Raw genomic sequence first — 43,645 nt, 5'->3', positions numbered from 1 at the left:
GCCGCACTATGTCCTGCCTCATCGGCGAGAGGAGCGTATTTATCCCCGAGCCATCCGGCTCAAATCGCCGAAGTATCCGATCAGAAATAAAAATGCCAGTCAGCTTAACTGACTGGCATTAGGCTCAATGGCCGGTTTTTTGTCTGAGATTTGTGGCGTTCTTACCGGCCTCTTCGCGAGCAAGCCCGCTCCCACAGTTGATTGCATTCCAATGTGGGAGCGGGCTTGCTCGCGAAGGCGTCATTTAAAACACCACAACTCCATCAGGCTGCAGCAAACCGCTTGTCCAGATAATCAATGATCACCTTGGACTCATACATCCAGGTCGTCTGCCCATTCTCTACGATTCGCAGGCACGGCACCTTGATCTTGCCACCTTGCTCGAGCAGGGTCTGGCGATCCGTTTCGCTGTTCTTCGCATCACGCAAGGCCACCGGTACGTTCAGGCGACGCAGGGTGCGGCGGGTTTTCACGCAGAACGGGCAGGCATGGAACTGATACAGGGTCAGGTCCTTGGCGGCGGCTTCGACCTGGGCCTGGGCGGCGGCAGGGCGCTGCTTCTTGCCGGGACGGGTGATGAAGTCGATGAAAATGATCAGTTGGCCAAGGCCGACACGAAGCGCTTTTACGAACACGTTGAAGCCTCACGGTGCTATTGGAGAAAGGCGCGCAGCTTACCTGATTTTTCCCGGACGAAAAAAAACCGGCGATGAATGCCGGTTCTCTTCGTGGGGCGAATTACTTGATCAGGCTGAGAAATTCGCTGCGAGTCGCGGCGTTCTCACGGAACTCGCCCAGCATCACCGAGGTGATCATCGACGAATTCTGCTTTTCCACACCGCGCATCATCATGCACATGTGCTTGGCCTCGATCACCACGGCAACGCCCAGGGCGCCGGTGACCTGCTGGACGGCATCGGCAATCTGGCGGCTGAGGTTTTCCTGGATCTGCAGGCGGCGGGCGTACATATCGACGATCCGCGCGACTTTCGACAAGCCCAGTACCTTGCCACTCGGGATGTAGGCCACGTGGGCCTTGCCGATGAACGGCAGCAGGTGGTGTTCGCACAACGAGTACAACTCGATGTCCTTGACCAGCACCATTTCGCTGTTGTCGGAGCTGAAGAGGGCACCGTTGGTGACTTCTTCCAGCGTCTGTTCATAACCGCGGCAGAGGTACTGCATGGCTTTGGCGGCACGTTTTGGCGTGTCGAGCAGGCCCTCGCGGGAGGGATCCTCGCCCAGTTGGCCAAGGATCGCGGTGTAATTCTGTTCCAGGGACATGAAACTACCTGTGGGATTTTACGCAAAGGGCAAGGGTACGGTGACGGACACGACGCTGCAAGCGTGAAGCATCAGCTTTACTCGTCGCGGCCTTCCATCATGGTTCGTTTGAGCATCACATAAACAGCGCCCGCACCGCCATGTTTGGGCTGGCACGAGGTGAAACCCAGTACCTGCGAATGCTGGCGCAGCCAGGTATTGACGTGGCTTTTGATCATCGGCCGCTTGCCGTCCAGGCGCACGGCCTTGCCGTGGGTGACGCGCACGCAGCGGATTTCGAACTTGGTCGCTTCAGCCAGGAAGGCCCAGAGGGTTTCCCGGGCCTTTTCCACGTTCATGCCGTGCAGGTCAAGGCTGCCTTCGAACGGAATCTGCCCGATCTTGAGCTTGCGCATCTGGCTTTCCTGCACGCCGTCGCGGGCCCACATCAGCTCGTCTTCGGGGCCGACGTCGATGACGAACTGATCGGACAGCCCGTCGACAGTGGTGGCATCGGTGCGCACGGTGGCCGCCTGGCGCAATTTTGCGATCTGCGCGCGGTCAGCCTTGGGTTTGCCGGTTTCGGCGCGATCGTGCTTGATCGGCTTGACGCCTTGGATCGCACTTTTGAACAGGGAAAAATCGTCGTCTTGCATGTCAGCCTCCGCGAAGGGCGGCCAGTTTACCCAACTCGAAGGGAATCGGGCGTGAGAAAACGCGCGGCAGCGGGCGACGATGTGCGCTTAGTCGTGTTTTTTCATCAGGTGCGGGGACATGTTCAGCGCGTTCGACTGCCGTGAACGGCGGCGGCAGCGGCGCCACAGCCACACGCCCAGGTACAGCACGAACAGGCCGATGACCAGGATCACTGCCGCCCCCGCGCGGTTGCTGTTCAACTCGCCCAGGGCGGGCATGTGACCGAACAGGGCGGCGGCACCTGCCATCGCCAGCAGCACGCCACAGGTCGCCAGCAAGGCGGCAAAGGCCGCGCCGAATCGAAAACGCCAGTTGCTTTGGCCTTTGGGCCGCAAGCGGCGAGCGTCAAAACCATCGGATAACTTCATTCCGACCTTCCTCAATGGGTATCGGCCCTTCGACCGGAAGTTGACCGGGATGTTCCTGAGGCTAAGACATTTACGGCGAACAAGAGGCTTTTGCGGATGAGCGGCGGCCTGCGCCGCCCATGAACCCTGCTCAGACCAGGTCGTTGGTCAGGGCGAGGGCGGCAAAGTTGTCCGCCATGATCGCCATTTCGGTCTGCTGCACATGCTCGGCGCTCAGGACGCCGCCTTTGTACGGCAGATCGCGGGTGGCGCAGGCGTCTTCCACCAGGGTGCAGCGGAAACCCAGGTTTTTCGCCGCCCGCACGGTGGTGCTGACACTGGAATGGCTCATGAAACCGCACACCACCAGGTCCACCGAGCCCAGTTCTTCCAGGCGTTTTTTCAGGTCCGTGCCATGGAAGGCACTGGGCAGGATCTTCTCGATCTTGATTTCGCCGGCCAGCGGCTCCAGCCCCGGGATGAACTGGCCACGCTCGCCGCGGGGGTCGAACAGCCCACCAACGGTGCCGAGATGGCTGACATGCACGATGGGCCGGCCGGCCGCACGGGCAGCCGTCACCAATTGCTTGATGTTCGCGACAGCCGCATCCATGCCGCTCAGGGCCAGGGGGCCGCTGAGGTATTCTTTCTGGGCATCGATGATGATCAGGGTCGCATGACTCAGTTTGGCTGCTGCGTAACCGCGGCCGCTGAGTTGAAACATCGTTTGTGGAACGGACATTCTGGGGCTCCTTCGAGTGGGGCTTTTGCGACATTGTCCTCTGGCTGAGCGCTTCTGTGAATCGCTACCATCGTAGGCACCGTCGTTACTGGCGTGCAGCGTTGTCAAGTATGACGTTTTGTTCAAGGGTGGGTGAGAAAACCAGAAGTTTCCTACATTTGCCCGAGTATTTTTCCTGCGTCGTCGAGACGACGTTTGACTGGTAGAATCGCCCGTCGATTTTTCTGGAGTTTACCGTCGTGATCACTTCCCGCCTTCGTACCCTGCGTGACCATATCCGTTGGGCCGTCAGCCGCTTCCATGGGGAGGATCTGTTTTTCGGCCATGGGACCGACAACGCCTGGGACGAAGCCCGTCAACTGGTGTTGGGTGCGCTGCACCTGCCGTGGGAAATCGCCGACAGTTACCTGGACTGCAATCTGGAAGAAGACGAAGTGGCCCACGTGCAGCACCTGCTCAAGCGCCGCATCGAAGAGCGCGTGCCGACTGCTTACCTGCTGGGTGAAGCCTGGTTCTGCGGCCTGTCGTTCATCGTCGATGAGCGCGTGCTGATCCCGCGTTCGCCGATCGGCGAACTGATCGAAAACCGTTTCACGCCATGGCTGGGCACCGAGCCGGCGCGGATTCTCGACCTGTGCACCGGCTCCGGCTGCATCGGTATTGCCTGCGCCTATGAGTTCCAGAGCGCAGAAGTGGTGCTGGCCGACCTGTCGTTCGAAGCGCTCGAAGTGGCGAACCAGAACATCGAGCGCCACGGCGTCGACCAGCGTGTCTATACCGTGCAGGGCGATGGCTTCGATGGTCTGCCGGGGCAGCGTTTCGACCTGATCGTGTCGAACCCGCCGTACGTGGACGCCGAGGATTTCGCCGACATGCCGGACGAATACCAGCACGAACCGGAACTGGGCCTGGCCTGCGGCGATGACGGTCTGAACCTGGTGCGGCGCATGCTGGCCGAGGCCGCGGACCACCTGACCGAGAAGGGCTTGCTGATTGTCGAAGTGGGCAACAGCCAGGTGCATGTCGAGGCGTTGTACCCGCAAGTCGATTTCGCCTGGCTGGAATTCGAGCGCGGCGGGCATGGCGTGTTCATGTTGACGGCTGAGCAGTGCCGCGAGCATCAGGCATTATTCGCGTCCCGCGTCTAATTCCTTGAAACCCTATCGCTGGCAGGCCAGCTCCCACAGGTTTTGTGTGTGCCAAAACATTTGGGCACGACATGATACCTGTGGGAGCTGGCCTGCCAGCGATGGCATCGCCGCCGACTACCGGTGTGTCGCAATCCAGATCAACAACCCCGCCTGAAACACCGCAAACGCCACCAAACAGGCAATGGTAAAGCGCAAACCGGCGTCTTCACGCTGGTATTTGCTGACCTTCTCTTCGTGTTTCTTCAGTTTGACTTCCTGCTCGGCCAGGTTCTGCTCGGCTTGCTGGAGCATCTGCGCCGCCTCGAGAATCTCCACCACCTGCAGTTTTTCGGTGTTCCAGTCGCCCAGCAAGTCACCGACCCTGACTTCCTTGACGCTGCCTTTCAAATGCTGGGCATCGGCGTAGACCACGTCGAAACCGTGCACCCTCAAAAAGTGATCGCGGCGCAGGCGCGTGTCTTCGTTCAGCGCGTCCTTGTTGTTGAGATCGCTACCGTCGACGGTATAGCCAGGCCAGCGTTTCTTCGCCCAGTTGACCCCGTAGGCGGCCATGAAGCGGCCGATGCCGCGGTTCAGCGGTTCGATTTGCAGGCCGCTGTCCGGTCCGAAATGCACGCGTTTTTCGAGGTGATCGACCCACACATCCAGATGATTCTGTTCCTTGCGCACCCGCTGGCCGGGCAGGGTGATGCGCATGCGCAGCAGGCTGCGGACCTTGTCTTGGCGCTCGGCATAACCGAACTCGACAAAACGCAGGGGCCGGCCACCGGTGCTCCGATCGGTCTGCAGCGGCGCCAGACGGAGCATTTTCGGGTGCTCGACGTCGACGTCCGCCCAGGGCAGCTCGACCGCTGGCGGTGCCTCTTTTTCAGCGGTGGTGTCGGGTGAAGTCGGGGTATCGGTCATAACGGCGAGATCCTGTCCAAGCTCTACTTGTCGCCAGCCATAGCGCTGGCGACAAAGACTTATCGGCCGTTTTTTTCAGGACTGGAGTGCTAAAGGCGCTTAAGAGGTGCGAAGTCCGTCAATAAAAGCCAGGATTCGCGTGCCCAGCTCAGCCGCCAACGGCAATTGCGGGTCTTTATAGGAGGCCAATTGCCGTTTGACGTCGTTGGGCACGATGCGCATGACGTGGTTCATGCCTTCGATCAGCGCCAGTTCGGCGTCCGGCTTGGCCGCCTTGAGCAGCTTGGCGTCATTGATCCCGACCTGGATGTCGTTGCTGCCCTGGATGATCAGCGCCGGCATTTTCAACCTGGCGAACGCCGCGGCAGGGTCCTGGCGGAACAGTGAAATCAGGTACGGCTGCACACTCGGACGGAAAATCACCTGCAGTTGCGGTGGCACGTTGTCGTCAGTCTTCCCGGCCTTGAGGCTGTCGAGCAGTTGGTTACTGCGCAGCACCAGCGGAGGAGGGAGGCGGTTGCCCAGTTGCTCGCGCAGCACCTGGTCGATCGGCCGGGCGCTGCCGGACATGGAAATCACCGCTGCGGCATCGACGCTGGGGGCCGCGAGGCTGGCGATCAAGGCGCCTTCGCTGTGGCCCAGCAGGATCAACTGGCTGAAGCGCGGGTCGGTCTTGAGTTTGCGGCCCCAGGCTTCGGTGTCGGCCACGTAGCCTTCCACCGACAGATTGCGTTCGTCAGGGGCTGCCGCCAGGCTCGCCGCCACACCGCGCTTGTCGTAGCGCACGCTGGCGATGTTGTGTTTGGCCAGTACCCAGGCCAGGCGCTTGAGGCTGTCATTGCGCCCGCCGTCGGGGTTGTTGCCGTCACGATCGGTTGGGCCGGAGCCGGAAATGATCAGCACAACCGGCACCGGCGTTTCGGATTTGGGCAGCAGCAACGAGCCGAACAGCTCTCCAGTGCCGGTATCCAGGGTGATCGGCCGCTGCAGGACAGTGGCCTGGGCAAAGCCGGAAATCAGGGTAAGGCTCAAGGCTATAACTCGCAGCATTGTCGGGCCATCATGGTCAAGGTGCCGGTTGGACTCGCCGGCTCCCATAAGGTTCGAGGATGAACTACTTGGATAGCCTGCGTATACTGGCGCGCATTACGTATTCAGGTTCATTTCACGGAGCGTCCTGCATGTCCGGCAATACCTACGGCAAGCTGTTCACTGTCACCACCGCTGGCGAAAGCCATGGCCCGGCGTTGGTCGCCATTGTCGATGGCTGCCCGCCGGGCCTGGAGATTTCCCTGGAGGATCTGCAGCGCGACCTCGATCGCCGCAAGCCCGGCACCAGCCGCCACACCACCCAGCGCCAGGAAGCCGACGAAGTCGAAATCCTCTCGGGGGTGTTCGAGGGTCGCACCACCGGCTGCTCCATCGGCCTGTTGATCCGCAACACCGACCAGAAGTCCAAGGACTACTCTGCGATCAAGGACTTGTTCCGTCCGGCCCACGCCGACTACACCTACCACCACAAATATGGCGAGCGCGATTATCGCGGGGGCGGGCGCAGCTCGGCCCGGGAAACCGCGATGCGCGTGGCGGCCGGTGCGATTGCCAAGAAGTACCTGGCGACCCGGGGCATTGTCATTCGCGGCTACATGAGCCAGCTCGGTCCGATCGAAATCCCGTTCAAGACCTGGGACTCGGTGGAGCAGAACGCCTTCTTCAGCCCTGATCCGGACAAGGTGCCGGAGCTGGAAGCCTATATGGACCAGTTGCGCCGCGACCAGGATTCGGTCGGCGCGAAGATCACCGTGGTCGCCGAAGGCGTGATGCCGGGGTTGGGCGAGCCGATTTTCGACCGTCTCGACGCGGAGCTGGCCCATGCGCTGATGAGCATCAACGCGGTCAAGGGCGTGGAGATCGGCGCCGGTTTCGCCAGCGTCGCCCAGCGCGGCACCGAGCACCGCGATGAGATGACGCCAGAAGGTTTCCTCAGCAACAACGCCGGCGGCATTCTCGGCGGCATTTCTTCCGGCCAGCCGATCGTGGCCCACCTGGCGTTGAAGCCGACCTCGAGCATCACCACGCCGGGCCGTTCCATCGACATCCATGGCAACCCGGCGGAAGTCATCACCAAGGGTCGACACGACCCGTGCGTCGGCATCCGCGCCACGCCGATCGCCGAAGCGATGATGGCCATCGTGCTGATGGACCACCTGCTACGCCACCGTGGGCAGAACGCCGATGTGCGGGTGAGCACGCCGGTGCTGGGCCAGATCTAAGACACCGGTGGCGGCCCTCCCGTACTGGCGGCTTTCCAGCTTTTATCTGTTCTATTTCGCCTTGCTCGGTTCGACAGCGCCTTTTTTGGCGCTGTACTTTGATCACCTGGGGTTCTCCGCGGCGCGCATCGGCGAGCTGGTGGCCATCCCCATGCTGATGCGTTGCGTGGCGCCGAACCTCTGGGGCTGGCTCGGCGACTACACCGGGCGGCGGCTGGCGATCGTGCGCTTGGGCGCAGTGTGCACGCTGCTGACGTTTTCGCTGATTTTCGTCAGCCAGACCTATGCCTGGCTGGCGATGGTCATGGCCTTGCACGCGTTCTTCTGGCACGCGGTACTGCCGCAGTTCGAGGTCATTACCCTGGCGCACCTGCAAGGGCAAACCTCTCGCTACAGCCAGATTCGCCTGTGGGGCTCCATCGGTTTCATCATTACGGTGGTGGCGCTCGGGCGCTTGTTCGAATGGCTCAGCCTGGATATTTATCCCGCAGCGCTGGTGCTGATCCTGGCCGGGATCGTGCTCAGCAGCCTGTGGGTCCCGAACGCCCAGCCCGTGCAGGGCGAGCGATTGACTGGCGAAGGTTTCCTCGCGCAATTGCGCAGCCCCGGGGTGTTGGCGTTTTACGCGTGCGTGGCGCTGATGCAGATGAGCCATGGGCCCTATTACACCTTTCTCACCCTGCACCTCGAGCGACTGGGTTACAGCCGCGGCGTGATCGGTATGCTCTGGGCCGTCGGCGTGGTGGCGGAAGTGCTGATGTTCATGGCCATGAGCCGGATCCTCGCGCGGTTCTCGGTGCGGCGCGTGCTGCTGGCGAGCTTCCTGCTGGCGGCGTTGCGTTGGCTGCTGCTCGGCACGTTCGCCGAATTTCTCTGGGTGTTGTTGTTTGCCCAGGTGCTGCACGCGGCGACATTCGGCAGTTTTCACGCCGCGGCCATCCAGTTCGTGCAGCGCAGCTTCGGCCCGCGCCAGCAAGGGCAGGGCCAGGCGTTGTACGCCGCACTGGCCGGCACCGGTGGCGCAATGGGCGCGCTGTATTCCGGTTACAGCTGGAATGCCCTTGGCGCCCCCTTAACCTTTAGTATTGCCAGCCTCGCAGCGCTGGCGGCAGCCGTTATCATTGCCACACGAATGCAAGAGGACACGCGCTCCCTCTTGAACAATCAAGGAGTTGCCAGATGAGTAGCCTGTCCGTTTATCACCTTTCCAGTCCCGACATCCCCAACAAGGTGCTGACCCACTTCGAAGACATTGCTTCGACGCTTGCCGAGCAGGGGGTTCGCTTCGACCGCTCGGAAGCCACGGCGAAGGTCCGCCCCGGTGCCAGCCACGAAGACGTCATCAATGCCTATCAGGCGCCAATTGACAGTCTGATGACCGAGCACGGGTTGCGCAGGGTCGATGTGATCAGCCTTGACCGCGATCACCCGCAAAAAGACTCGATACGCGCAAGCTTCATCGAAGAACAGCGCCAGGACCAGGACGAAGTCATGCTGGTCGCCGCGGGCAGCGCCTTGTTGTCTGTGCGCATCGACGATTACGTCTATGCCGTGCTGTGCGAGAAAAACGACCTGATAATGCTGCCGGCGGGCACGCGGCAGTGGCTGGACATCGGCGAACAGCCTTTTGTCGTTGCGATTCGTCTGTCCAGCAATCAGCCTTGGGTGGCCAATTTCACCGGCGACGACATTGCGGGTCGATTCCCGCGAATGGACGACTGAGCGGTCTGCGAACACAACTCAGGCCGTGAAGCGCCAGCTTGCACGGCCTGATGGTTTACCGAAGCCTGACGCTTACAGCGAATGATAGGTCGGCAGGGCAAAACGCTGCTGGCTTTGCAGCATGGAGATTTGCGGCAACTCGCTGGCCTGTTCGGCCAGGTCGCGGCGAATGGCGCTGATGACCCACGACAGTTGGTCGCCATTGTGCAGCTGCTGGTAGGAAATCGAGCGTTTGAATTCCCGGCCTTCGCTGCGCAAGGTGAGCAGGATGCCGCCGTCAGGTCGATCCTGGGTGATCACGTCGAAGTTGGAGAACAAGGAAGAGAATTTTTCTTGGATCAGGCTCATGTCTATCAGCTCCGTAAGTGCTTGGATGGCAAAGCATGGGGAGGCTGTTGCAGTGATTGTGCCAGTATTTATTCGTAGAAAATATTCATATAAAACAACGACTTATAATTTTTGAAGTTTTTTGCTTTCGTGCAATCTGCATGAATGGCTATCGTGCATCCTGCATTTTGCGGGGTCCTCGGCGATTCGATTGAACCATTTCCCATCCACGCGCTCATCATTTCAAACGTCGGTGTCGCGGATACAAAACATTTCAAAAACCGCGTGTACAGCTGCAGAACCGTTGACGTATTTTCGGGGTCGATCAATGCCGCCCGACAATAAGAAGAGCCAACGGGAACCGCCATGAGCCGCACGCAGCGCGACACCATCACCTGGGGCATGATGCTCCGCAAGCTGCCTTCCATTGCCAAAGCCATTCCTCGCGTGGTCAAGGGCATGAAGGTCGCCAACGTCACGGATCCGACCCAAGCGTGTGGCCTGGGCTGGAGTTTCGAGCAGGCCACCCTGCGTAACCCCGAAGGCCCGGCCTTGCTGTATGGCGAGGTGCAACTGACGTACGCGCAGGTCAACCGTTGGGCCAATTCCATCGCCCATCACCTGATGGCCCAAGGCATCGGCAAGGGCGACGTGGTGGCGGTCTTCATCGAGAACCGCCCGGAACTGCTGGTGACCATTCTGGCGCTGGCCAAGGTCGGCGCCATCAGCGCGTTGCTCAATACCTCGTTAACCCGCGATACCCTTATCCATAGCCTGAACCTGGTGACGCCAGCGGCGATTGTCGTCGGTGCGGAACTGGTCCCGGCCTACCTGGCGGTGCGCGAGCGGGTGTCGATCGAGGTGGCGCGTACCTGGTTCGTCGCCGATCAGGACACCTACAGCCACCCGGGCATAGCGCCCGAAGGATTCGTCAACCTGATGACCGCCAGCGTTGACGCCTGTAGCGACAACCCCGCCAGCAGTCAGCAGGTCTTTTTCGACGACCCCTGTTTCTACATCTATACCTCGGGCACCACCGGGTTGCCCAAGGCCGGGGTTTTCAAGCACGGGCGCTGGATGCGCAGTTGCGCAAGCTTCGGCATGATCGCGCTGGACATGCGTCCCGAGGACATCGTCTACTGCACCTTGCCCCTGTATCACGCCACCGGCTTGTGCGTGTGCTGGGGCTCGGCCATCAGCGGGGCCTCGGGGTTCGCCATCCGCCGCAAGTTCAGCGCCAGAGAATTCTGGAGCGATGTACGCAAGTACCGGGCGACCACCCTGGGCTACGTCGGTGAGTTATGCCGCTACCTGGTCGACCAGCCTCCCAGTGTCGACGACAGCCAGCACGGCGTGACCAAGATGATCGGCAACGGTTTGCGTCCGGGCGCATGGGGCGAGTTCAAGACGCGCTTCGCGGTCGAGCATATCTGCGAACTGTACGCCGCCAGTGACGGCAACATCGGTTTTACCAACATCCTCAATTTCGACAATACCGTGGGCTTTTCCCTGATGTCCTGGGAGCTGGCGGCGTACGACCACGACAGCGGCGCGCCGACCCGTGGCGCCAACGGTTTCATGCGCAAGGTCGGCAAGGGCGAGCAGGGGCTGCTGCTCGCCAGGATCGACGACAAGGCACCGCTGGATGGTTACACCGACCCGCACAAGACCGAAAAAGTCGTGCTGCACGACGTGTTCGTCAAGGGTGACCGCTACTTCAACACCGGCGACCTGTTGCGCAACATCGGATTCGGTCATGCGCAGTTTGTCGATCGCCTGGGCGACACCTACCGCTGGAAGGGTGAAAACGTGTCGACCACCGAGGTCGAGAACATCCTGCTGCAGCACCCGAACATTTCCGAGGCCGTGGCTTATGGCGTGGAAGTGAATAACACCAACGGCCGCGCCGGGATGGCCGCGATCACCCCCGCGGAATCCCTGGCGACCCTGGACTTCGACGAGTTGCTGGCCTTCGCCCGTCAACACATGCCGGCCTACGCGGTGCCGTTGTTTTTGCGGGTGAAAGTGAAAATGGAAACCACCGGGACGTTCAAATACCAGAAGACCCGGCTCAAGGACGAAGCGTTCGACCCCGGCAGGACCGGCGTTGACCCGATCTACGCCTGGTTGCCGGGCACCGACACCTATGTGCAAGTCACCGAGCAGGTCCTGGCGGAGATCCAGGGTGGCAAGCATCGCTATTGAACAGGGCTATGGCCGTGTTCCAGAAAAAAGAAGTGACAGTGACGAGCCCGCTCGGGAAACTGTCGGCTTTGCGAAAAACTGAAAGTGGAGCGTTCAATGTCAGACAACAGCCGCCAGATGACCCCCGAAGAAGCTGCCGAGTTTGCCGAACAGGTCTTCAACAAGGCGCGTGAGGGCGATGCGGCCATGATGGCTGCGCTGCTGAGCAAGGGCCTGCCGCCGAACCTGCGCAATCACAAGGGCGACACCTTGCTGATGCTGGCCGCTTACCACGGCCATGTCGACACGGTAAAAGTCTTGCTCGAACACAAGGCCGATCCGGAAATCCGCAACGACAACGGCCAGAGCCCGATTGCCGGCGCGGCCTTCAAGGGTGACCTGGCCGTGATCAAGGCCCTGGTCGAGGGGGGCGCACAAGTTGAAGGCTCGTCTTTCGACGGCCGCACCGCGCTGATGATGGCCGCGATGTTCAACCGCGTCGAAGTGGTCGACTACCTGATCGGTAAAGGTGCCGACCCGCGCGCCAAGGACGCCAACGGCATTACCGCGCTGGATGCCGCCAAGACCATGGGTGCCGTCGATACCGTTGCTCAGCTTGAGAAACTGCTGGGCTGATGGCGTTTCGGGCCAGGTTCGATCAGCCACTTCGCTGATGGACCTGGCCTGACAGGCTCAATAAACCCAGACCTCGACCCGCCGATTCCTGATCCGCCCCTCATCCTCGCTGTTGGCTGCCACCGGCATCTCGGCGCCGAAACCGCGAACATCACGCAGCACCACGCCACTTTTCACCAGTTCGCGGCGAACTGCCATGGCCCGCAGTTTCGAGAGCAGATCGGCACGTGCCGGGTCGAGCTTGGCATCGCCGAACCCTACCAGCGTTACCCGGCGATCGGTCTTGTCGTGCTGTTTCATGTAGTCGAGCACCCGTGACAGGTCCTGTCGGGCCTTGTTGTCCAGGCTGGCGCTGCCTTCTTCGAAGCGAAAGTTCACCGTCAGGCGCATGGCGTGGCGGCTCAGTGCCTGGTAGCCCTCGGGCATCAACGCGTTCGGCGTGACGTTCATGGCCTGGATGGTTTGGGCAATAAAGCCGTTGGCCGCGACGATCGCCTGGCCCTTGGGGCTTTGCGCGAAGGCCACCAGCGCTTGCGCCCAAGGGTTGTTGCCCTTGGGTGGCAGGTACAGGAACAGGCGCCGGGACAAGGGGTAGTCTTCCGTGGCAATCAGGCTGTTGAGCGGCAGCATGGCCATGGACTGGCCGTCGGCAATCGCCACGGCCTTGGCCGAGCGCACGTAGGGCAGGCCGATGAAGCCGATGCCATGGGGATCCTGAGTGACGGCGTCGGACAGTTGTTCGCTGGATTCAAACCGTTTTGCGCTGCCGCTCAGGGTTTTGCCATGACCACTGAGAACCAGCTCCTTGAAAGTATCGTAGGTGCCGGACTGATCATCGCGCGCATAGAGATGAATGGCGCCGCCTTGGCCACCGAGTTCTTCCCAGTTTTTCACCTCGCCGCTGAAAATGCGTGCCAGTTGGCCGGTATCGAGGGTGTTCAACGGGTTTTGCGGATGCAGGATGATCGCCAGTCCATCGATGGCGATGACCTGTTCGGCGGCGGCGCTCTTCAGGTCGCCCAGTGGTTGGAGGCTGACCAGCTCGCTGTCCTTGATCGGCCTGGAAGAGGCAGCGAGATCGGCACTGGCGCTTTTCAGCGCGGTGAAGCCGGTACTGGAGCCGTGGGCCGCCAGCTCCACTTCGACCCGACGGCCTTCCAGGGTTACACCGACGATACGCGATTCGTTGGCCTTGTCCGCCGCTTCGCTGTGCACCTTGAGCAGACCCTGCTCGCGCATCAAACCCTCGACCAGCGCCGGCCCCAGTGCCGCGCCAATGGTGTTGGAGCCCTGGATGCGCAACACCGGACCTTGCCCGGGGATCGGTAACGGGCTGGCCGTGGCCGTCGGCGGCAGTCCGATGCACAGTATCAACAGGAACAACACGCGCAGGGTCATGCCGGCACCTAAATGGCCAGAGGAGGTGCCGAGAGATTAAGTCAGTAAGATGTCTTGAATATGACAGAGCAAAAGATCGCAGCCTGCGGCAGCTCCTACATTGGATCGGCGTACTCCTGTAGGAGCTGCCGCAGGCTGCGATCTTTTGGTATTAGCTCAGTTCCAACCAGATCGGCGCATGATCCGACGGCTTCTCCATTCCACGCAGTTCGTAGTCGACACCGGCCGCCTTGACCCGTGGCAACAGACCATGGGAGGCGAGGATCACATCGATCCGCAGCCCGCGCTTGGGCTCATCCTCAAAGCCACGGCTGCGATAGTCGAACCAACTGAAGACGTCAGCCACCTCCGGGTTCAGGTGGCGGAAACTGTCCACCAGGCCCCAGTTCTTCAATCGGGCCATCCACTCGCGCTCTTCAGGCAGGAAGCTGCATTTGCCGGTTTTCAGCCAGCGTTTCATGTTGTCCGGGCCGATGCCGATGTCGCAGTCTTCCGGGGAAATGTTCACGTCGCCCATCACCACCAGCGGCTGGTCGTTCTTGAACTGGCTTTCCAGCAGCACCTGCAGGTCGCTGTAGAAACGCTGTTTGGCCGGGAACTTGGTCGGGTGGTCGCGGCTTTCGCCTTGGGGGAAGTAGCCGTTCATGATGGTCACCGGTACGCCATTGGCATCGGCGAAGGTGCCCCAGATGAAACGCCGCTGGGCATCCTCTTCATCGGTGGCAAAGCCTTTGTGCAAGGCCAGTGGCTCCTGGCGCGACAGCAGAGCGACGCCGTAATGACCCTTTTGCCCATGGAAATACACGTGGTAGCCCAGGGCCTTGACCTCTTCAAGCGGGAACTGGTCGTCGTGGACCTTGGTTTCCTGCAACCCGATCACGTCCGGCTGATGCTTTTCGATCAGCGCCGCCAGCTGATGGGGACGGGCGCGAAGCCCGTTGATGTTGAAGGAGACGATCTTCATGCTCGGCAGTCCTGGCAAAAGGGCGATGCTAGCTGACATGGGCAATGGGGGCCAGTGCGGGGTGGGACGAACAGGGTTTCATTGCCTACACTGATTTGCGATCAGCAAGGAACTGTCTCGGCCCCAATGAGCTCGTAACAACAAGAGCGCAGCCCCGCGAGCTGCGTCAGGGAGAACGACCGTCATGCCTGAAACCTCCACCGCCATTGCCGATATCCACATGCTCGACAGCGGCTATTCCCGCGAAGCGCGTTCTCTGCTGTATCAGGCCTACCGCCACGAGCCGACGTTCAGCTACCTGTTCGAAGCCGAGCGTCCCGGCTATGAACAACGGGTGCGCGCCACCGTGCGCGAGCTGGTCAAGCAACACTTTTTCCAGGAGCTGCCGGCCATCGGCCTGCTGGTCAACGACCGGTTGATCGGCATTGCCCTGATCGCGCCGCCACAACGGCGCCTGGGGGTGACGGAAAGTTGGGCCTGGCGCCTGCGCATGGTGCTCAGTACCGGTTTTCGCTGCACCCGGCGCTACCTTGAGTACCACGACGCAGTGGCGGCCTGCGTGCCGAATGACTCGGTGCACGTACTGCCGTTGCTGGGGGTTCACCCGCAATTCCAGGGCAAGCACTTTGGTGAGCAACTGTTGCAGGCGGTGCATAACTGGTGCGCGGTGGATGAAAACTCCCAGGGCGTGATTCTCGACACCGGCAACCCGCGTTATCTCGACTTCTATAAGCGCCAGGGCTACGAAGAAATCGGCGAGGTGGCCGTTGGACCGGTTCGCGAACACGTGTTTTTCCACGCCAATCCGCAGGTATTACATTCAGCAACGGCTTGAGGCCGAACTTTACGTGCACGCCAGGCTCTATCACGCTCCACGCTCGTGATAGCATCCGCGCCTATGAATTTTCCAGGAAGAATTACCAGTGGCGTACTGCTGCTGATCACCAGCTGCGCGGCACTGGCGCAAAGTGAATTGGATGTGCGGATCAAACCGTCCAACGATGCACTGAAGGCCAATATCGAAGGCTATATCGGCAGTCTCGGCGATCGTGACGAAGAGGCTTTGCTGCGCTTCAGCCGTGGCGCCGAGGAACAGGCGCGCAAGGCCGCCCAGGCCTTGGGTTACTACCAGCCGCAAATCGACAGCGAAGTGAAGGGCGGCAAGTCGCCGCGCCTGGTGCTGACCATCGAGCCCGGCGAGCCGGTGCATCTGCGCAACGTCACCATCCGCGTTGACGGCCCGGCGGCCAGCCTCAAATCCTTTCGTGTGCCCAAGAGCCCTGCACTGCAAACCGGTGCGGTACTCAACCACGGTCAGTACGAGGACGCCAAGCGCCTGATCCAGAACCAGGCCTCGCGTTTTGGTTTTTTCAGTGGCCGCTTCAGCCGCCAGAAGTTGGCGGTCGACCCGCGGGCCGGCGTGGCCGATATCGAGCTGGTCTACGACAGTGGTCCGCGCTACTCGCTGGGCAAGGTCAATTTTGAAGGCGACACACCGTTCGACGAAGACCTGCTGCAACGCATGGTGCCTTTCAAGGCCGGTACGCCGTACGACTCCGAACTGATCGCCGAGCTCAATCAGGCGCTGCAATCGAGCGGCTATTTCGAAGGCGTGCGGGTCGACGCCGCGCCGACAGCGTCCAAGGACGATGTGATCCCTGTGGACGTCAAGCTCGAAACCCGCAAGCCACGCACCATGGGCCTGGGCATTGGCTACTCCACCGACGTCGGCCCACGGGTCAAGGCCAACTGGACCCGGCACTGGGTCAACCCCCAGGGTCACAGTTATGGCTGGGAGACCGAAGTCTCGGCACCCCGGCAAAACGTCGGGTTGTTCTACGACATTCCCCTGGACCCGCCGCTGACCGACAAGCTGCGTTTCGCCGGTGGTTACCAGAACGAAGAAATTGCCGACAAGGACAGCCTCAGCAAGTTGCTGACCGTAGGCCCCGAGTGGCACAGCAAGCTGCCTAGCGGCTGGCAGCGGGTGGTGTCGCTCAAGTGGCAGCGCGAGGAATACCGACTCGGCGACGATTCCGGCCTCAGTACCTTGCTGATGCCCGGTGTCAGCTATTCGTACCTGAAAAGCGACAACCGTATCGACCCGCACAATGGTTATCGCCTGCAGTTCGAAACCAAGGTCGCCAAGGAAGGCCTGGGTTCCGATAACAACTTGCTGTACGGCACGGCGCTGGTCAAAGGCCTGACCACGGTGTTCGACAAGCACCGCTTGCTCGGTCGGGTGCAGGTCGGCGGCAGTGCCACCAACGGCTACAAATCGATACCGCCGTCGTTGCGCTTCTTCGCCGGTGGCGACCAGAGTGTGCGCGGCTACGACTACCAGAGCCTGTCCCCGGAAAACAACCAGGGTGACCGCATCGGTGGTCGCTACATGGTCACCGCCAGTGCCGAATACCAGTATTCCGTTGCGGAAAAATGGCGCGTGGCGACTTTCGTCGACCAGGGCAACTCCTTTAATACACTTGAACTGCCGAACCTCAAGACCGGGGTCGGCATCGGCGTGCGCTGGGTCTCTCCGGTTGGGCCGATCCGCCTCGACCTGGCCCATGCGCTCGACGACGATGGCGGCATTCGCTTGCACTTTTCCATGGGACCCGAGTTGTGAAACGTGGCTTGAAAATAACGTTGCTGACCATTTTGGCGCTGCTGATGCTGGTGGTCCTGACCCTGGCCACAGTGCTGGGCACGGCGACCGGCAGTCGCTGGGCACTCGGGTTTGTGCCGGGTTTGAGCCTCGACAATTTCCAGGGTCGCCTGGGCGGGCAGTGGAGTGCCGATCGCCTGTTGTGGCAGCAAGACAGCAGCCGGGTCGAGCTCAGCAAAGTCATCTTCGCCTGGTCGCCGCTGTGTCTGACGCGCATGACCCTGTGCATCGAACAACTGAAGGCCGATCAGGTCAGCCTGCAATTTCCACCCGGCGAGCCAGAAGAGAGTAGCGGGCCGATCAGTCTTCCAGACTTGAACTTGCCGCTGGCGCTCGAACTGGGGGACATCCAGGTCGGCAGCCTGCTGTTCAACGGCAGCGAACAGCTCAAGGGCTTGCAACTGGCGGCGCACTGGACGGCCAACGGCTTGCAGATCGACTCGGTGCAACTGCAGCGCGATGAACTGAGCCTGCACCTGTCCGGCTTGCTGCAACCGACTGGCAATTGGCCGCTGAAGGCAGAAGGCAAACTGACCCTGCCAGCACCTGGCACCGAACCTTGGGCGCTGGCCCTGCAAGTCGACGGTGATCTGCTGAAAACCTTGAACCTCAAGGCCGACAGCAGCGGCTATCTCAATGGGCAACTGACCGGCAAGCTGCAACCCTTGGTGGAAAACCTGCCGGCCACAGTGCGCATCACCGCTGACGGCTTCAAACCCAGCGCCGACTTGCCGGACACCCTGCAACTCAATCAGCTCGAACTCACTGGCGCCGGTGACCTGAAAAACGGTTATCAGTTAGTCGGCAAGGCCATGCTGCCAGCCGAACAAGGCCCGGTCGCGCTGGCGCTGCAAGGCAAGGTCGACGCCAACGGCGCGCAGATCGCCGCCCTGGACCTGACCGCCAACGACAAGCAAAGCCTCAAGCTCACGGGACAACTGGACTGGAGCAAAGGCCTGAGCGCCGATGCCAAGATCGCCTGGCTGGATTTCCCCTGGCACCGGCTCTATCCGCTGATCGACGAACCGCAAGTGGCCCTGCGCAGCTTCAACGGTGACGTCTCCTACACCGACGGCAAATACCTGGGGCACTTCGACGCCGCCCTGGATGGCCCGGCCGGGGCGTTCAGCCTGACCAGCCCGTTCGCCGGTGACCTGACAAAAATCTACCTGCAACAGATCCAGCTCGTCGCCGGGCAGGGGAAGGCCGAAGGGCACTTGAACCTGCAATTCGCCGACGGCATCGCCTGGGACACTGCGCTGGATCTTTCCGCGATCGATCCGGCGTACTGGGTCGCGGAACTGCCGGGCACGTTGGCAGGCCCCTTGCGCAGCAAAGGCGAGATGAAAAATGAACAGCTCAGCCTGAGCGCCGACCTGGATCTCAAGGGCAAGCTGCGTGGCCAGCCGGCCGTCCTGCAAGCCAAGGCCGATGGCAGCGGCGAGCAATGGAATCTGAACGCCCTGCAGATTCGCCTCGGCGACAACAGCATCAACGGCAAGGGCAGCCTGCAACAGAAACTTAACGGACAGATCGACATCAAGCTGGCGCGGCTGGCTCAGCTATGGCCGCAATTGCGCGGCCAGATCAACGGTCGGGTCGATGTCGCCGGAACGCTCAAGGCACCGCAAGGCAAGCTCGGGTTGCAAGGCACGCAACTGGCTTTCCAGGACAATCGCCTGCAAAGCCTGAACCTGGACGCGACCCTCGACAGCGCGCAACGGGCGAAAATCGACCTCAAGGGCAGCGGTATCCAGGCCGGTGACACCTCGTTGGGCACCCTGACCGCCAGCGGTCAGGGCGACATCAAGAACCAGAAACTGAGCCTTGACCTGCAAGGGCCCAAGTTGAAACTGGCCCTTGGTCTGGACGGCGCACTGGACAAAGGCAACTGGCGAGGACGTCTGGCCAGCGGCGACATCCAGGCCGGTGGCCAGGACTGGAAGCTGCAAGGTCCGGCAAAACTCGAGCGGCTGGCGGACGGAAAAATCAATTTTGGCGCCCATTGCTGGGCCTCTGGCCCGGCCAGTCTGTGCGGTGAAGACCAGCGTCTGATGCCGGAGCCGAAGTTGCGTTATCACCTGCGGCAATTCCCCATCGACAGCCTCGCCCAGTGGCTGCCGAAGGATTTCGCCTGGCAGGGCCGGCTCAACGCCGACGTGCAGCTGGACCTGCCAGCCAGCGGCCCGAACGGCGTGATCAGCATCGATGCCAGCGGCGGGACGTTGCGCGTGCGCGAGAAAGAGCAGTGGCTGGATTTCCCGTATCAGACCCTCAAGCTCACCAGCACGCTTGCACCCAAGCGCATCGATACCAACCTGAATTTCGTTGGCGGCAAGCTTGGGGAATTGATGGTGCAGGCGCAGATCAACCCGTTGCCGCAGAACAAACCGCTGACCGGTACCTTCCGCTTGAGTGGCCTGGACCTGTCGGTGGCGCGGCCGTTTGTGCCCATGGTCGAGAAACTGACCGGTCGCCTCAATGGCAGCGGCACGATTTCCGGTGGCCTGCTGGCGCCGCTGGTCAATGGCAATCTGGTGCTCAGTGACGGCGAAGTGTCCGGCGCCGAGTTGCCGATGGAGATTCAAGCGTTGCAACTGCAGGCGGTGATCGCCGGTGAAACCGTGCAGCTCAATGGCGGCTGGAAAAGCGGCAAGGCCGGGCAGGGCAGCCTCAACGGCGATGTCGCCTGGGGCCAGGCACCGGTAGTGGACCTGACGCTCAAGGGCTCGCAGTTGCCGGTCAGCGTCGAACCCTACGCCAAGGTCGAAGTGGCCCCGGACCTGAAAATCTCGCTCAAGGGCGATGAGCTGGCCATCGCCGGTAAAGTGCGGGTGCCCAAGGGCGACATCACCATTCGCGAGTTGCCGCCATCGACGGTCAAGCTCTCCGATGACACGGTGATCATCGGCCAGCAGACCGAAGAGGGCAAACCACCCCTGGCGATGAAAATGGACATCGATGTGGTGGTTGGCGAAGAGAAGCTGAGCTTTGCCGGGTTTGGCCTGACCGCCAATGTACAGGGGCATGTGCACATCGGCGACAACATGGACACCCGTGGCGAGCTATGGCTCAACGACGGCCGCTATCGCGCCTACGGTCAGCGACTTACGGTGCGCCGGGCGCGGTTGCTGTTCGCCGGCCCGCTCGACCAGCCGTACCTGGACATCGAGGCCATCCGCCAGACCGACGATGTGATCGCCGGCATCCGCTTGAGCGGCAGCGCCGAGCAACCGACCACGCAGATTTTCTCGGAACCGGCCATGAGCCAGGAACAGGCGCTGTCCTATCTGGTGCTGGGGCGTCCACTGAGTACCAACGGTGAAGACAACAACATGCTCGCCCAGGCTGCACTCGGCCTGGGCCTGATGGGCAGCTCCGGGGTAACCGGTGGCCTGGCGAAGAACCTGGGCATCGACGATTTCCAGCTCGACACCGAGGGCAGTGGCAACGCCACCAGCGTGGTCGCCAGCGGCAACCTTTCCGAGAAGCTCAGCCTGCGTTATGGCGTTGGTGTGTTCGAACCGGCCAACACCATTGCCCTGCGCTACAAGCTGAGCAAAAAGGTTTACCTGGAAGCCGCCGGTGGCGTGGCCAGTTCGCTGGACATCTTCTACAAACGCGATTTCTAAACCACCACGCAACCCCCTTGTAGGAGCTGGCTTGCCGGCGAAAGCGGTGAATCAGGCAACATCGCGGTTGACGGGAAGGACGCCTTCGCTGGCAAGCCAGCTCCTACAGGGATTTGTGGTGTGGTCAGAACTCGGTCTGCCTGAGCATCTGCGCCGCCGGCGTATCCGCCGGGCTGACCATCGCATAGTTATAACCGCTACCCGACCAGTACTCGGCCTGCAAACCACCATCGCTACGGCTGCCCCTCGGCAGCAGGTAGTTCTTCGGCCCCGGCGGGCGCACGTAAAAGCTGATCTTCTGCCCCCCCTGGTTCTCGTAGACCACCATCGCCGCAGGTCCCTGCTCGGTGCTGAGCAAGCGCCCGCTGGCCGGTTTGAATCCCGCGCCCGACAAGTCAGGCAGGCGATTGGCCTGGGTGAAATAACGGTCGAGCCAGCCCTGCATGTCACCTTCGTCGCCGGCCTTGTAGTCGGCCGGCAAGAGGCCTTGCTGGGCAATCAGGCGATAGGCCTGCAGGGCGTCGGTCATCGGTAGCTGGGTGCTGACGAGGGTCACTTCCCGCGCCTGCCAGCCGCCGACCCCGCCGACGCTGACCGCGATCAATAACACTGCGGCGCTGGTCAGGTGGCGACGGGACTGGCGCTTCATGCGTTGGCGAATGACGGCCGGATCAAGGTCGGGATTGGCCGGCTGCTGCAAGAGGCCACCAAGGGCCGCGCGCAGGTGCTGGGCGTCCTGCTGCCAACCGCGAACCTGCGCGGCCACCAGTGGGTTACTGGCCAGAAAGGTCTCCACCAGGCGCCGGTCTTCCTCGCCGAGCTGATGGTCGACGTATGCGTGCAGGTCGCGCTCGCTGGGGGGCATGCTGATCATTTGAGTCTCCGCAGGGAAGGGCGGTTGATTTCGCCATCGCTGAGTTGGCGCAGGGCCTGGCGAGCCCGGGACAGGCGGGACATCACGGTGCCGGTGGGGACGTCGAGAATCTCGGCGACCTCTTTGTAACTCAGGCCTTCCACCGACACCCACAGCAGCAGCGCCCGCTGTTCGGTGGGCAGTCGATCGAAGGCGTCGAGGGTCGATTGGGCGATCACGGTGCGCTCCACGGAAGGCTGTGCGTCGTCGCGTCCGGTAAAGAATTCGAGCATTCGGGCATAGCGTCGGGTACGGCGGTGAGCATCGAGAAACTGTCGATACAGAATCGAGAACAACCAGGCGCGCAAGTCGCCTTCGACGCGCCTGCCGCCCCAACTCGACAGCGCCCGCTCAAGGCAGGACTGCACCAGATCGTCGGCGCTGCTGGGGTTGCGCGTCAACGACAGGGCAAACCGCCGCAATCGGGGAATGATTTCTCTCAGTTGTTCGTCGATCTCGTTCATGAAGTTCTGACTAGTCACTACGCTTTGGACTAGGAAGACGCCCGGCACTCGAGGTTATTCCACGACTGAAAAAATAAATACCGCGCGATGGAATAAACCCTCGTGGGGTTCGTCTGCTTGATTCTTCTCACTTGTGGCCGATGGCCCTGGAGTCTTTCATGGTAGATCGATCAACACCGCCAACCCGGCCACCCTTGAGTGGCGCGAGCCTGGTGCTGCGCCTGGCCGGCATTGCCGTGGTCGTCGCCGCAGTGGCTGGGGCGTTTGCCTACGTCAACGGCACCCTTGACCCACAGCGCCTGACCCCGAAAAAGCTGATCAATGTGCTGGAAACCAACAACGGTGTGCATCCGGGGTTCCGGCGCAACCACTCCAAAGGCGTGTGCGTGATCGGCCATTTCGAGAGCAGTGGTGAGGCGCGTAGCTTTTCCAGCGCGCAGGTATTCAATCAGGCACGCACGCCCGTGGTCGGTCGTTTTGCCTTGCCCGCGGGCAACCCTTATGCACCAGACAGCGCGGTGCCTATCCGCAGCATGGCCTTGCGTTTCACCCAGGCCAACGGCCAGCAGTGGCGCACCGGGATGAACAGCATGCCGGTGTTTCCGGTGGGTACACCGGAGGCGTTCTATCAGTTGCAGCAAGCCCAATCGCCGGTTCCCGCGACGGGCAAACCGGACCCTGCCGCGGTACCTGCATTCTTCGCTTCGCACCCGGAATCCGCGCCGTTCCTGGCCTGGATCAAGACCGCCAAACCTTCGGCCAGCTACGTGACCGAAACCTACAACAGCGTCAACGCGTTTTACCTGGTTAACGCCGCAGGACAACGGCAAGCCGTGCGCTGGAGCATGGTACCGGTGGCCCAGGATGCGCCGGGCGCTACGGCGCCTGCGGGCACCGATTTCCTGGAGAAGGATCTGGTTCAGCGCATCGCCGCAGGGCCGTTGCGTTGGCAGTTGAACATCATCCTGGCCAACCCCGGCGATCCGGTCAACGACGCGAGCAAGGCCTGGCCAGAGGGGCGCAAAGTGTTGAACGCGGGGACATTGGTCCTTGAAAGCACCCAGCCGCAACTCAACGGCGAATGCCGTGACATCAACTACGACCCGCTGGTGTTGCCTGCCGGGATCGAAGGTTCCGACGACCCATTGCTCGCCGCTCGCTCGGCCGGTTATTCCAATTCCTACCTGCGTCGCACCAGCGAAGTCAGCCAGTTACCCGCCGCCAAACAGGAGGCCCAGCAATGAGTACTCAACCGAAGCATTTCGCCCCCCTGGCGCGCCTGCTGCACTGGCTGATGGCACTCATGGTTATGGCCATGCTGTTTATTGGCGCCGGCATGGTCGCTTCGGTGTCCGAGCGTCATGAATGGCTGATTCACCTGCACAAGCCGTTGGGAGTCGCCATCCTGCTGCTGGTGATCGTGCGCCTGGCGGTGCGCTTCTCTACCCAACAACCCCCGCTGCCGGCCGACCTCCCGGGTTGGCAAGTGCTGGCGGCCAAGGCATCGCACGTCTTGCTGTATGCCTTGATGCTGGTATTGCCGTTGTTGGGCTGGGCGATGATCTCGGCGTCGGGCGAGCCGGTGATGCTCAGCGGTTCATTGCAATTACCATCGATCGTGCCGCCGAATGCGCAGGTGTTCGCGTTCCTGCGCAAGGCGCATGGGTATCTGGCGTATCTGCTGTTCCTGACCGTGCTGCTGCATCTGGCGGCGGCGTTGTTTCATGGTTGGGTGCGGCGCGATGGTGTACTGCAAAGTATGCTGATGGGAAAAGACCGGAGTTGAGAAGTCGGGCAGCGCCCCATTCTGAGCGCGCTGCCTGGTATGTTCGCATTTACACGAGGGATATATTTCGAGATTGGGAAAACGGGTTTAATGTGCAAAATCGGTTTTTTATAGCGATATGGTATTTTGATTTCTAGAAAACTGTCATTTCTTACAGGTTCTTTCTTCTGGAAAAGCTGATCACATATTTTTAGCTATTTTTGGGCGTGCCAGATGGCTATTGGTATTTAACAAGTTTAAAGGGAGAGCAACCATGGTGGTATTTAATCGCTTCAATGGTATGCAACGTTTTAAAAGCTCATTATCTGTCATTGCAATATCAACCTTGGCGGTAGCTTGTTCATCCGGCCCATCTGTTAACCAAGCGGTGTCCCTTCCATTGTTATCGAAAAATTCCAACGTCCAGGCGGAGCCGAACCAAATAAGAGACTGGCGCGGTCCGATCTGGTGGATACCCTTTTATGTAGTCGAAGCTTAATGCCAAAGCGATGGAACGAGTTTTGTAATGGCTGGAGAAAAGTACGAAGAAGGCCGCAAAAAGCTCTACATTGGATGTGCACTGCCACAATATCAAGGTGCTGGCTTGCATTCGCGATTAGCTGAAAGAATTACTTTACCTTACGAAACAAATAGTACGATGTGTCCAGAAAATAAGGTTCAGGCAAGTTTCGGCCTGAATAATACCGGGAACGTTAGACTTGTAATGACTTGCGTAGGACTGGCTAAGGAGTGGACGGCTATGCGAATTCCCAATACGAGCGTGCACCCTGTCACACACCCCTTTGCATGCCCGGAAGGTCAATATTTAAGAGGGCAGCAGATCGACAGTTCAACTGGTAATATGGCTTACTACTGTGGACGCCCCGAGCCGGGAGAAAACTTTCGGCCCCCAGCGCCAACAGGATTCAAAAAAATAAGTTCAACGCAAAATACGATTACCTTTGGCTGGAATGCGGTGGAGGGAGCACAAAAATATCGAGTGACACGCTCTGACCCTTACCCAGGTATCAATCTTGGAGCGACTGGAGCGACGACACTTACTGTTGATGCGCCTGCTGCGCTGAGATGGTATTCGATAAAATCAATAGTCAATGGGTACGAGTCGCAGAAATCGGATTCTATTTTGGCACGTCCTTGATGGAGAGATCTAACACGATGTGAGATCATGTTAGATCTGCCGTATTATAATTTAGCGAAGTTCGCCAATTATATCCGCCACTGTTGCCAACACATCCTTCCCCAACTGCTTCGACCGCTTCCCCGACCACCCCGTCAACGGGTTCGGATGATCATCATGATCCTTGAACGGCATTTCCAGGGTCAGCGACAGGCAGTCGTACTTCTGGCCAACGCTGTTGCACGCCAGGGTCATGTTGGCCTGGCCCGGTTCGTCGCGGGTGTAGCCGTGTTTGGTCTGGAAGTCCTTGGTGGTGTGTTTCAGGTGGCTGCGGAAGTGCTCTTCGAGTTTTTCGATGCGCGGCGTGTAGCCTGGATTGCCTTCGCAACCGGCGGTGAACACGTGGGGGATTTCCTCGTCACCGTGGACGTCGAGGAACAGGTCGACGCCGTACTGTTCCATCTGTTGCTGGACGAAAAAGACTTCCGGGCTGATCTCCGGGCTGGCGCTCTGCCAGGCGCGGTTCAGGTCCTGGCCCATGGCATTGGTGCGCAGGTGGCCGTGGAAGGCGCCGTCCGGGTTCATGTTCGGCACCAGGTACAGGTCGGCGCTGGCCAGCAGTTTGTTAAGCACCGGGTCGTCGTGTTTTTCCAGGCGCTCGATCACGCCCTCCATGAACCACTCGGCCATGTGTTCGCCGGGATGTTGCTGGGCAATGATCCATACCTTGCGCTGGCCTTCGGCACCGGTGCCTTTGCGCAGCAGTTGGATGTCGCGACCTTCGACACTCTTGCCGGTGGCCAGCAGTTCGGTGCCGGCCTTGGTCAGCGCCTGCTCGATCAACCAGTCATGACGCCCCCGGCTGTAGGGTTCGAAGTAGGCGAACCAGGCGTGGGTCTGTTCAGCTTCGAGGCTGAAGCGCAGGCAGTCGCCCTCGAAGATGGTCGGCACGCGGAACCAGTTGACGTGGTCGTAGGACGCTACGGCTTGATAACCGGTCCAGGCCTTGTTGTAGGAGGACTGGCTGGCATTGTTCAGGCGAAACCAATGGTCCTGGCCGACATGCAGGCCGCTGGCCTTGAAGTGGAACCACTGGAAATGGTTGCTCTTGGTGTCGGGGCGGATGGCCAGCAGGGGCTTGAGCGGGTCGCTGACATCGATGACCTGGATGTTGCCGCTGTCGAAGTTGGCAGTGATTTCGAGCGAGGATTTGGCCACGGTCAGGGTTCCTGATTGAGATTTTTATGGCGGCTACTTTACACGCAAGCTTAGAGGGTTAGCAGCGCGGATAAAACGTTTCACCCGGCGTGCTGTGGTTTGCATTTCTGTCGTGTTACCACACGCACCTTATTGTGGCCGTAAGGTGACAACTTGGGGCATTTCAACTCGCCTGCTGCGACGTACCGGGCTGAAGCCGAGCCTTCCTGTAGACCAATACATCAATCCAATCAGATACCTGCACATGCGGCACGTAACTTGGCATGCAATGTGCTCTTTTGGATATATGGATAATTGGTTACAAAAATACAAAAGGTGCACCGATGAAATTCGCCCCTGCCTACACCGAGCGCCAACCCGTCACCGCCGAAGAGGAGGCCTACAACTTTCTCCTGGAGGCTATCTGTAAAGGCCGTTACCGCACCGGTGAGCGCCTGATTGCCGAGGACATCGCCGGGGAAATCGGCATGAGTCGCATGCCGGTGCGCGAGGCCTTCCGGCGCCTGGATGCCGATGGCCTGGTGACGTTACGGCCCAATCGCGGCGCGATCGTGCGCGGCCTGAACATCGAGGAGATGCGGGAAGTCTTCGAGATGCGCAGCGCCCTTGAAGGCCTGGCCATCCGGGTCGCCGTGACAAAACTCAGCGAGCGCCATTTCAGCCATCTCGAGCGCCTGCTCGACGAGATGGACGATTACCGCGAGGACGGCGCCGAGTGGGTCAGCCGCCATCGGGCCTTCCATGAATACCTGTGCAGCCTGAGTGAACGGCCGCGCCTGATGCGCCAGATATCGGCACTGTATTCGGTGATCGAACCGCACATGCGCCTGTGGCTGCAACACGCCGACAAACCCCGCAGCGCCCGGGACGAGCACGCCTCGATCATAACCGCACTGCGTTCGGGCGATCCGGACAAGGCGGCCGCGGTGGTGTGCGAACACATCGAAGGCACCATTCCGCGACTGATTCACTTTCTCGAAGCCCACCAATAGCCCAGAAACCACACCCCTTGTAGGAGCCGGCTTGCCGGCGAAGGCGGCCGAATGAGCGAAGCAAGACTCAAGCGCCAATCGCTGGCAAGCCAGCTCCTACAGGGACACCGTTGCAGCCCACTGGAGTCATGCCCATGCACAAGCCTTGCGCGTTAGTTGCCGTGTTCACCTTGAGTCTGTGTTCGCAGTGGGCGTTCGCCGCCCCCCGAGTTACCCGAGCGATTGAGCAAGAGCGAGAAGATCGTCTATTGCTCCGGCATGGATTCCCCTCCGTTGGTGTCGTTCGACGTGAAGCAAAAACCGGTGGGGTTGCAGGTCGACATGGGCGAAGCGATTGCCCAGCGCCTGGGTGACAAAAAGGTCGAGTGGCGCATCTCGCCTTTCGCCGGGCTGATCCCGGCGCTGCTGGCGCAGCAGTGCGACATGATCGTCGATCAGCTGTTCGACAAGCCCGAACGCCGCGAGGTGATCGACATCGTCAACTTCATGTATTCCAGCCAATCCATCGTGGTGCCCAAGGGCAACCCCAAAGCGGTGAACAGCCTGGAAGATCTGTCCGGATTGAAGGTGGCGGTCAGCAACGGTTCGACGATCCGGGTGCTGCTGGGCAAGGAAAACGAAAAGCTCGAAGCGGCCGGCAAGGCACCGATGAAACTGGTGGTGTACAACGTCGACGCCGATGCGTTCCAGGCCTTGCGCATCAATCAGGTGGACGCCTTCGGCACCACGGTCGAATCCGCCGGCCATTACCAGCAACTCGCTCCTGACCTGTTCCAGTCGGCGGTGCCGGCGTTCAACCGCATCCTCACCGGTTTCGGCGTGCGCAAGAGCGACCCGCAGCTGACCGTGGCCTTGACCGAAGTCCTGCAAGGCATGCGCGCCGACGGCAGTTACGCCGCGCTCCTCAGTAAATGGCACGTCGACAGCGACAAACTGGACTGAGGGCAGACCGGATGAACTTCAATTGGGATGTGTTCTGGCAGTACCTGTTGCAGCCCAGCGATGTCTACCTGACGGGGCTGTGGCTGACCTGCCTGATCAGCGTGTCGGCGATGTTGCTCGGTTGCGTGCTGGGGCTGATCGCGGCGTTGATGAAGCTGTCGAGTAATCCGCTGTTGCAGTACCCGGTGCGCTTTTATGTCTGGCTGATGCGCGGCACGCCGTTGCTGGTGCAGATCGTGTTTCTGTACACGGCATTGGCGGCAGGGGGGATATTCCGCTTCGAAGACCTGGATCTCGGCTGGTTCATCGTGCCGGGCAACATCCAGGCGGCGATCATCGCCCTGGGCCTGAATGAAGGCGCGTACATGGCGGAGATCATCCGCGCGGGCATCGGTGCGGTGGACAAGGGCCAATACGAAGCCGGGCGATCCCTGGGCATGACCTTTGCCAAGTTGATGCGGCGCATCGTCCTGCCCCAGGCGTTCCGGGTGATCGTGCCGCCGCTGGGCAACGAGTTCAACGTGATGCTGAAAAACACCACGCTGGTCAGCGTCATCGGGGTGCAGGAATTGCTGCTTAGTACACAAATGGTGACCTCGGCGACGTTCCGGGTGTTCGAGTTGTACCTGGTCGTGGCCATCTACTTCCTGGCATTGACCACGTTGTGGGGCTTTTTCCAGCGCTGGCTGGAACAACGTTTCGGCCAGTCTGATCGTCCGGCACCGGCAGCCAGCCGGATGTTCGGCCGCAACACCATGAAACTGTTGAGGGGGCGTTGAGATGGCGCGCATGAGTGAAGAACTGGTCATCGAGGCGCTGGATATTCACAAGTCTTTCGGTGACCTGGAAATTCTCAAGGGCATTTCACTGCAAGTGAAACGCGGTGAAGTGGTGGTGCTGATCGGCGCTTCCGGTTCCGGCAAAACCACCTTTATCCGCTGCATCAACCTGCTGGAAGAGATTCAATCCGGGCAGATCCGCGTCGGCGGTCGGCCCATGGGCTACCGCACCCGGGCCGATGGCAGCCTGGCCCGGGACTCGGAACGCAACATTGCCCGCCAGCGCCGGGACATCGGCATGGTGTTTCAGCGCTTTAACCTGTTCCCGCACATGACGGCCCTGGAAAACATCATCGAAGCGCCGATCCAGGTGCTCGGTGTGTCGCGCGCGGCAGCGCTGGAACAGGCGAGGGCGCTGCTCAAGCGCGTCGGGTTGGCGGAAAAGGCCGATCACTATCCGTCGATGTTGTCGGGTGGCCAGCAGCAGCGAGTGGCCATTGCCCGGGCGCTGGCCATGAAGCCCCAGGCGATGCTATTCGACGAGCCCACCAGCGCCCTGGACCCGGAGACGGTGGGCGAAGTCTTGCAAGTGATGAGGGAGCTGGCCGAGGAGGGCATGACCATGGTCGTGGTCACCCACGAAATGGGTTTTGCCCGGGAAGTGGCCGACCGGGTGGTGGTGCTCGATCAAGGTGAGTTGATCGAGCAGGGGCCACCCGAACAGATCTTCAGCCAGCCCAGGCATGCCCGTACCCGTGCCTTTCTGAGCCGCGTGCTTTGAGTCCATCAAACAAATTTGTGTGAGTCCTGCCATGTTCAATTTTTCTGCCCATGAGTACCCCTACGCCTCACAACGTCAAAGTGTCTTCGCCAAACGCGGCATGGTCGCCGCGTCGCAGCCATTGGCCGCCGAAGCCGGGATTGAAATGATGCGTCGCGGTGGCAATGCCATCGATGCCGCCATCGCCACGGCCGCGGCCCTGACGGTGGTCGAACCCACCGGTTGCGGGATCGGCGGCGACGCCTTCGCGTTGGTCTGGACGCAAAACAAGCTGCACGGTCTGAACGCCAACGGTGCGGCCCCGCAGGGTCTGAGCATCGAGGCGGTGAAGGCGGCCGGTCATGAAAAGATGCCGCTGCATGGCTGGACGCCCGTGACCGTGCCGGGCTGTCCATCCGCCTGGGCAGAGTTGTCCACGCGTTTCGGTCGCCTGCCCTTTGCTGATGTGTTGCAGCCAGCGATAAGCCTGGCGCGGGATGGGTTTCCGCTGTCGCCGGTGGTTGCGTTGCAGTGGCAAACCGCGCTGGAAGACTTCACCCCGGATCGTAACGAGGTGCTGGAAAGCTGGTTCGAAACCTTTCTGATTGATGGCCGCGCACCGCGCGCAGGTGAACTGTTTCGCAATCCGGCCCAGGCACGCACCTTGAGTGAACTGGCGGCCACCGGTTGCGAAAGCTTTTATCGCGGGGCGCTGGCGCAACGCCTGGATGCCCATTCGCGCGCCACGGGCGGCTATCTGCGCGCCAGTGATTTGCAAGACTACCGCGCCCAGTGGGTCGAGCCGATCAAGGTCAACTACCGCGGCGTCGACGTCTGGGAAATTCCACCGAGCGGCCAGGGACTCGTGGCCCAGATGACGCTGAAGATTCTCGAGGGTTTCGATTTCGACCACCGTGACAGCCAGCAGACCTGGCACCGTCAGCTCGAAGCCATGAAACTCGCCTACAGCGATGGCCTGCACTACATCACAGACCCGCAGCACATGCGGGTCGCCGTGGACGACCTGCTGAGCGACGCCTACGCCAGCCATCGCCGGGCACAGATCGGTGAACGCGCGGTGGCACCACAACCGGGAGACCCCCATGCCAGTGGCACCGTCTACCTGGCCACCGCCGACGCCGACGGCAACATGGTTTCATTCATCCAGAGCAATTATCACGGTTTCGGTTCCGGCGTGGTGTTGCCGGACAGCGGCATCGCCCTGCAAAACCGCGGTGAGGAGTTCAGTCTTGATCCCGCTCACGCCAATTGCCTGGCACCCGGGAAAAAGTCCTTCCACACCATCATTCCCGGGTTTCTCAGCAAGAACGGTGAGGCGCTGGGACCTTTCGGCGTGATGGGCGGCTACATGCAGCCGCAGGGGCATGTGCAGATGGTCATGAACCTGGTGGATTTCGGGCTGAACCCACAAGCGGCCCTGGATGCACCGCGCTGGCAGTGGTTGGGCGAAATGAAGGTGGGCATCGAGCAGGACGCTTCGCGAGACATGGCGGCGGCACTGGCACGGCGCGGGCACGAAGTGCAGGTGGTGTGCGATCGCACGAGTTACGGGCGTGGACAGATCATCCTGCGCGACCCTGAAACCGGTGTGTTGTGTGGCGGGACCGAGCCGCGTGCGGACTCGCATATAGCCGTGTATTGATGGCCTGAAGGGGGGGGGCGTCCTCCCTGACGCCGTCGCAGCTTAGAGATTATGCGATTGATTCTCAAGTGCTATTTGCCATTACTTTGCCCCAATGCCACAAGGCTTCTCTTGCCAACTGATGTTCTTTTGATATGATCCGCGCCATCGAATTTGCGACACATCAAGACTTCATTAGCCTGAAGCCATAAGCCAGAAAACTGGCAAAAAAAGACCCGGCAAAAAGCCGGGTCAAAAACCGTGATTAGCCTGATGAGGAGATAGTCCAGGAGACCGACCTAAGGTCACCTGGTCCATCGACTGATCTCGCGACCAGCTGATGCAATAATAATCATTCTCGTTTGCAAGTCAAACGATTTTGTCTGCGCGTCAGGAAAACTCTTTCCTGTCCTTCTGTTCGGCACCTACCTGCTAGCCATTCCTGCCACCCTCCAGGGAGCGGTTCAACATTGCCTTTGCCATGTCGATCATGTGCACGGTCGAAAGCGCCAGGTCCCGATGCGCACCGTGCAGGTGACTGGCTGACTCGTAGGCAGTGGCGGCGGCGCAACGTAGCAGCCCGGAAGCATGCACCAGGGCTTCCTCGATGCTGATGTTACGGTTTACGTCAAACCAATGCTCCTGCACGCCTTCCTCTGCAACAGCTGGTTTCAAGTAATAATCCAGCGCGCGCTGTGCGGCGGCAGAGCCCTGGGGAGTGTGGAGGGACGTATCGATTTGCACGTCGGGCAAGTCGTTGCTGGGTGGATTCATGATCAAGGCGAGCTCCGTGATAAATTCAGGTCCGTGATCTCATCCTAATACGTTACGTATTTGTGACAATAGTATTAATAATACATTTTGTGTTTTGCCGGGCGAGGGCCGCCACGTATCGTGCCGCACATGGATAAATGGATAGAATTGGTCAAGGCCAAGATGAGTGAACTCAAGATCACTCAGGAAATACTCGCCGACCGCCTCGGGATGTCCCAGGGCGGCATCGGGCATTGGTTGACCAAACGCCGTCAGCCCGGCATCGACGACATGAATCGAGTCCTGCAGGCGCTGGGCCTGGACTTTCTGGAAGTGGCGCTGGTGATTCGCGAGCCTGCGCACGAACAGGATGATGAGGTTTGCCTGACGCAAAAGTACAACCCGTACTTTCGCTACCCGGTCAGTGACTGGCGGGACACCGCGCAGGTGCGCGATGGAGAGCAGGCGCCGTACCGTTTCGAACTGTCCGACTACCACGCCCGAGGCGCGGCGTTCTGGTTGACCGTGGTGGGTGATGCGATGACCGCACCCAGTGGCCCCAGCGTGGCCGAGGGCATGTTGATCCTGGTGGACCCGGATGTGGAAGCGGTGCCGGGCAAACTGGTGATCGCGCAATGGCCTGACAGCAGCGAGGCGATTTTCCGCAAGTTGAGCGAAGAGGGCGGGCAGCGTTACCTGGTCCCGCTCAATCCAACATACCCGAAAAGCCTGTTCAGCGAAGAATGCCGAATCATCGGCGTGGTGGTCCAGGCCACCGTGAAGTTCTAGCCCGGCCGGCCCGCGCCATGCGCACGGCCGGCCTGGCTGTCAGGCTTCTTCCAGTTCGACCAGCGCACTGCCTTCGCTGACCATCTCGCCTTCCTGGCAATACAGCGCCTTGACCACACCGGCCTGGGGCGCGCGGATGCTGTGCTCCATCTTCATGGCCTCCAGCACCACCAGTTGCGCCCCGGCTTCGACCGTTTGCCCGGCCTCCACCAGCACGCGCACGATGCTGCCATTCATGGGCGCGGTGAGGCCGCCGTGATGGCTGTGACTGGCTTCAACGGCCGTGATCGGGTCGTAGGTCTCGATGCGGCGCAGCTCGCCTTCCCATTGCAGGAACAGGTAGTCACCACGGCGGATCGCCCGGTGCTGGCGGCGCACGCCGTCGTGCTCAGTCAGCAACTGCTCGCCGGTGAGTCGTGCGCTGTGGGACTGCGGGTTGCCCAGGGTCAAGGCGCGGTCTTGGCCCTCGCAACTCAGGTGCAGGGTGATTTGCGCGGGCAGGCCGGCGCGCAGGCCGTTGCCGATCGCCCATGGCGAGCTCGGGTCATCGGCACGCGACGTGCTGGGCAGGCTCTGGGCAAAGGCCTGGCCGGCGGCTTGCCAGAATTCGTCGCTGAGCGCCGCGGGCTGTGGCAGCAGTTGTTCCTGATAACGGGGGATAAATCCGGTATCGAGTTCGGCCTGGGCAAACGCCGGGTGGGCGATGATTCGCCGCAGGAAGTTGATGTTGGTCTTGAGCCCGCCGATGGCGAATTCATCGAGCATGCTCAGCAAGCGCAAGCGCGCCTGTTCACGGTCTTCGCCCCAGGCAATCAGCTTGCCGAGCATCGGGTCGTAGAATGGCGAGATCTCGTCGCCTTCTTCAACACCGCTGTCCACCCGGCGACCCGCACCCGGCGCGGATTCGCGATACAGCTCCAGGCGACCGGTCGCAGGCAGGAAGTCATTGCCCGGATCTTCGGCGTACAAGCGCACTTCAATCGCGTGACCGTTCAGCGGCACCTGATCCTGGGTCATCGGCAAGGCTTCGCCACGGGCTACGCGGATCTGCCAGGCCACCAGGTCGAGGCCGGTGATGGCTTCGGTCACCGGGTGTTCGACTTGCAGGCGCGTGTTCATCTCCATGAAGAAGAACTCGCCGCGGGCATCGAGCAGGAATTCCACGGTGCCGGCTCCGACATAACCGATGGCCTGCGCCGAACGCACGGCCGCCTCACCCATGGCGCGGCGCAGTTCGGGGCTCAGGCCTGGCGCTGGTGCTTCTTCGACGACTTTCTGGTGCCGACGCTGGATCGAGCAGTCGCGCTCGTTGAGGTACAGGCAGTTGCCGTGTTGATCGGCGAACACCTGGATCTCCACGTGACGGGGTTTGAGCAGGTACTTCTCCACCAGCATCCGCGAATCGCCGAACGACGATTGTGCTTCGCGCTGGGCCGAGGCCAGGGCTTCGGCCAGTTGGCTGACGTCCTCGACCACTTTCATGCCCTTGCCGCCGCCGCCGGCCGTGGCCTTGAGCAGCACGGGATAGCCGATGCGTTCGCAGGCGGCGCGGAAGGTCTCGAGGTCCTGGGCTTCACCGTGGTAGCCCGGCACCAACGGCACGCCGGCGGTTTCCATCAAGGCCTTGGCCGCGGATTTGCTGCCCATGGCGTCGATGGCCGAGGCGGGCGGACCTAGGAAGATCAGGCCGGCGGCTTCGATGGCGCGGGCGAACCCGGCGTTCTCGGACAAAAAGCCGTAGCCGGGGTGTATTGCCTGGGCACCGCTGGCCTTGGCGGCGGCGATCAGTTTGTCGATCTGCAGGTAACTGTCGGCGGCCTTGCTGCCACCGAGGTCGACGCGGATATCGGCTTCACGGCTGTGCCGGGCATCGCGGTCGGTGGCACTGTGCACGGCCACGGTGGTCAGGCCCAGGGCCTTGGCGGTGCGCATCACCCGGCAGGCGATTTCGCCGCGGTTGGCCACCAGCAGGGTAGTGAGGACAGGTGCGCTCATCAACGCGGCTCCTTGGTGGTGGTTGCAGCTTGCCAGCTCGGCGGACGTTTTTGCAGAAAGGCGCGCAGGCCTTCCTGGCCTTCGGGACTGACGCGGATGCGGGCGATGGCGTTCTCGGTGTAGCGACGCAGGGACGGGGTCAACGAGCCGTCGCCGACTTCCCGCAGCAAGTCCTTGCTGGCGCGCATGGCGGCCGGGCTGTTGAGCAGCAGGTTGTCGATCCACTGCTGGATTTTCTGTTCCAGCTCGGCGATTGGGTAACTCTCCGACAGCAGGCCGAGTTCCCGTGCCCGTTGCCCGCCGAAACGTTCGGCGGTCAGGGCATAGCGCCGCGTCGCGCGTTCGCCGATGGCTTGCACCACGAACGGGCTGATCACCGCCGGCGCCAGGCCGATGCGCACTTCCGACAGGCAGAACTGCGCGTCATCGGCGCCAATGGCCATGTCGCAGCAACTGATCAGGCCCAGCGCGCCGCCGAAGGCTGCACCTTGCACCACCGCCAGTGTCGGGATTTTCAGCTTGGCCAGGTTGTACATCAGCTCCGCCAGTTCCCGGGCGTCGTCGAGGTTGGTGGCGTAATCGAGTTCCGCCGATTGTTGCATCCAGGCGAGGTCTGCACCGGCGCTGAAATGCTTGCCACGACCGCGCACGATCAGGAATCGCAGGCTGGCATCGCTGGCCACCTTGTCCAGGGCGAGGATCAGTTCGCGGATCATCTCGGCGTTGAAGGCGTTGTTCTTTTCTTCACGGCTGAGCCACAGCGTGGCGAAACCACGTGGGTCGGTCAGCAGTTCGAGGGTATTGAAGTCGCTCATATTCATCCGTCTCCACGGTCCTTGTAGGAGCGAGCTTGCTCGCGATGGATTACAGGGCGGCGCGTTAATTCAGAAAACACGCGTTATCGTTAACGTCCATCGCGAGCAAGCTCGCTCCTACAAAAAAATCACATCCGGAACACGCCGAAGCGGCTCGGTTCGATTGGCGCGTTCAACGACGCGGACAAGGCCAGTGCCAGCACGTCGCGGGTCTGGGCCGGGTCGATGACGCCGTCATCCCACAGGCGCGCGCTGGAGTAGTAGGGGTGACCCTGCTCTTCATACTGGTCGAGGATCGGTTGCTTGATCTCGGCTTCCTGTTCGGCGCTGAAACCCTGGCCGGCACGTTCGGCCTGCTCGCGCTTGACCTGCACCAGCACGCCGGCCGCCTGTTCGGCACCCATCACACCGATGCGCGCATTCGGCCACATCCACAGGAAGCGCGGATCGTAGGCCCGGCCGCACATGCCGTAGTTCCCGGCACCGAAGCTGCCGCCGATGATCACGGTGAACTTCGGTACCTTGGCGCAGGCCACCGCGGTCACCAGTTTCGCGCCGTGCTTGGCGATGCCGCCGGCTTCGTATTTCTGGCCGACCATGAAGCCGGTGATGTTTTGCAGGAACAGCAGCGGGATACCGCGCTGGCAAGCCAACTCGATGAAGTGCGCGCCTTTCTGTGCCGCTTCGGCGAACAGGATGCCGTTGTTGGCGAGGATGGCGATCGGATAACCGTGCAGGTAGGCAAAGCCGCACACCAAGGTAGTCCCGAACAGGGCCTTGAATTCGTCGAACACCGAACCGTCCACCAGCCGCGCGATGACTTCACGCACGTCGAACGGTTGCTTGGCATCGGCCGGCACCACGCCATACAACTCGTCGCTGGCATAGAGTGGGGCGATCGGGGTGCGTTGCTGCACTTCACCCTGTTTGCGCCAGTTGAGATTGGCGACGCTGCGCCGGGCCAGGGCCAGGGCGTGTTCATCGCTTTCGGCGTAATGGTCGGCCACACCGGAAATCTTGCAGTGCACGTCGGCCCCGCCAAGATCCTCGGCACTGACCACTTCGCCCGTTGCGGCTTTCACCAGCGGTGGGCCGGCGAGGAAGATCGTCGCTTGCTCGCGCACCATGATCGCCTCGTCGGCCATGGCCGGTACGTAGGCACCGCCTGCGGTGCAGGAGCCCATGACCACGGCAATCTGCGGGATGCCCTGTGCGCTCATGTTGGCCTGGTTGAAGAAAATCCGGCCGAAGTGCTCGCGGTCTGGAAACACTTCGTCCTGGCGCGGCAGGTTGGCGCCTCCAGAGTCCACCAGGTAGATGCACGGCAGGCGGTTTTGCTGGGCGATCGTCTGGGCGCGCAGGTGCTTTTTCACCGTCAGCGGGTAGTACGAGCCACCTTTTACCGTGGCATCGTTGGCGACGATCATGCATTCGACGCCTTCCACCCGGCCGATCCCGGCAATCACGCCAGCGGCGGGCACGTCTTCGCCGTACACCTCGTAGGCCGCCAGCTGGCTGATTTCCAGAAACGGCGAGCCCGGGTCGAGCAAGCGGTTGATGCGCTCGCGGGGCAGCAGTTTGCCCCGGGAGGTGTGGCGCTCTTGCGCTTTCGGGCCGCCACCTTGCGCCACTTGGGCCAGCAGGGTGTGCAGGGCGTCAACCTGTTTGAGCATCGCCGCGCTGTTGGCGGCGAACTCCGCCGAACGGGGGTTGAGCTGGGTATGTAGGATCATGGCTTACTCCGTAAGCAGCTTTGAGCGGCACGCTACAAGCTGCAAGAGGGTCGCTTCTACTTGTGGCTTGAAGCTTGCCGCTTGCAGCTGACGAAATTCATTTCGTCTCGTTAAACAGTTCACGCCCGATCAGCATGCGACGGATCTCACTGGTGCCGGCGCCGATTTCGTACAGCTTGGCGTCACGCAGCAGGCGACCGGCCGGGAATTCGTTGATATAGCCGTTGCCGCCGAGAATCTGGATCGCGTCGAGGGCCATTTGCGTGGCGCGTTCGGCGCTGTAGAGGATCACGCCGGCAGCGTCCTTGCGGGTGGTTTCGCCGCGCTCGCAGGCCTGGGCTACCGCATAGAGATAAGCGCGGCTGGCGTTGAGCTGGGTGTACATGTCGGCGACCTTGCCCTGGATCAGTTGGAACTCGCCGATGCTCTGGCCGAACTGCTTGCGGTCGTGGATGTACGGCACGATCAGGTCCATGCAGGCCTGCATGATCCCGGTCGGGCCGCCGGACAGCACGACACGTTCGTAGTCGAGGCCGCTCATCAGCACTTTCACGCCGCCGTTGAGCACGCCGAGGATGTTCTCCTCCGGCACTTCGACGTCATCGAAGAACAGCTCGCAGGTATTCGAGCCGCGCATGCCCAGCTTGTCGAACTTGTTGCTGCGGCTGAAGCCTTTCCAGTCGCGCTCGACAATGAAAGCGGTGATGCCGTGGGGGCCCTTTTCCAGGTCGGTCTTGGCGTAGATCACGTAGGTGTTGGCATCCGGGCCGTTGGTGATCCAGGTCTTGCTGCCGTTGAGCACGTACTTGTCGCCACGCTTGTCGGCGCGCAGTTTCATCGAGACCACGTCGGAACCGGCGTTCGGTTCGCTCATGGCCAGGGCGCCGATGTGTTCGCCGCTGATCAGCTTCGGCAGGTACTTGGCTTTCTGCTCGTGGTTGCCGTTGCGGTTGATCTGGTTGACGCAGAGGTTGGAGTGGGCGCCATAGGACAGGGCCACCGAGGCCGAGCCACGGCTGATTTCTTCCATCGCGACCACGTGCGCCAGGTAACCCAGGCCGGCGCCGCCGTATTCTTCCGGTACGGTAATGCCCAGCAGGCCCATGTCGCCGAATTTGCGCCACAGGTCGGCGGGGAACAGGTTGTCGATGTCGATCTGAGCAGCGCGCGGGGCGATCTCTTTGGCGACGAAGGACTGGACCTGATCGCGCAGCATGTCGATGGTTTCACCGAGGGCAAAGTTCAGGGATGGGTAGCTCATGGGGCACCTTTTGGCTTTTTTGTAGGGTGGGGAGGGCGGTGTTTCAGCTCTCACCTTTACGTTAACGTAAACCTGTGACGAAAGGCTGTCAATCGCCCTTTACGTTAACGTCAACTTGAGCGAGAGTAGGGGCATTGAAACCTGTAGGAGCGGGCTTGCCCGCGAAGGCGTCGGATCTGTCGACATCAGTGTAGAACGTGCCGGCCTCTTCGCTGGCAAGCCAGCTCCTGCAGGGGACCATTCGCAGCCCATTAATAAAGACAATAGGGGTCGTCATGGATCAACCCAGTGCAAGCCCGCAACGCAGTTACACCCGTGGTTCCCAGGACAAAGCCTTGCTGGCGATGACCATCGGCCAGGCGTTCGACAACACTGTCGCGCAGTACCCGGACGGGGAGGCGCTGGTGGTGCGCCATCAACAGCTGCGCTACACCTGGCGGCAACTGGCGGATGCGGCAGACCTGCAGGCCAGGGCGCTGCTGGCGCTGGGCCTGCAGGCCGGCGACCGTCTGGGCATCTGGGCCCCAAACTGCGCCCAGTGGTGCATCACGCAGATTGCCACGGCGAAAATCGGCGTGATCCTGGTCAACATCAACCCGGCCTACCGCAGCTCCGAACTCGAATACGTGTTGAAACAGTCCGGCTGCCAGTGGCTGGTCAGTGCCGGGGCGTTCAAGACCTCCGACTATCACGCCATGCTGCAGGGCCTGGTGCCGGAGCTGGCGGAGCAAGCCATCGGCAAATTGCACAGCGAGCGCCTGCCGGATTTGCGCGGGGTCATCAGTCTTGATGCGCAGCCTCCAATCGGTTTCCTGCCATGGTCGCAACTGAGCGAGCTGGCGGGCAGCGTATCGGTCGAACAATTGCACGAACGTCAAAACAGTCTGCATTTCGATCAGGCGGTGAACATCCAGTACACCTCCGGCACCACCGGCTTCCCCAAGGGCGCGACCCTCAGCCACTACAACATTCTCAATAATGGCTACATGGTCGGCGAAAGCCTGGGCCTTACGGCCTGCGACCGGTTGGTGATCCCGGTGCCGTTGTACCACTGCTTTGGCATGGTCATGGGCAACCTCGGCTGCATCACCCACGGCAGCACCATGATCTACCCCAACGACGCGTTCGATCCGCTGTTGACCCTCAGCACCGTCGCCGAAGAACAGGCCACCGCGCTGTATGGCGTACCGACCATGTTCATCGCCATGCTCGATCAACCCCAGCGCGGCGATTTCGACCTGTCGAGCCTGCGCACCGGGATCATGGCCGGTGCCACCTGTCCGATCGAGGTCATGCGCCGGGTCATCAGCGAAATGCACATGAGCGAAGTGCAGATTGCCTACGGCATGACCGAGACCAGCCCGGTGTCGTTGCAGACCGGTCCGTCGGACGATCTGGAATTGCGCGTGACCACGGTCGGCCGTACCCAGCCACAGCTGGAAAGCAAGATCATCGACGAGGCCGGCAACCTGGTGCCCCGTGGCACCATCGGTGAGCTGTGTACCCGCGGCTACAGTGTGATGCTCGGCTACTGGAACAACCCGCAAGGCACGGCGGAGGCGATCGACCAGGCCGGCTGGATGCACACCGGTGACCTGGCGAGCATGAATGAGGAGGGCTACGTATGCATTGCCGGGCGCAACAAGGACATGATCATCCGCGGTGGCGAGAACATTTATCCGCGCGAACTGGAGGAATTCTTCTTCACCCACCCGGCAGTGGCCGATGTGCAGGTGATCGGCATTCCTTGCTCGCGTTATGGTGAAGAGATCGTCGCCTGGATCAAGTTCCACCCCGGTCACAGTGCCACCGAGCAGGAGCTGCAAGCCTGGTGCAAGGAGCGCATCGCGCACTTCAAGACACCGCGTCATTTCAAGTTCGTGGAAGAGTTTCCGATGACGGTGACGGGCAAGATCCAGAAATTCCGGATGCGCGAGATCAGCATTGAGGAGTTGCGTAGCAATAAGGCCTGACTCATTCCCTTGTAGGAGCGAGCTTGCTCGCGAAGAACTCAAGAGTGTCGCGTTGATCCAGAATGAGCGCGTTATCGTTGACGACCTTCGCGAGCAAGCTCGCTCCTACACAGGGCCGTGGAAATCTCAAACGCCAGACAGCACAAAGGGGAGCCGAAGCTCCCCTTTAATTTTCGTTGCGCTGCTCTTTTTTTATTATTGAGGGGCGGTCTGTTTTTGTTTTTGGTGACCGTTGACCCTTTACCGCTGTTTTTGTCGATCCCCATCCGGGATCAAGAGCAAACGTATTTTTTTGAGCGCTGATCTACTTTTTCGCTGAGCGATCCAACCAGTTCGGGAGCTACCTGAAGGTAGTTTTATTATTCTCTGCCCGGTTGCGGGTAACTCCGAAAAGCACCCTGAAAAGCACATCCTCTCCAAAAAAATCTGTTAGCTGCGTCTCTGCCGTGTTGTTTTTGTTATGTCAGAGTCGTTACGTCTTGTTTTTATTAGGGGTGTCGCCAATTTTTTTATTCTTGTTATGCGATAGATATAGCAGGAGCCGTGCCAACTTTTAAAAACCCTTTAAAAACAAGCACTTGAGTTTTTGTAGGGTTTTCGGCTTCAGGGAAAACCCTACATTTTGTTTCCGTGTTACTCGCTTGCGCCCACATTCAGGTGGTTGCGGTAACACCCCGACACACCCGCACGCATCAATGTGCGCTACGCGCCTTGGCCACGCGCGAACCGGTAGGTCGTCCCAGTACATCGCAGATTTGCTGGCCGGCCAGGATCAGCGCATCCAGGTCGATCCCGGTTTCAATCCCGAGGCCATTGAGCAGGTAAACCACGTCCTCGGTGGCCACGTTACCGCTGGCGCCCTTGGCATAAGGGCAGCCGCCGAGACCGGCAATGGAGCTGTCGAACACCGAGATGCCTTCCAGCAGGCTGGCATAGATGTTGGCCATGGCCTGGCCATAGGTGTCGTGGAAGTGCCCGGCCAGTTTTTCCCGCGGCACCTGGGCCGACACCACCTCGAACATCCTGCGCGTGGCCCCTGCGGTGCCGGTGCCGATGGTGTCGCCCAGCGAAACCTCGTAACAGCCCATGGCGTAGAGCTCGCGGGCCACATGCGCTACCTGTTCCGGTGCGACGTGACCTTCATAGGGGCAGCCCAGCACGCAGGACACGTAACCGCGCACACTGACGCCATGCTGCCTGGCGGCATCCATGATGGGCACGAAGCGCTCCAGGCTTTCGCTGATCGAGCAATTGATGTTGCGCTGGGAAAACGCTTGCGACGCGGCGGCGAATACGGCGACTTCCTTGACCCCGCAGGCGAGGGCATCTTCAAAGCCGCGCAGGTTGGGGGCGAGGGCGCCGTAGGTGACGCCGGGTTTGCGCTGGATCTGCGCGAAGACATCTGCAGAGCCCGCCATCTGCGGCACCCACTTGGGCGAAACGAAGCTGCCGACTTCTATATAGCCAAGGCCCGCAGCCGTCAGCGCATCGACCAGTCGCACCTTGTCGGCAACGCTGATGGGTTGGGCTTCATTTTGCAGACCGTCGCGGGGGCCGACTTCGACCAGGCGTACGTGGGTAGGGAGGGACATGGGATTGGACCTGTTCTAATTGTTCATAGACCCTTGTAGAAACGAGCTTGCTCGCGAAGGACGTCAACGATAACGAGGGCAGTCTGAATGCACGCGGTGCCCTGACATCCATCGCGAGCAAGCTCGCTCCTACACAGATTCCTGACTCTTGAGCGTTTGTTCCAGCGCTTGCACACAACGCTCTTCAGCGGTATCGAGCTCCAGTTTCATCTGTTCGATGTCCAGCAGCTGCTGTTCCAGCTGTTCCCGGCGCTCGCTGATTTTTGCCAGCATGCTGTGCAGTTGCTTGGTGTTACCGCTGGACGGATCGTAGAGCTCGATCAGCTCGCGGCATTCGGCCAGGGAAAAGCCGATGCGCTTGCCCCGCAGGATCAGCTTGAGGCTGACCTTGTCGCGGGGTGAGTAGATGCGTTCCTGGCCACGCCGCTCGGGGCTGAGCAAGCCTTGTTCCTCATAGAAGCGAATGGCCCGGGTGGTGATGTCGAGCTCGCGGGCGAGGTCGGAAATGCTGTAGGTCTGGCTGCTCATGGGCGCGCTCGCAAAAAGTCATGCGCTAAGCTAATGGCAGGTTGACGTTTACGTCAAGGGGCGTGAGTTTTGGCTGTTCTTGCTGATCTCTTCGCGAGCAAGCCCGCTCCCACCTTTGATTTGCGTCGAACACCAATACCGTGTTCAGCAAAAATTAAATGTGGGAGCGGGCTTGCTCGCGAAGAACGATAACGCGGTGTAATGCCTCACACCGTGTCCAGCTTCTTCTCCTGCGCCGTCACCTGCTGGCACAACTCGATCATCTGCTCGCGCATCCAGCGGTTCGCCGGGTCCTGGTCAGTGCTTTCGTGCCAGTAAAGGTGGGTTTCCACCGGCGGCACATCGTTGACCGGCAGATAAAAGGCGTGCAGGTCGTTACGGCGGGCGAAGCGTTCCGGCACGGTCATGACCATATCGGTCTGCTGCAGCACCTGCGAGGCCATCAGGTAATGCTGGGAGCGCAGGGCGATCTTGCGCTGGATACCCATTTTGCCCAGGGCCAGGTCAACATAGCCCAGGCCGCTGCGACGGCTGGAAATGTGGACGTGGGTCAGGCTCAGGTAATCATCGAGGGTGAGTTTTTCCTTGCCCGCCAGCGGGTGGCCCTTGCGCATGGCGCACACGTAACGGTCTTCCATCAGCTTGACGTGGCGCACCTGCGGGTCGGTGTTGAGTGGTGCATCCACG

General features: G+C 60.9%; 40 protein-coding genes and 1 pseudogene (1 of these 41 only partly in view). 19 read left to right on the top strand and 22 right to left on the bottom strand.

Annotated elements, in window-relative coordinates; genetic code table 11:
• Window positions 1-263: 263 nt before the first annotated feature.
• The 5 genes from SOP85_RS05625 to SOP85_RS05605 all read right to left on the bottom strand — a co-directional run bounded on the left by SOP85_RS05625 (window position 264) and on the right by SOP85_RS05605 (window position 3,048).
• Window positions 264-635, bottom strand: coding sequence for a glutathione S-transferase N-terminal domain-containing protein (locus SOP85_RS05625; RefSeq protein ID WP_274077667.1), 372 nt, complete (start codon window positions 633-635; stop codon window positions 264-266).
• A 103-nt stretch (window positions 636-738) separates the two neighbouring features.
• Window positions 739-1,284: a GTP cyclohydrolase I FolE gene (gene folE / locus SOP85_RS05620; RefSeq protein WP_046815589.1), complete on the bottom strand. Its 546-nt coding sequence runs from the start codon at window positions 1,282-1,284 to the stop codon at window positions 739-741.
• 77 nt (window positions 1,285-1,361) lie between these two features.
• Entirely contained in the window at window positions 1,362-1,919 is a 558-nt protein-coding gene (locus tag SOP85_RS05615) for a Smr/MutS family protein (RefSeq protein ID WP_007898817.1), read from the bottom strand.
• Between the two features lie 87 nt (window positions 1,920-2,006).
• Window positions 2,007-2,327 carry a hypothetical protein gene (locus tag SOP85_RS05610; RefSeq protein ID WP_274077668.1) on the bottom strand — a complete coding sequence of 107 codons (321 nt, stop codon included), beginning with the start codon at window positions 2,325-2,327 and terminating at the stop codon, window positions 2,007-2,009.
• Between the two features lie 130 nt (window positions 2,328-2,457).
• Window positions 2,458-3,048 carry a cysteine hydrolase family protein gene (locus SOP85_RS05605; RefSeq protein WP_274077669.1) on the bottom strand — a complete coding sequence of 197 codons (591 nt, stop codon included), beginning with the start codon at window positions 3,046-3,048 and terminating at the stop codon, window positions 2,458-2,460.
• A gap of 239 nt (window positions 3,049-3,287) precedes the next feature.
• Between SOP85_RS05605 and prmB the strand changes: the two genes are divergently transcribed.
• Window positions 3,288-4,196, top strand: a complete 909-nt coding sequence (gene prmB, locus SOP85_RS05600; RefSeq protein WP_323626345.1) for a 50S ribosomal protein L3 N(5)-glutamine methyltransferase — start codon at window positions 3,288-3,290, stop codon at window positions 4,194-4,196.
• A 117-nt stretch (window positions 4,197-4,313) separates the two neighbouring features.
• Here the strand turns inward: prmB and SOP85_RS05595 are convergent, their stop codons facing one another.
• On the bottom strand, window positions 4,314-5,105 hold the full coding sequence (locus tag SOP85_RS05595) for a hypothetical protein (protein WP_323626344.1): 792 nt from the start codon (window positions 5,103-5,105) through the stop codon (window positions 4,314-4,316).
• A 99-nt stretch (window positions 5,106-5,204) separates the two neighbouring features.
• Window positions 5,205-6,203 carry an alpha/beta hydrolase gene (locus tag SOP85_RS05590; protein WP_323607533.1) on the bottom strand — a complete coding sequence of 333 codons (999 nt, stop codon included), beginning with the start codon at window positions 6,201-6,203 and terminating at the stop codon, window positions 5,205-5,207.
• An 83-nt stretch (window positions 6,204-6,286) separates the two neighbouring features.
• Here SOP85_RS05590 and aroC point away from each other — a divergent pair, with 83 nt between their 5' ends.
• Genes aroC through SOP85_RS05575 form a run of 3 tightly spaced genes read left to right on the top strand, consistent with a single transcriptional unit; the run spans window position 6,287 to window position 9,100 of the window.
• Window positions 6,287-7,378, top strand: coding sequence for a chorismate synthase (aroC, locus tag SOP85_RS05585; protein WP_323626343.1), 1,092 nt, complete (start codon window positions 6,287-6,289; stop codon window positions 7,376-7,378).
• Between the two features lie 7 nt (window positions 7,379-7,385).
• Entirely contained in the window at window positions 7,386-8,561 is a 1,176-nt protein-coding gene (locus SOP85_RS05580) for an MFS transporter (RefSeq protein ID WP_323626342.1), read from the top strand.
• Window positions 8,558-9,100 carry an acireductone dioxygenase gene (locus SOP85_RS05575; RefSeq protein ID WP_323626341.1) on the top strand — a complete coding sequence of 181 codons (543 nt, stop codon included), beginning with the start codon at window positions 8,558-8,560 and terminating at the stop codon, window positions 9,098-9,100. Before SOP85_RS05580 ends, SOP85_RS05575 begins: the two co-directional genes overlap by 4 nt.
• A gap of 72 nt (window positions 9,101-9,172) precedes the next feature.
• On the opposite strand, the gene SOP85_RS05570 is transcribed toward SOP85_RS05575, so the two are convergent.
• Window positions 9,173-9,448, bottom strand: a complete 276-nt coding sequence (locus SOP85_RS05570; protein WP_274077676.1) for a DUF3509 domain-containing protein — start codon at window positions 9,446-9,448, stop codon at window positions 9,173-9,175.
• A gap of 345 nt (window positions 9,449-9,793) precedes the next feature.
• Between SOP85_RS05570 and SOP85_RS05565 the strand changes: the two genes are divergently transcribed.
• Complete coding sequence (locus SOP85_RS05565; RefSeq protein WP_274077677.1) at window positions 9,794-11,632, top strand: long-chain-acyl-CoA synthetase; 1,839 nt, start codon at window positions 9,794-9,796, stop codon at window positions 11,630-11,632.
• A gap of 96 nt (window positions 11,633-11,728) precedes the next feature.
• A complete protein-coding gene (locus SOP85_RS05560) occupies window positions 11,729-12,247 on the top strand; it encodes an ankyrin repeat domain-containing protein (protein ID WP_274077678.1) in 519 nt (172 codons plus the stop codon).
• A 57-nt stretch (window positions 12,248-12,304) separates the two neighbouring features.
• Here the strand turns inward: SOP85_RS05560 and SOP85_RS05555 are convergent, their stop codons facing one another.
• A complete protein-coding gene (locus SOP85_RS05555; RefSeq protein ID WP_323626339.1) occupies window positions 12,305-13,645 on the bottom strand; it encodes a phosphate ABC transporter substrate-binding/OmpA family protein in 1,341 nt (446 codons plus the stop codon).
• Window positions 13,646-13,796: 151 nt separating this feature from the next.
• Window positions 13,797-14,609, bottom strand: a complete 813-nt coding sequence (gene xthA / locus SOP85_RS05550) for an exodeoxyribonuclease III (protein ID WP_274077680.1) — start codon at window positions 14,607-14,609, stop codon at window positions 13,797-13,799.
• Window positions 14,610-14,793: 184 nt separating this feature from the next.
• On the opposite strand from xthA, the gene SOP85_RS05545 reads away from it, so the two are divergent.
• The 3 genes from SOP85_RS05545 to SOP85_RS05535 all read left to right on the top strand — a co-directional run bounded on the left by SOP85_RS05545 (window position 14,794) and on the right by SOP85_RS05535 (window position 20,906).
• Window positions 14,794-15,444 carry a GNAT family N-acetyltransferase gene (locus SOP85_RS05545; RefSeq protein ID WP_274077681.1) on the top strand — a complete coding sequence of 217 codons (651 nt, stop codon included), beginning with the start codon at window positions 14,794-14,796 and terminating at the stop codon, window positions 15,442-15,444.
• Window positions 15,445-15,507: 63 nt separating this feature from the next.
• On the top strand, window positions 15,508-17,235 hold the full coding sequence (locus tag SOP85_RS05540; RefSeq protein ID WP_323626338.1) for an autotransporter assembly complex protein TamA: 1,728 nt from the start codon (window positions 15,508-15,510) through the stop codon (window positions 17,233-17,235).
• A complete protein-coding gene (locus SOP85_RS05535; RefSeq protein WP_323626337.1) occupies window positions 17,232-20,906 on the top strand; it encodes a translocation/assembly module TamB domain-containing protein in 3,675 nt (1,224 codons plus the stop codon). Before SOP85_RS05540 ends, SOP85_RS05535 begins: the two co-directional genes overlap by 4 nt.
• A gap of 124 nt (window positions 20,907-21,030) precedes the next feature.
• Here the strand turns inward: SOP85_RS05535 and SOP85_RS05530 are convergent, their stop codons facing one another.
• Window positions 21,031-21,780: an anti-sigma factor family protein gene (locus tag SOP85_RS05530; protein WP_323626336.1), complete on the bottom strand. Its 750-nt coding sequence runs from the start codon at window positions 21,778-21,780 to the stop codon at window positions 21,031-21,033.
• A complete protein-coding gene (locus SOP85_RS05525) occupies window positions 21,777-22,283 on the bottom strand; it encodes an RNA polymerase sigma factor (RefSeq protein WP_274076571.1) in 507 nt (168 codons plus the stop codon). The genes SOP85_RS05530 and SOP85_RS05525 overlap by 4 nt, the downstream gene beginning before the upstream one ends.
• 158 nt (window positions 22,284-22,441) lie before the next feature.
• Here SOP85_RS05525 and SOP85_RS05520 point away from each other — a divergent pair, with 158 nt between their 5' ends.
• Both SOP85_RS05520 and SOP85_RS05515 read left to right on the top strand, forming a co-directional pair.
• The gene (locus SOP85_RS05520) at window positions 22,442-23,527 is read left to right on the top strand and encodes a catalase family peroxidase (RefSeq protein ID WP_323626334.1); all 1,086 of its coding nucleotides are present in this window, start codon (window positions 22,442-22,444) and stop codon (window positions 23,525-23,527) included.
• Window positions 23,524-24,069 (top strand): cytochrome b, encoded by a 546-nt coding sequence (locus SOP85_RS05515; protein ID WP_323607523.1) that lies wholly within the window; start codon window positions 23,524-23,526, stop codon window positions 24,067-24,069. Before SOP85_RS05520 ends, SOP85_RS05515 begins: the two co-directional genes overlap by 4 nt.
• Window positions 24,070-24,249: 180 nt before the next feature.
• Here SOP85_RS05515 and SOP85_RS05510 read toward each other — a convergent pair whose 3' ends face one another.
• Window positions 24,250-24,468: a hypothetical protein gene (locus SOP85_RS05510; protein ID WP_323626333.1), complete on the bottom strand. Its 219-nt coding sequence runs from the start codon at window positions 24,466-24,468 to the stop codon at window positions 24,250-24,252.
• A 106-nt stretch (window positions 24,469-24,574) separates the two neighbouring features.
• Here SOP85_RS05510 and SOP85_RS05505 point away from each other — a divergent pair, with 106 nt between their 5' ends.
• Window positions 24,575-25,207, top strand: a complete 633-nt coding sequence (locus SOP85_RS05505) for a hypothetical protein (RefSeq protein WP_323626332.1) — start codon at window positions 24,575-24,577, stop codon at window positions 25,205-25,207.
• Between the two features lie 51 nt (window positions 25,208-25,258).
• Here the strand turns inward: SOP85_RS05505 and SOP85_RS05500 are convergent, their stop codons facing one another.
• Window positions 25,259-26,410, bottom strand: coding sequence for a M14 family metallopeptidase (locus SOP85_RS05500; protein ID WP_323626357.1), 1,152 nt, complete (start codon window positions 26,408-26,410; stop codon window positions 25,259-25,261).
• Between the two features lie 317 nt (window positions 26,411-26,727).
• Here SOP85_RS05500 and SOP85_RS05495 point away from each other — a divergent pair, with 317 nt between their 5' ends.
• From SOP85_RS05495 to SOP85_RS05475, 5 genes and pseudogenes are all read left to right on the top strand, one after another.
• Window positions 26,728-27,396: a GntR family transcriptional regulator gene (locus SOP85_RS05495; RefSeq protein ID WP_323626331.1), complete on the top strand. Its 669-nt coding sequence runs from the start codon at window positions 26,728-26,730 to the stop codon at window positions 27,394-27,396.
• Between the two features lie 134 nt (window positions 27,397-27,530).
• Window positions 27,531-28,338: pseudogene (locus SOP85_RS05490) on the top strand (ABC transporter substrate-binding protein).
• Between the two features lie 11 nt (window positions 28,339-28,349).
• Complete coding sequence (locus SOP85_RS05485; RefSeq protein WP_274076566.1) at window positions 28,350-29,117, top strand: amino acid ABC transporter permease; 768 nt, start codon at window positions 28,350-28,352, stop codon at window positions 29,115-29,117.
• A 1-nt stretch (window position 29,118) separates the two neighbouring features.
• A complete protein-coding gene (locus SOP85_RS05480) occupies window positions 29,119-29,898 on the top strand; it encodes an amino acid ABC transporter ATP-binding protein (RefSeq protein WP_323626330.1) in 780 nt (259 codons plus the stop codon).
• 31 nt (window positions 29,899-29,929) lie between these two features.
• The gene (locus tag SOP85_RS05475; protein WP_323626329.1) at window positions 29,930-31,540 is read left to right on the top strand and encodes a gamma-glutamyltransferase family protein; all 1,611 of its coding nucleotides are present in this window, start codon (window positions 29,930-29,932) and stop codon (window positions 31,538-31,540) included.
• Between the two features lie 411 nt (window positions 31,541-31,951).
• Here the strand turns inward: SOP85_RS05475 and SOP85_RS05470 are convergent, their stop codons facing one another.
• Complete coding sequence (locus tag SOP85_RS05470) at window positions 31,952-32,293, bottom strand: DUF6124 family protein (RefSeq protein WP_274076563.1); 342 nt, start codon at window positions 32,291-32,293, stop codon at window positions 31,952-31,954.
• A 129-nt stretch (window positions 32,294-32,422) separates the two neighbouring features.
• Here SOP85_RS05470 and SOP85_RS05465 point away from each other — a divergent pair, with 129 nt between their 5' ends.
• Window positions 32,423-33,061 carry a LexA family protein gene (locus SOP85_RS05465; protein WP_274076562.1) on the top strand — a complete coding sequence of 213 codons (639 nt, stop codon included), beginning with the start codon at window positions 32,423-32,425 and terminating at the stop codon, window positions 33,059-33,061.
• A 39-nt stretch (window positions 33,062-33,100) separates the two neighbouring features.
• Here the strand turns inward: SOP85_RS05465 and SOP85_RS05460 are convergent, their stop codons facing one another.
• From SOP85_RS05460 to SOP85_RS05445, 4 genes are all read right to left on the bottom strand, one after another.
• Window positions 33,101-35,056 carry an acetyl/propionyl/methylcrotonyl-CoA carboxylase subunit alpha gene (locus tag SOP85_RS05460; RefSeq protein WP_323626328.1) on the bottom strand — a complete coding sequence of 652 codons (1,956 nt, stop codon included), beginning with the start codon at window positions 35,054-35,056 and terminating at the stop codon, window positions 33,101-33,103.
• A complete protein-coding gene (locus SOP85_RS05455) occupies window positions 35,056-35,871 on the bottom strand; it encodes a gamma-carboxygeranoyl-CoA hydratase (RefSeq protein ID WP_274076560.1) in 816 nt (271 codons plus the stop codon). The genes SOP85_RS05460 and SOP85_RS05455 overlap by 1 nt, the downstream gene beginning before the upstream one ends.
• A 128-nt stretch (window positions 35,872-35,999) precedes the next feature.
• Window positions 36,000-37,604, bottom strand: a complete 1,605-nt coding sequence (locus SOP85_RS05450; protein ID WP_323626326.1) for a carboxyl transferase domain-containing protein — start codon at window positions 37,602-37,604, stop codon at window positions 36,000-36,002.
• Window positions 37,605-37,701: 97 nt separating this feature from the next.
• Entirely contained in the window at window positions 37,702-38,865 is a 1,164-nt protein-coding gene (locus SOP85_RS05445; protein WP_274076558.1) for an isovaleryl-CoA dehydrogenase, read from the bottom strand.
• A 275-nt stretch (window positions 38,866-39,140) separates the two neighbouring features.
• On the opposite strand from SOP85_RS05445, the gene SOP85_RS05440 reads away from it, so the two are divergent.
• Window positions 39,141-40,838, top strand: coding sequence for an AMP-binding protein (locus SOP85_RS05440; RefSeq protein WP_323607515.1), 1,698 nt, complete (start codon window positions 39,141-39,143; stop codon window positions 40,836-40,838).
• A gap of 692 nt (window positions 40,839-41,530) precedes the next feature.
• On the opposite strand, the gene SOP85_RS05435 is transcribed toward SOP85_RS05440, so the two are convergent.
• The 3 genes from SOP85_RS05435 to SOP85_RS05425 form a co-directional block, all read right to left on the bottom strand.
• Window positions 41,531-42,430 carry a hydroxymethylglutaryl-CoA lyase gene (locus tag SOP85_RS05435; protein WP_323626325.1) on the bottom strand — a complete coding sequence of 300 codons (900 nt, stop codon included), beginning with the start codon at window positions 42,428-42,430 and terminating at the stop codon, window positions 41,531-41,533.
• Window positions 42,431-42,559: 129 nt separating this feature from the next.
• Window positions 42,560-42,958 carry a MerR family transcriptional regulator gene (locus SOP85_RS05430; RefSeq protein ID WP_274076555.1) on the bottom strand — a complete coding sequence of 133 codons (399 nt, stop codon included), beginning with the start codon at window positions 42,956-42,958 and terminating at the stop codon, window positions 42,560-42,562.
• A 206-nt stretch (window positions 42,959-43,164) separates the two neighbouring features.
• Window positions 43,165-43,645: the 3' portion of a LysR family transcriptional regulator gene (locus SOP85_RS05425; RefSeq protein ID WP_274076554.1), read on the bottom strand. It continues 449 nt past the right edge of the window; the window shows 481 of its 930 coding nt (coding positions 450-930); the start codon falls outside the window, past its right edge; its stop codon occupies window positions 43,165-43,167.

Source organism: Pseudomonas sp. YuFO20, from assembly GCF_035064975.1.
GTDB lineage: Bacteria > Pseudomonadota > Gammaproteobacteria > Pseudomonadales > Pseudomonadaceae > Aquipseudomonas > Aquipseudomonas putida_AE.
Note: the sequence above shows the minus strand (reverse complement) of the source record. Positions and strands in the feature narration are given on the sequence as shown.

Excerpts from the sequence above, each read along its gene's own strand:
- SOP85_RS05565 (WP_274077677.1), top strand. The coding sequence starts at position 9,794 with ATGAGCCGCACGCAGCGCGACACCATCACCTGGGGCATGATGCTCCGC.
- SOP85_RS05575 (WP_323626341.1), top strand. The coding sequence starts at position 8,558 with ATGAGTAGCCTGTCCGTTTATCACCTTTCCAGTCCCGACATCCCCAAC.
- SOP85_RS05540 (WP_323626338.1), top strand. The coding sequence starts at position 15,508 with ATGAATTTTCCAGGAAGAATTACCAGTGGCGTACTGCTGCTGATCACC.
- SOP85_RS05440 (WP_323607515.1), top strand. The coding sequence starts at position 39,141 with ATGGATCAACCCAGTGCAAGCCCGCAACGCAGTTACACCCGTGGTTCC.
- SOP85_RS05465 (WP_274076562.1), top strand. The coding sequence starts at position 32,423 with ATGGATAAATGGATAGAATTGGTCAAGGCCAAGATGAGTGAACTCAAG.
- SOP85_RS05595 (WP_323626344.1), bottom strand. The coding sequence starts at position 5,105 with ATGACCGATACCCCGACTTCACCCGACACCACCGCTGAAAAAGAGGCA.
- SOP85_RS05545 (WP_274077681.1), top strand. The coding sequence starts at position 14,794 with ATGCCTGAAACCTCCACCGCCATTGCCGATATCCACATGCTCGACAGC.
- SOP85_RS05590 (WP_323607533.1), bottom strand. The coding sequence starts at position 6,203 with ATGGGAGCCGGCGAGTCCAACCGGCACCTTGACCATGATGGCCCGACA.
- SOP85_RS05445 (WP_274076558.1), bottom strand. The coding sequence starts at position 38,865 with ATGAGCTACCCATCCCTGAACTTTGCCCTCGGTGAAACCATCGACATG.
- SOP85_RS05455 (WP_274076560.1), bottom strand. The coding sequence starts at position 35,871 with ATGAGCGACTTCAATACCCTCGAACTGCTGACCGACCCACGTGGTTTC.
- SOP85_RS05495 (WP_323626331.1), top strand. The coding sequence starts at position 26,728 with ATGAAATTCGCCCCTGCCTACACCGAGCGCCAACCCGTCACCGCCGAA.
- SOP85_RS05475 (WP_323626329.1), top strand. The coding sequence starts at position 29,930 with ATGTTCAATTTTTCTGCCCATGAGTACCCCTACGCCTCACAACGTCAA.
- SOP85_RS05480 (WP_323626330.1), top strand. The coding sequence starts at position 29,119 with ATGGCGCGCATGAGTGAAGAACTGGTCATCGAGGCGCTGGATATTCAC.
- SOP85_RS05470 (WP_274076563.1), bottom strand. The coding sequence starts at position 32,293 with ATGAATCCACCCAGCAACGACTTGCCCGACGTGCAAATCGATACGTCC.
- folE (WP_046815589.1), bottom strand. The coding sequence starts at position 1,284 with ATGTCCCTGGAACAGAATTACACCGCGATCCTTGGCCAACTGGGCGAG.
- SOP85_RS05525 (WP_274076571.1), bottom strand. The coding sequence starts at position 22,283 with ATGAACGAGATCGACGAACAACTGAGAGAAATCATTCCCCGATTGCGG.
- SOP85_RS05530 (WP_323626336.1), bottom strand. The coding sequence starts at position 21,780 with ATGATCAGCATGCCCCCCAGCGAGCGCGACCTGCACGCATACGTCGAC.
- SOP85_RS05515 (WP_323607523.1), top strand. The coding sequence starts at position 23,524 with ATGAGTACTCAACCGAAGCATTTCGCCCCCCTGGCGCGCCTGCTGCAC.
- SOP85_RS05615 (WP_007898817.1), bottom strand. The coding sequence starts at position 1,919 with ATGCAAGACGACGATTTTTCCCTGTTCAAAAGTGCGATCCAAGGCGTC.
- SOP85_RS05520 (WP_323626334.1), top strand. The coding sequence starts at position 22,442 with ATGGTAGATCGATCAACACCGCCAACCCGGCCACCCTTGAGTGGCGCG.
- SOP85_RS05435 (WP_323626325.1), bottom strand. The coding sequence starts at position 42,430 with ATGTCCCTCCCTACCCACGTACGCCTGGTCGAAGTCGGCCCCCGCGAC.
- SOP85_RS05485 (WP_274076566.1), top strand. The coding sequence starts at position 28,350 with ATGAACTTCAATTGGGATGTGTTCTGGCAGTACCTGTTGCAGCCCAGC.
- SOP85_RS05555 (WP_323626339.1), bottom strand. The coding sequence starts at position 13,645 with ATGACCCTGCGCGTGTTGTTCCTGTTGATACTGTGCATCGGACTGCCG.
- SOP85_RS05505 (WP_323626332.1), top strand. The coding sequence starts at position 24,575 with ATGGCTGGAGAAAAGTACGAAGAAGGCCGCAAAAAGCTCTACATTGGA.
- SOP85_RS05560 (WP_274077678.1), top strand. The coding sequence starts at position 11,729 with ATGTCAGACAACAGCCGCCAGATGACCCCCGAAGAAGCTGCCGAGTTT.
- SOP85_RS05430 (WP_274076555.1), bottom strand. The coding sequence starts at position 42,958 with ATGAGCAGCCAGACCTACAGCATTTCCGACCTCGCCCGCGAGCTCGAC.
- aroC (WP_323626343.1), top strand. The coding sequence starts at position 6,287 with ATGTCCGGCAATACCTACGGCAAGCTGTTCACTGTCACCACCGCTGGC.
- SOP85_RS05570 (WP_274077676.1), bottom strand. The coding sequence starts at position 9,448 with ATGAGCCTGATCCAAGAAAAATTCTCTTCCTTGTTCTCCAACTTCGAC.
- xthA (WP_274077680.1), bottom strand. The coding sequence starts at position 14,609 with ATGAAGATCGTCTCCTTCAACATCAACGGGCTTCGCGCCCGTCCCCAT.
- SOP85_RS05460 (WP_323626328.1), bottom strand. The coding sequence starts at position 35,056 with ATGAGCGCACCTGTCCTCACTACCCTGCTGGTGGCCAACCGCGGCGAA.
- SOP85_RS05605 (WP_274077669.1), bottom strand. The coding sequence starts at position 3,048 with ATGTCCGTTCCACAAACGATGTTTCAACTCAGCGGCCGCGGTTACGCA.
- SOP85_RS05610 (WP_274077668.1), bottom strand. The coding sequence starts at position 2,327 with ATGAAGTTATCCGATGGTTTTGACGCTCGCCGCTTGCGGCCCAAAGGC.
- SOP85_RS05450 (WP_323626326.1), bottom strand. The coding sequence starts at position 37,604 with ATGATCCTACATACCCAGCTCAACCCCCGTTCGGCGGAGTTCGCCGCC.